Genomic DNA, 57,247 nt, shown 5'->3' on the forward strand with positions numbered 1-57,247 from the left:
TCACCAGAACCAACAACGGGTAGTAATAAGCCACGGTATCGCGCGGCAGCACCAGCAGCATGGCGATCACCCCGCTACCGGCGGCCAACCCGACCAATGCCAGCAACAGGTTGTAAAACCGGGCAAACCATCGTGAAAAAACCAGCCCCATGACCAAGCCTGGAATGAGCAAGGCAATCAGGCGAATCTGCCATAACACCTGCTCCAGTTCGGGCTCGACAAACCAGTGGTCGAGGATTCCGCCGAGCAGATACACAAACATCCCGACGGCAATCGCAGTTACCCCTTGAGTTCTGATTCGCGCCAGAGAAGCGAGCGTAAATGCCTCTTCCCGCCGCGAATCGCGGAAACCCAGCGTCAAAGGATGAATCGACGACATCACCACTGCTCCCTGCGGCCGGTTAGCTCCGGCACTCACCTTCAGGATAGGCCCGAAGCGGCGGAAGAGCCAGGTCTCAGCCCGACTTTCTCGCAACTCCGTACATCTGATCAGCTCCAGGCAGGAGAATGCAGGAATTTTTCCGGCATAGCGCAATGCCGACCGCTACCGCAGGCAAATGCCAGGCCGCTGAGTCTGAGCGGCTGAGCTCGCTAGCCACTCGGGTTTGACCGATCTGCGACCAGGCCAGACACCCTTATCCAGTCGGGCCAACGTGGCCTTGCCCCGGACACCGGATGCAGGGTCATACCTTCCCTTTTTTATCACCCGGCTCTGTACGAATTCCTCGCAACAAGGTGCTGAAAGCATCGGAACGCGGCCCCAGCACCTGTTTCCGCTCGCGGTAGCGCCGGGATTTTTCAGCGTTGTTGAGGGGCAGTGGCCGGGGCGCTGAAATCCCTTGGCCGACAGCGTAGATAGCTCGCATCGGTCCGCGCGGATTGCGTTCCCAGCGCAGGATATAAATCCGCCGTTGAACCAGCAGGGCATCAAGATAGCCGCCGTTCTTGAGCGTATTGCGTGACAGGCCGGTAACTTCCGCCAACTGCCGGTACCCCATCGGACCGTGCTCGGCCAGCGCCTGCTCGATACTGCGTACGCCCGCTGAATTCCGCTCCTGCCGCTGCATCCGCGGCCGCACCAGATCATCGCCTGGCCCCCAGCGATACAAAGGACTGTAGCCACCAAGCGGATTGCGCTGCCAGGCTCCGACATGAATCAGGCCTTGCTGCCGCAATTGCTTGAGATAGCCTCCGAATACCAGGGTCTTCCTGCTGACGCAGGCAGCCAAGGCAATCGCCTCGACATTCAGGTCCGGCTGCCCCTTCAGGACCGCCAGAATTCTTTGCATGCTTGGACTCAGTTCACTCATCAAACCACGTATTTCCACTACCCGCCGATGTCTTCGGCCCGCTGCCCCCTCTGCATCGGGCCGGACGCCGGCAGAGCAGAAGCACGCATCATCAGGTGGCGTACTTTACGCTGCTGCGACAGGCAGATTTGCCAAAACCGCCCATTTTGGGCACATTTGTCCGCTTTACCCGGGAACTCGCGCCATGCCTCAAGATACGCCGCCCTGCGCGGTTGAAATTGCCACTTACCAGCTCAGCCAGACGATGCTGCACGCCCTGCGCGAAATTTACCGGCTGTTTGATGGCGACATCGTGCTGGCCATGGTGCTCGGAGAACTTGGTCAGCACGTGATTGCCGGAAGCCATACCGGAAGCGCGCCAAGACAGCGGGCAAAATGGCGGCACAGCAATGCGCATTCGATTTCAGCAGCTTCCGGCATTCCCCGCGAAACCGTGCGCCGAAAACTCGACAAGCTGCTGGACAAAGGCTGGATCGTCGAATTGCCGGAAGGCGGGCTTTCGCTCAATCAAGCACTCGATACGCCGCTGCACCTGCAATTCATCGACTACAACCGTGAATTGCTGACCCACATGCGACAGACCGTCAGTGCCCTCGATGGCATCGAATTCTGAATCAATAACGCCGCTGCAATATCCGGCTAGTATGACAACCTGACGCCGCCACTCCAGAATCCCCGCATGCTGACCGAAATTTCTGCCCTTACCAGCTACCCCTACCGGACACTGGTGTACATCGAAACACGCTACCCGGACGGCTACATCAGCGGCGGCACCGGCACGGTGGTCGGCCGCAATGACGTGCTGACCGCCACGCATGTGGTGTATCACCCGGCACACGGCGGCAATGCAAGCAAGATCACGGTATACCCTGGCGCAGATGTCAATTCGCAGACCTATCGGTTCGAAAAACAGCCTTATGGCAGCTTCAGCGTATCCAACTGGTACGCCTACCCGACCCAGGTCTATGCGGACGGCGACAACTCGCTGCTCACCTCGGCCGAATCCCAATACGACATCGCGCTGCTCACCACGGTCAAGGCCATCGGCGATGAAGTAGGCTGGATTGGCCTGAGCAGCGGCTACAACACGCCCGGCACGGCCTTGGTACTGGGCTACCCCGAGGGTAGCAGCGGCATGATGCAGGGCCGGGTTAGCTACGAGAAAGACAGCCATTACAGCGTATACCAGGCGCATTCCGGGACCGGGACCGACCTGATGGGTCCCGGCAGCTCCGGCGGCCCGCTGTATGTCAACGACGGGGACAACTACTACCTGATCGGCGTCAAAAGTAGCGGCGATCCAACGATCAATATCTGGGCCGACATCGGCCTGGTCTACAGCCAGTTGCTGACCCAGTTATCAGCCAACGACAGTCAGTTACCGAGCATGACTGCTGACGGCAGCGTCAATCGCAATGGAACCTCGGCCAACGACAATTTCAATGCCACTGCCAGCAAGGAATATTTCGTCGGTGGCAGCGGCTTGGACAAGATTTACTACAGCGCCAAGGCAGCCAGCTACAGCGTCCGCTACCAGGCTGGCCTGTTCAGCGTCAGTGAAAATGCCAACAGCAGCAATACCGATACCCTGTCCGGGATTGAGCGTCTGCACTTCAACGACCTGCGCCTTGCCCTCGATATTGATGGCAACGCCGGCCAGGCCTACCGCCTGTACCAGGCAGCCTTCAACCGCAAACCCGATATCAGCGGCCTGAGTTACTGGGTAGACCAGATCGATGCCGGAATCACCCTGAACACGGCGGCATCGGCTTTCATTGGCAGCAACGAGTTCCGCAGCCTGTATGGCAGTAATCCGGGAGCCGGCCAGTTGGTGACCCTGCTCTACAACAACGTGCTACATCGGGCCCCCGACCCGGGCGGCTACGATTACTGGCTCGGCCAGTTCAATGCGGGTAGCGTCAGCCGCGAATCGCTACTGGTCAATTTTTCCGAATCGAATGAAAACAAAGCGGCATTGATCGGCGTGATCCAGAACGGAATCGAGTTGCTCTGAAGCAGCAGGGAAAAAACGGTCAAAACACGGTCGACCGTGAAAATGGTAAAAATACCAGCCCCGGCTTACCTTTAGAATGGTGCTTGTCGCCAATTTCGTCCGTCCCTCGCCATCATGCGCAGTTCAGCCGTTGCCCCGCTTGAAGTCCTGCTGATCGAGGTCGGCAGCCGGACGTTTGCTTTGCCGCTCGCTGCTGTCCGCTACGTCGCGCGGATCGCTCCGGAATTCCGCTGCAACGGCGAGCAGCGCGAGGACTATTTCGTCTTCGAGGACGAACCACTGCCCTTTGTCTCGCTCTGGGATGCACTCGGCTTGCCATCGGCCTACGCAGAATACGACAGCCTGCAGGCGATGCTGCCGCAGCGCCGCCAGGACCATCTCGACTGGATGGCCGCACTCGAACACTCACTGCGTACCGGCACGCCATTTGCCAAGGCACGCAGCCCCTACGATTGCGCCTTTGGTAAATGGTTTTATGCCTACCGCCCGGAAGACCGCAGGCTGGGCTTGCTGCTGGCACAGTTCGAACAACCGCATGCACTGATCCACGGCCTCGCCGACCGTTTGCTGGCACAAGCCGAAAACAACCAGCAGGCTGCCGCCCTCGCCGAATATCAAACGGCCAGCACGACTACGTTGGCAACGCTGCTGCAGTTGTTCGACTCGGCCAGCCAGCTACTGACCGAGTTGCAGCGCCGGATTGCCGTCATCCTCGGCAGTGGCCGTGCCGCCCGGGCCCTCGGCGCCGACGCCGTACGCGACATCGTGCAGATACCCGCCCCGCGCTGCAAGCCGGGCCAAGCCGGAGGCCCGACCGCCGGCCTGATCCTGCTCGACGACGGTACGCCGGTACCGCTGATCGACTGGACAGTATTCTAGACGCCCCGCAGGCGATCAGCCCTGCCGGCCCCCGCTCCCCCAGAAATCGCCCAGTCGCTCAGCGAGAAAATCGACAAAAGCCCGCACCCGTGCCGGCAGATGATGACGTTGCGGATACACCGCATAGACATCCGCCGCCAGCCCCATCCACGGGTTGAGGATACGACGGAGGTCGCCACGCGCCAGCGCTCCCGCCACATCCCATTCCGAACGCAGCACGATGCCGTGCCCGGCCACGGCCCAATCGACCGCGACTTCACCATGATTACTGCTCAGATGACCGGCCACTTTGACCATGGTCTGGCCCGCACCGTCAGTCAGGTACCAATGATTGAACACCACGTTGTTTTCGCGAATCACGATGCAGCGATGCTCGGCCAATGCCTGCGGCGACAAGGGCTCGCCATGCTCGGCAAGATAAGCAGGAGCGGCGCACAGCAGGCGCCGATTGCCGAGCAAACGGCGCGCAACCAGCCGCGAATCCGGTGGCAGACCAAAGCGGATCCCCAGATCCAGCGCATGCTCGGCCAGATCCAGCGGACGGTCGGTTAATTGCAACACCAGTTCAAGCTGCGGATGGCGCCTGGCAAATTCGGAAACCAGTGGTGCCAGGTGCCGCCGGCCAAAACCGAAGGTGGCATTGACCCGCAACAGGCCGGCTACTTCGTCACGACTGGCCAGTAGCGAACGTTCGAGGCTGGCAAGGTCGCACTGAATCTGTTCGCCCTGCTCCAGATAACGGTGCCCCTCGGGAGTCAGACTCAGCCGCCGCGTGGTACGGTTCAGTAAGCGCACCCCGAGGCGCCGCTCCAGCGCGGCCAAGCGGCGGCTGACATTGGGCGGAGTGATCCCCAGGCCTTGCGCAGCGGCAACCAGACTCGGTTGCCGGGCCAGTTCGATAAAGAACGCCAGATCAGAAAAATCGCTCACCTCAGCCTCCATTCATCTGCCGACCATTAATGCGTTTCTCGCACTAATGTAGTGTAGCAAACCCGATTGAAGCTTTTTACGCAACAGCTATCCTCTTGCCCAGTGAACCGGGAGAGCACTGATGGATTTTGTACTGAGCCTTTCTGGCACCTGGCCGCTGCTGCTGATGGCTTTACCCCTGGGGGCGGCGCTGGGTTTCCTCGGCGGCTTGTTCGGCATCGGCAGCGGCATTGTCGCCATTCCGATGCTGGTGGCGGGTTTCGGCATGAGCCAGCCGCAGGCCCAGGGCACAGCCTTGGTGCTGATGGTGCCCAACTTGCTGCTGGGCTGGCATCGCTACCAGCAGCGCCACCCCCTGCCCTGGCGGGCCGTCTTGCCGATGATGATTTCAGCCAGCCTGACCACCTGGCTACTCGCCCATTTCGCCAATACGCTGGACCCACGCTGGCTACGCGGAATTTTCTGCATCTTCCTGAGCCTGCTGGCAATCAACCTGCTGCGCCGCCGCCATCGACCGCCAGTTTCCGAAAAGCCACTCGATCACCGTCTGATTCCGCTGGTTGGCGTACTCGGCGGCTGCAGCATGGGGCTGCTCGGGATCGGCGGCGGCCTGCTTGCCAGCCCGCTGCTCTCGGGGTGGCTGGGGCAACGGCAAACCACTGCACAGGGCCTGTCGCTGGCGCTGGTCGCCCCCAGTTCGCTGGTCGCGCTGCTGGCCTATGCCGATGCCGGCCGGGTTGACTGGTCACTCGGGCTGCCGCTGGCCGCCGGGGGCATCCTCACCGTTTCTGCCGGAGTTGCCCTCGCCCATCGGCTGCCCGAACGCCGCTTGCGCACCGCCTTCGCGGTGATGTTGCTGATTGCAGCCCTCTGGTTGTGGAACGGGACGGCCTGACCCCCAGACGGCCCCCAGTCTGTCAGCTCAATGCCAGGTCCGTCCCCCGACTCCCGGCGGTTGACTGACACAGGCTTCGAGTTGTGCCCGGATACTTTCGCTGTCGCACGGAACCGGCATGCGCAAGGGCCCGTAGCCAAGCTCGACGGCAACCTGAGAATAGATCTCCGGCCCCTGACAACTGGCCCCGAGCAGAATCAGCGCATCGCAGCCCGGCAACATCCGATTGCCAGATGCATGGGCCGGCCAAGGGGAATACTGCAATTTCATCGTTTTCTCCTTCGAATTCGCAATGGGCGATTGCTTCTGACGATCCCGAATCGCGCCGTGCCGCCGCCCGAAATCCTTAGGCACGCAGGAAGACACGCTGGTCCCCCGGATACCGCAGCGGCAAGCGCCCCGGTATCCGGCATCGGGCCTCTTACGCCTCGTCATCGGGCTGCAGTCGGCCGCTGTTTGCTACCGCCTGCGGCGCCTCGGCGACACAGGCGGCGGTAGTCAGGATCAGGCCGGCGACCGAGGCTGCGTTCTGCAAGGCGGTGCGTGTCACCTTGGTCGGATCAATCACGCCGCCAGCAACCAGGTCGCCATATTCGCCGGTCGCTGCGTTGTAGCCAAAGCTGTCGCTCCCAGCCTCGACCGCCGCAATCACCACCGAGGGCTCATCGCCGGCATTGGCTGCAATCGCCCGCAACGGTTCTTCGAGTGCCCGGCAGACAATCCGAATCCCCGCCTCCTGATCGGGATTGCCGCCCGCCAAGCCGAGCAACGCGGCTCGGGCGCGCAGCAAAGCCACGCCGCCGCCCGGTACGATACCTTCCGCAACCGCAGCCCGCGTCGCATGCAAAGCGTCGTCAACCCGATCCTTTTTCTCTTTCATCTCGACTTCGGTAGCGGCGCCGACCTTGATTACGGCCACCCCTCCGGCCAATTTGGCAATGCGCTCCTGCAATTTCTCGCGATCATAGTCGGAGGTGCAATCGTCGATCTGGCGGCGGAGCACAGCAACCCGTTCGTCGATTGCGGCAGCTGCGCCGCTGCCACCGATCAAGGTTGTACTGTCCTTACGGACTTCCACCCGCTGGGCACGCCCCAATTGTGCTGCCGTGGTGTTTTCCAGCTTGCCACCGGTTTCTTCCGAAACCACTGTCGCCCCGGTCAGGATCGCAATGTCTTCCAGCATTGCCTTGCGCCGGTCACCAAATCCGGGGGCTTTGACCGCGACCGCCTTGAGCACCCCGCGCATGCTATTGACCACCAATGTCGCCAGGGCTTCGCCCTCGACCTCTTCGGCAACAATCAGCAAGGGCTTGCCAGCTTTCGCCACTTCTTCAAGGACTGGCAGCAGGTCGCGGATGCCGGAAATTTTCTTGTCATAGAGAAGAATCAGAGGGTCTTCCAGAAGCGCTACCTGTTTCTCCGGCTGATTGATGAAATATGGGCTGAGATAGCCGCGGTCAAACTGCATCCCTTCGACTACCTCCAGTTCATTCTCCAGAGACTTGCCCTCCTCGATACTGATCACCCCATCGCGACCGACCTTGTTCATCGCTTCGGCAATGATTTCGCCAATCGCTGCGTCGCCATTGGCCGAAATACTTGCTACTTGGGCAATTTCCAGATTGCCGGCACAGGGTTTGGAAAGCTTGCGCAATTCATCAACCACGGTGGAGACCGCGCGGTCGATGCCGCGCTTGAGATCCATCGGATTCATCCCGGCTGCCACATAGCGCATGCCTTCGCGCACAATCGACTGGGCCAGCACCGTCGCAGTTGTGGTGCCATCACCGGCAACATCGGCGGTCTTGGCTGCGACTTGCTTGACCATCTGCGCCCCCATGTTCTCGAACTTGTCCTTGAGTTCGATTTCCTTGGCTACTGAAACTCCATCCTTGGTCATCAAGGGCGCGCCATAGCTGCGCTCCAGGACGACATTGCGCCCTTTCGGTCCGAGCGTCACCTTGACCGCATCGGCCAGCACATTGACCCCGCGCAGAATGCGGCTGCGCGCCTGATCGTGAAATTGGACTTCTTTAGCTGCCATTCTTTTTTGCTCCTTGGCTTAGCGAACAGAATAGAAATCGGAGGCTGACTGCCTCGCTCAGGAAGTGAAGACGCCGAGGACGTCGGCCTCGCGCAAGACGAGGTATTCCTCGCCACCATGTTTGACGGCCTGCCCGGCATACTTGCCGAACAGCACCCGCTCACCGATGGCAAGCTGCAAGGGCTGTCGCTGGCCATCTGCCAGACGCCGGCCAGGACCGACAGCGAGCACTTCGCCCTGTTCAGGCTTTTCGCCGGCTTGCTCGGGAAGCACGATCCCGCCTGCAGTCGTCCGTGACGGTTCGATACGCCTGACGATAATCCGGTCGTAGAGGGGACGAATAAACATCATTGATCTCCTGTGCGATAACGAATTGTCGAAGCGGCTGCGACACCGGCAGGGAACGAGGAGGGAGATACCCGCCGGGTCGCACCGGTCGGCACCCATGCCGACAGGAGGCAAGATAGGGACAGGCTGACGCATTTCAAGTACCCGGCACGTTCCCGATTGCCCCCGGACACAGGCTAAACTGGCAACCGTTTCACACCACCGACAGCAAGCCTGACTCCCCCCACCTCGAGGCCATCACTCTTGAACATCGACCGCATTCATTTCGTTGCCACTGGCGGCACCATCGACAAACGTTACGATCCGCTCAGCGGCCAGCTTTATATCGGCGCACCGGTGCTGCCGGAAATTCTGGCCAGAGCCGGGATTGAGGGCAAGGTTTCAGAGGTTTTGAAGAAAGACAGCCTCGACATTAGCGAGAGCGAACGCGAGCAACTCGCTGCCTTTATCGCCGCCTTGCCGGAACACCAGGTGCTGATCACCCATGGCACCGATACCATGGGGGCCTCTGCCGCCCTGATCGAACCGCGCGTGCCGGGCAAGACAGTGGTCCTGACCGGTGCGATGGTGCCCTGGAGCATTGCCGGTTCGGATGCGGCATTCAATATTGGCGTCGCCCTGGCGGCGGTGCAAATCCTGCCACCGGGCGTCTATATTGCGATGCACGGTCGGGTACTGCCGCATGCGGCGTACGTCAAGGATCGGGCACAAGGCCGCTTCATTGCAGGCTGAACCGCGATTTTTAGCCGGATTCACGGTCGACCGTGAACCCGGCTGATTCCTCGGCCATCGCCCGCTTACCCCTGCCCGTGGCTTCGTGCGACAATCGCCCCCCATGTCTGCCCTCGCCTTTGTCGACCTAGAAACCACCGGCGCCACCGCCGCCAGCGACCGCATCACAGAAATCGGCATCATCGAAGTCGATCCCGATGGTACGGTTCGCGAATGGCAGCAATTGGTAAATCCGGGTATCCCGATCTCACCCTTCATCCAGCAACTGACCGGCATCAGCAATGCAATGGTTGCCGATGCTCCGCCATTTGCCGCAATCGCTGCAGAGGCATTTGCACGCCTGCAGGGGCGGTTGTTCATTGCCCACAACGCCCGCTTCGATTACGGTTTCCTGAAGCAGGAATTTGCCCGTACCGGCCTGAGCTTTCGCGCTACGGCGCTGTGCACGGTCAAACTCTCGCGCGATCTCTACCCGGATTACAAGCGCCACAGCCTCGATGCCCTGATCGAACGCCACCAGTTGCGTGCCGCTGCACGCCACCGGGCACTGGCCGACGCGCAATTGGTCCACCAGTTTTGGCAAAAAATCCACGTTGACCGTAGTCACGACGAAATCGCGGCCGCACTCGACCTGCAACACGCCAATCCGGCCCTGCCGCCCGGACTCGATCCGGCAATCCTCGACCAGCTGCCGGAAAGCGGCGGGGTGTACCTGTTCTACGGCGAACACCTCGGCGCCAGCGACCAGCCGCTTTACGTCGGCCACGCCCGCGACCTGCGCTCACGCATCCTGTCGCACTTCCCGGCACTGCCGCCAAGCGGCGGCAAGCACGAGCGCAAGCTAAAGATGGCACAGGCGGTCCGCCGCATCACCTGGGAAGAAATCGCCAACAACGAAAGCGCGCAGGAGCGCGAAAAAGCGCTGATCTGCAGCTTGCTGCCGGCCTACAACCGCAAACCGAAACGGAGCTGAAAGCGATGAAGAAACTGTTGCTGCTCGCACTGGCAGGCCTCAGCCTGCATGCTGCCGGCGAGGAAATCGGCTGCGTCACCACGGCCTGGAAGCTGATCGGCGCCAACCACCGGGTCTGCGTCTATGCCTTCGACGACCCGAAGGTGCCTGGTGTCACCTGCCACATCAGCCAAGCCAAGACCGGCGGCATCAAGGGCAGCGTCGGGCTAGCCGAAGATCCTTCGCAATTCTCACTGGCCTGCCGCCAGGTCGGACCGATCAGCTTGCCGGCCAAACTGCCCAAAGACGAGATCGTATTCAGCGAAGACACTTCCCTGCTGTTCAAGGAAACCAGTATCCACCGCAGCCTTGATGCCAAACGGCAGGTGCTGGTCTACCTGGCGATCAGCCGCAAGCTGATCGAGGGGGCCCCGGCCAATGCGATCTCCACGGTGCCGGTGCAACCCTGGGGAAAGGGCGAATAAGCCTGGGCTGTCTTTAGCCACCAGACGGTGCCGGTGTAAACGGGCTCACTGCAGGGTCTGGCGGGCACCGCCAAAATCGGGATCTCAACGAGCAGCCAGCAGTTCCTGCAACGCCGACCGCAATTCGCCCACCTCTTGCTCCAAAGCTGCGACGCGCGCTTGCAGAGTGGCCAGTTCCCCGGCCTCCGTCGAGTTTTTCACGGTCGACGACGAAAAATCAGAAAAATCGTCGCCGCCCAAGAGTTGTCCCCAGCGGTTCTCACGTGCCCCCGGCGCCCGAGGCAATTCGCGAACCAGCGCCGGCTCTCGCGCAGTCAGTTCCTCAAGAAAAGCCTCAACCGAGGAAATATCGGCAAAGCTGTACAGGCGTTCGCAATTCAGTCGCAGTTCGCCGGCAGTCTGCGGACCGCGCAGCATCAGTACGGTTAGCAAGGCGGCTGCCGGCCCCGAGACTGCGACCGTTTTCTCAAATTGATGCGCGTAGCGGGCCACCCGGCTGCCGCTGACCTCGTTGACTAGCCGCAACTCCTTCAAACGGTCGAGCGCAGCAGCGACATCGCTCTCTGTCAGCTCCAGCACCGGCTGCCGACTGGTTTTCTGATTGCATCCAGCAAGCAGCGCGTTGAGAGAAAGCGGATAGGTATCGGGCACCGTGCGCTGCTTTTCACACAGCGTTCCCAGCACCCGGATTTCGTTTTGCGTCAGATTCACGGCGGCCCCCGTTGGTAACAGACAGTCGAGCAAACGACCGCTGTGGACAGCAAAAAGGCCAATCCGAAGATTGGCCTTAAGGCAGGTTTCTTGGTCGGGGCGGCGGGATTCGAACTCGCGACCCCTTGCACCCCATGCAAGTGCGCTACCAGGCTGCGCTACGCCCCGACAAGAGACAGAGATTATAGCCCGTTTTTCAAAAAACTCAAGAGAAAATTAAATACGGAGCATTTCGACAACAGCCCCCAACTCCTCGCGCAAATTGGCCAACGGGCTTTCGGTCGGCTCCGGCTCAATCTCCTGTTCGCCAGCAAAGGGCAGCGCCGCCTGGACCGTGTCCAATGCAGCCCCCCCCTCCTCCAGACGATTGCGCGCACCGCTGATGGTAAACCCCTGATTGTAGAGGAGTTCACGAATACGCCGCACAAGCAGGACTTCATGATGCTGGTAGTAACGGCGATTACCCCGCCGCTTGACCGGCTTCAGCTGAGTGAATTCCTGCTCCCAGTAGCGCAGTACGTGCGGCTTGACGCCACAGAGCTCGCTGACCTCGCCAATCGTGAAATAACGCTTGGCGGGGATCGGCGGCAGGTCTTCCTTGACAGGCGGCTTAGCTGGTCGCTGTTCCATTGTAGGCAAGTTCGACGTCGGACTTCAGTTTCTGGCTGGCGTGGAAGGTCACCACCCGGCGGGCAGTGATCGGGATTTCCTCGCCGGTTTTGGGATTACGACCGGGCCGCTGCGGCTTGTCGCGCAACTGGAAGTTTCCGAAGCCGGAGAGTTTGACACCGTCGCCAACCTCCAATGCATTGCGGATTTCGTCGAAAAAAGCCTCGACCATGTCCTTGGCCTCACGCTTGTTGAGGCCAACTCTCTCGAACAGCAGATCAGCAAGTTCGGCTTTGGTAAGCGTCATTGTCGTCTTATTTCCGTCAGGCACGCAGTTGAGCACCGAATGCCTGTTCGAGACAGGACACCAGTTGCTGCATCGCAGCATCAACTTCAGAATCTAGCAAAGTACGTTGAGTATCTTGCATAACTATACGGAAAGCAAGACTTTTCTTGTTTTCCGGAACCCCTTTGCCCACGTACACATCGAACAACTGAACATCTTTGACCAAGGCCGGCGCGGCGGTTTTCAGGCCGTCCAACAGGTCCTGGAGTTGCAAAGATTGATCGACCATTACCGCCAGATCACGAATTACCGGCGGGAATTTCGAGACCTCGGCATAAGCCGGCACGGTAGCTGCCTTAAGTGCGGCAAAGTCAAGTTCGAAAACAACTGGAGCATTCGGCAGGTCGTACTTCTGGACCCACTCGGGATGCAGTTCGCCGAGACAGCCGATCTCGCAACCGTCGAGCAGCACACGCGCAGCGCGCCCCGGATGCAGCGCCGGATGCGCCAGTTTTTCGAAGCGCAAGGCAGCCGGGGCAAGCAAGGCTTCCAAGTCACCCTTGACGTCGTAAAAGTCGACCTTGCGACCGCCACTACCCCAGCTTTCCGGCAATGCACCGCCAAAGCTCAGGCCGGCTAGTTTCCACGGCTGCCGATAACCCGCCACCGGCGAGGCCGATGGATCGCGGTGGAAAGTACGGCCGACTTCGAACAGGCGGACGCGGGTCTGCTTGCGCTTGAGGTTGGTCACCAGGTTGGCGATCAGGCCGCCGAACAGATTGGAACGCATCACCGCCATCTGGCTGGCAATCGGGTTGGCCAGGCGGATCAGGTCGGCCTCTGCAGTTTTGGCCGCGAAATCCGCCTCCCAGGCCTCCTCGACGAAGGCGAAGTTAACCACCTCCTGATAGCCGCGGTCGGCCAGCATCTGGCGGATGCGATAGGCCGGACGCTGCGCCTCGGGCTGGCGTAGCATCGCCATCCGGGCCTGCGGCGCCGGCGCCGGAATATTGTCGTAACCGACCAGACGGGCGATTTCCTCGATCAGGTCCTCTTCGATTTCCATGTCGAAGCGCCAGGACGGCGGCGTCACCAGAAAATCTTCGCCCTCACGGACAAAGCTCAGGGCCAGGCCACTGAAGATAGCGGCGATGCGCTCGGCCCCCAGGGTCACGCCTAGCACCTTCTCGGCACGCCCGGTACGCAAACGCACCGGCGGCCGCGCCGGCAGGTCGGCCTTGGCCTCGACGACCGGGCCCGCAGCCCCGCCGCAAATTTCGAGAATCAGTTGCGTGGCGCGCTCGATTGCGGCACGGGTACCGCCGAAATCGACGCCCCGCTCGAAACGGTGCGAGGCATCGGAGGCAAAGCCGTAGCGTCGGGCACGACCGGCAATCGCCTTCGGTGCGAAAAAGGCGGATTCCAGGAAAAGCTCACTGGTTTCCAGCGTGATGCCACTCTCTTCGCCGCCCATCACCCCGGCCATGGCCAGCGCCTTATCGTCGTCGGCAATCATCAGTACATCGCCGCTCAGCGCCAAGGTTTGCTCGTTGAGCAACAGCAGTTGCTCACCTTCACGCGCCATCCGGGCATGCACCGCACCCGACAGGCGGGTATTGTCGAAAGCGTGCAGCGGCTGGCCCAGTTCGAGCATGACGTAGTTGGTAATATCGACCAGCGCGGAAATGGCGCGAATACCGCTGCGCTCAAGACGCCGCTGCATCCACTCCGGAGTCGCTGCCTTGGCGTTAACGCCCTTGATCACCCGGCCGTAGTACAGCGGGCAGGCAGTCGGTGCATCGAGCATGACCACGCGATGATCGGGAATCGTCGGCGCCACCTCGGCCACCTGCGGCAAAGCCGTGGCCGCCCCGGTAATCGCCCCGACTTCGCGGGCAATCCCCTGCAGCGACAGACAGTCGGCACGGTTCGGGGTGAGCTTGATCTCGAACACGTGATCATCAAGTTCCAGATAGTCGCGGATGTTCTGCCCGACCGGCGCATCGGCAGCCAGAATCAGCAGGCCAGAAGCATCTTCGGCGATCCCGAGCTCCTTCGCCGAGCACAGCATGCCGGAGGACTCGATGCCGCGCACCTTGGCGATCTTGATCTTGAAATCGCCGGGCAGTTCGGCCCCCGGCAATGCGCAAGGCACCTTCAGCCCAGCGGCAACGTTAGGCGCTCCGCAGACGATCTGCTGCGGCGTACCGCTGCCGATGTCGACCTGGCAAACATTGAGACGGTCAGCATCCGGGTGCTTGACGACTTCCAGCACCTGAGCAACGACAACTTGATTGAAGGCGGGCGCGACCGCGTCGAGTTCCTCGACTTCGAGGCCGGCCATGGTCAGCAGATGGGATAGTTCCTCGCTCGACAACGCGGGATTGACGAGGGAACGCAACCAGGATTCAGAGAATTTCATGGGCTTGTCTCGAAAATGGGATCAGGCGAATTGGCGCAGGAAACGCAGGTCGCCTTCGAAGAACAGGCGCAGGTCATTAACGCCGTAGCGCAGCATGGTCAGACGGTCTGGACCAAAGCCGAAAGCAAAGCCGGTGTACTTTTCCGGATCGATCCCGGCGATGCGCAGCACATTCGGATGCACCATGCCGCAACCGGCGATCTCAAGCCAGCGACCTTTCAATGCACCACTCATGAAGGCAACGTCAATTTCGGCGGATGGCTCGGTAAACGGGAAAAAGGACGGGCGGAAACGCACGGTCAGATCATCGGTCTCGAAGAAGCTCTTCAGGAAATCGGCGATCACGCCCTTGAGGTCGGCAAAGGAAACGTTTTCACCAACCCACAGGCCTTCGACCTGATGGAACATCGGCGAGTGCGTCGCATCGGAGTCAACCCGGTACACCCGACCCGGCGCGATGATCCGGATTTCGGGCATTTTTTCCTGTTGACCGTATTTGGCCACATGCGCCTGCATGTAACGCGCCTGGATCGGACTGGTGTGGGTGCGCAGCAGCACCTTGTCGGCCAGCGTGCCGTCTGGGTTCTGCAAATAAAAAGTATCGTGCATCGAACGTGCCGGATGATCCTCGGGCGTGTTCAAGGCGGTGAAATTGTGAAAATCTTCTTCGATTTCCGGGCCATCGGCGACCTCGAAGCCAATCGACGCAAACAGGGATTCGATGCGCTCCAGCGTGCGCGTCACCGGATGCAGGCCACCACGCGCTTCAGCGCGACCGGGCAGCGTAACATCCAGCGCCTCTTCGGCCAGGCGCGCTTCCAGCGCCGCCTTGCGGATCGCCTCGCGGCGCGCATTCAACGCATTCTCAACCGCCGTCTTGGCGACGTTGATAGCGGCACCCGCCGTTTTCTTTTCCTCGGGCGGCAGCTTGCCCAGGCCCTTCAGGAGTTCGGTAATCTGGCCGCTCTTGCCGAGAAAGCGGGCTTTGGCCTGCTCCAGCGCGTCCGGGTCGGAAATGGCAGCAAAGGCGGCCTGCGCCTCGCTAACGATCTGATCGAGATTGTCCATGGACTTCTACCAACAATAGGGCCAAACAGGAAAGGGAACGCCGGCAGAGACAACGCAGCATCCCGCAAAAAACCACGGTAACCGGCAAACCTTCCACCAGGAAGGCCACAGGCACCAACAAAAAAGGAGGCTTGCGCCTCCTTTTTCGTCAAGAGCTTAAGCTCAGGCGCCGAGCTTTGCCTTGGCCTGGGCGGCCAGAGCGGCAAACGCCGGCTGATCGAAGACAGCCAGATCGGCCAGAACCTTGCGGTCGACTTCGATGTTGGCCTTCTTCAGACCATTCATGAAGGTGCTGTACTTCATGCCCAGCTGACGAGCAGCGGCATTGATACGGGCGATCCACAGAGCGCGGAACTGGCGCTTGCGCTGACGACGGTCACGGTACTGGTACTGACCGGCCTTCATCACCGCCTGCTTGGCGATACGGTATACGTTCTTCCGGCGACCGCGGTAACCCTTGGCCTGAACCAGAACCTTCTTGTGACGGGCGCGAGCCGTTACACCACGTTTAACTCTAGGCATCTGTTATCTCCTTATGCGTAGGGCATCATGGCGCGGACGGAAGCTGCGTCACGCTCGTTAACGGCGGTCGAACCGCGCAGGTGGCGCTTGTTCTTGGTCGTCTTCTTGGTCAGGATGTGGCGCTTGAAAGCCTGGCCGCGCTTGATGGAACCACCGGCGCGAACCGAGAAACGCTTCTTGGCGCTGCTCTTGGTCTTCATCTTGGGCATTTGGATGCTCCTTAATGACATGCTTGCAGGTGGCTTCCGACGGAAACACTTCGACAACCCGTAAGCACTTGTATTGATTGCCTGTTGTCAGGCAACCGGTACTGCAAAGGCGGACCCGAAAACCGGGCCCTCAAAAAAACTTACTTCTTTTTGGCCGGGGCAATGACCATCACCATCTGCCGGCCTTCCATCTTGGGCATCTGCTCAACCTGACCCAAGGCCTCCAGATCAGTCTTGATTCGCTCCAGCTGGCGCATGCCGAATTCTTGGTGAGCCATTTCTCGGCCACGGAAACGCAAAGTCACCTTGACCTTGTCGCCCTCTTCCAAGAAGCGCGTCATGTTGCGCAACTTGATCTGGTAGTCATTCTCGTCGGTACCCGGACGCAGCTTGACTTCCTTGACCTGCACCTGCTTTTGCTTGAGCTTGGCTTCGTGCGCCCGCTTGGCTTCCTGATACTTGAACTTGCCGTAATCCATGATCCGGCAAACCGGCGGCTTGGCCAGCGGTGCGATTTCAACCAGGTCCACTCCGGCCTCTTCGGCCATCTGCTGAGCGACACGAACCGTAACGATGCCTAACTGCTCGCCTTCCAAACCCTGGAGACGGATCTCGTGACCCGTAATTTCCTCGTTGAGGCGATGCGTCTTGTTCTGAGCGATGGTAAAACCCCCAAAATATCAATAATTAAGCCGTGCCACTGCGCGCAGCGACTTCCCCTCGGAGTCGCTCGATCAGAGCCTCGACCGACAACTGGCCAAGATCCTGACCACCGCGAGTACGCACGGCTACCAACCCGGCTTCCTTCTCTTTGTCACCGACGACGAGTTGGTAAGGCAACCGGTTCAAGCTATGTTCCCGAATTTTATAGGTAATCTTCTCGTTACGCAAATCAGCCTCGGCACGGAAGCCGGCCACATGCAGCTTTTGCGCAACTTCGGCAGCGTAATCGGCCTGCTTCTCGGAAATATTCAGCACCACCGCCTGCACCGGTGCCAGCCACAGAGGCAGAGAACCGGCAAAGTTTTCGATCAGGATGCCGATGAAGCGCTCCAGCGAACCAAGGATCGCACGGTGCAGCATCACCGGCGTTTTCCGCTCGTCGTTGCCAGCCACATACTCGGCACCAAGACGCCCCGGCATCGAGAAATCAACCTGCATCGTGCCGCACTGCCAGGAACGGCCGATCGCATCCTTGATGTGGAACTCGATCTTCGGGCCATAGAACGCCCCCTCGCCCGGCAATTCGGTCCACTCCAGACCAGAAGCACGCAAACCCTGGCGCAACGCATCCTCGGCCTTGTCCCAGATTTCGTCACTGCCAACACGCCCTTCCGGACGCAACGCCAGCTTGACCGCGACATCATTGAAACCAAAGTCGGCATAAACCTTCTTGACCAGAGCGTTAAAGGCCGTCACTTCGGACTCGATTTGCTCTTCGGTGCAGAAAATATGACCGTCATCCTGGACAAAACCACGCACACGCATCAGGCCGTGCAAGGCACCAGTCGGTTCATTACGATGACAGGAACCGAACTCGCCATAACGTAGCGGCAGTTCACGATAGGAACGCAGATCGGAATTAAACACCTGCACATGCCCCGGACAGTTCATCGGCTTGACCGCGTAATCGCGATTCTCCGACGAAGTCGTGAACATATTGTCCTTGTAGTGATCCCAGTGACCGGACTTTTCCCACAGGGACTTGTCGAGAATCTGGGGGCAACGGACTTCCTGATAACCGTTATCCCGATATACCTTGCGCATGTACTGCTCGATCTCCTGCCACACCGCCCACCCCTTGGGGTGCCAGAAAACCAGGCCCGGCGCCTCGTCCTGCATGTGGAACAGGTCGAACTGCTTGCCCAGGCGACGATGGTCGCGCTTCTCAGCCTCTTCCAGCATATGCAGGTAGGCATCGAGATCTTCCTTCTTGGCCCAGGCCGTGCCGTAAATACGCTGCAACTGCTCGTTGCGATGATCGCCGCGCCAGTAAGCACCAGCCACCTTCATCAACTTGAAAACCTTGAGCTTGGCCGTGGTCGGCACGTGCGGACCGCGACAAAGATCGATGAAATCACCCTCGCGATACAAGGAAACCTGCTCGCCCGCCGGGATCGCCCCGATCAGTTCCGCCTTGTATTTCTCACCCTGCCCGAGGAAGAACTCGACCGCCTCATCTCGATCCCAGACTTCACGCGTGACCGGAATATCCCTCTTGACCAACTCCGCCATGCGCTTTTCGATCGCCGCCAAGTCTTCGGGCGTAAACGGGCGCTTGTAGGCAAAATCATAGTAGAAACCGTTCTCAACCACCGGACCGATCGTTACCTGCGCCTCGGGAAACAGCTCCTTGACCGCATAAGCCAGCAGGTGCGCAGTCGAGTGGCGAATGACCTCCAGACCCTCGGCATCGCGGTCGGTAACGATCGCCAGATCGACATTGCGATCAATCAGGTAGGAAGTATCGACCAACACCCCATCCACCTTGCCAGCCAGCGCCACCCGCGCCAGGCCGGCACCAATGCTTGCTGCCACCTCGGCAACGGTCAGAGCTTGCTCATAAGAGCGAATGGAACCATCAGGAAGTCGAATATCGGGCATGACTGGCCTCTGGGCAAAAAAAAAGTGCGGGCTGAGCCGCACTTTTTCGTTAACAATGAACGCTGACTCGCAATTTACGATTTCTGAACTGCATTGCTAGTTCGGAAAGTAGTCACATCAGCCCCATCATGAATTTTGGTAGGCGGTATTGGAATCGAACCAACGACCTCCACGATGTCAACGTGGCGCTCTAACCAACTGAGCTAACCGCCTAAAGAAGTCCGCATTATAGACCAATCAAAAAATACGTCAAGATTTTTTCCTGGCTTTTTTATCCTTGCTGCTGATTTCCTTCAGCCCCGCATCGGCAGGTTAAGATGCTGGCCATTATCTGGAAACCCTAGCCATGACCGAAGGCCTGATCATTTTTGCCTTGTGCGCGCTAACCCTGATCGGCGCCACCTTGCCACTGCTGTACGACCGCTACCGCAATCCTCCGGCAGCAAAACCCGAGAACGACAAAACCACCGACACTGCGAAACGGACCTAGCCCATGGATGACCGCATTACCGAACTGGAAATCAAACTCAGCTACCTCGAAGACACGGTCGACGAGCACAATCGGGTAATTTTCCGGCAGCAACAACAAATAGAGTTCCTGATTGGCGAATTCCGGGCTCTGCAAGAACAAGTGCGCCACCAACCCAACCAGGAACACCGCAGTCTGCGCGACGAAATTCCACCGCACTACTGAACACCATGCTGGACCGGCCACTGATCATTTACCACGCCGACTGCCTTGATGGATTTGCTGCAGCCTGGTCGGCCTGGCTCCACTACCGGGGTGCTGCCGATTTTCTCCCACTGCACCACGGCGAGAACTGGGATGCCAGCCGCTGCGTCGGACGCGAAGTTTACATCCTCGATTTTTCCTTCCCCCCTGACCGCCTGCAACAGATGTCAAGCCAGGCACGCCAGGTGGTCCAACTTGATCATCATGCATCGGCCCGTGCCGACTGGGCTGACCGCCTGCATCCCCTGGCCAACGGCGACACGGAGTATCGTTCGCCGACTGCGCGGCTGAGAGTCCGCTTCGCCGAGCAAAAATCCGGCGCCCGCCTAGCCTGGGAGTACTTCCATCCAGAGCAGCCAATACCGCTGCTGCTGCAACACATCGAGGACGTTGACCTGTGGCGCTTTGCTCTCCCCGAAAGTCGTGCCATTCAACGCAGCCTGCGCCTTCTCGCTTTTGACTTCCCTCTCTGGCACGACTGGATCTGCGCAGCCGGCACCCCGGACGCACCGGGCTATAGCGACCTACTGCTTCGCGGCCAGGCGATCGACAGTTTTTTCCGGTGCGAAACCGAGCGCCTTGCCAATAGTTCCCTACTTACCCCGGCTCGCCTGCGCGGCGAACCGGCCGACCCGCTACAGGCCTTGCGGCATGGCCAGCCAGTGCTTAGCGATGGCGGCGAGCACTGGCACCCAATCCCCGGCGTGGCAATCAATTGCGACGGGATGTTCGCTTCGGAACTCGGGCACCTGCTGGCCAGCCGCCACCAACTGCCTGCCCTGATCTGGCAATTCGCCGGGGACGGAATGGTACGAGCATCTCTGCGCTCAGTCGGCGACTGCGACGTTGCCCTTATCGCCAAGCGTTATGGAGGCGGAGGCCACTGCCATGCGGCCGGATTCCGCCTCCCCGCGCTGCATTTCTTCAGTGAAGTACTCCCGGTTACCCGAACCTCGTGAAATCTCGGTTACCGGCTAGAGCAGCCCCTGACGGGCAGCCCGTTCGCGCAAATCGCGAGCATGCTCGTGACGCGCTCGCAAACGGGCATCGGTAACAATCATGCCAATACTTTCCCCCAGCACCATCGCAACGCCAAGCACCGGCAGAACCAACATCAAGCCGGGAACACCGGCCACCGCTCCGCCGACAAAAATCATCAGCACGGTCAGCAAGGGATGCATCTTCAGGCTCTTGCCAATAGTCATCGGCATGAAAACGAAATCATCCAGCAGACGCACCACCAGAAAAAGCAGTACCGCACCATAAGCCATGCCCGGATTACCGGGGAAATCGGTAGCCGCAACCAGCACCACCACAATGCAGCCAATCACCGAGCCGATGAACGGCACCCAGGCCAGCACCGCCGTGAGCAAGCCAAGCAAGAGCGGACTGGACATGCCCAGCAGCCACAAACCCAAGGCCAGACATAAGGTATCAAGCACGGTCAACTGCAGCAAACCGACAAAATAGATACGTGCCGTCCGGTCCACCTGATCGAGCAGATAGAGCGTACGCTCGAAGTAGGCATTGGCAACCGAGCGCCCGAGAAACTTTTTGAAACGCCAGCCATCCCGCAGCATGAAGAATGCGATGAAGGGGCCAAGCAGCAACGAAGGCGCCCAACCGGCCAGGGTCACCGCAACGCCAGGCAGATACTTGCGGGCAAAACTGTTGGTCAGGTCGGCAATCTGTAAAGCCAGCTCGCGGCTGACATGGGCGTGTGCCAGCAAGGAAGAACGTCGCTCAAGCTGCCGGACCGAATCAGTCAGCAGACGGATGCCACCATCGAGATACCGCGCGGTCAACTCCGGCCACGACCCGACCTCGGCGCTCAAGCGAGGCAAAGAAAAGAAGAGCAACCCGCCCAGCAGCAGGAACGCCCCCAGCGCCACCGCAGCCGCAGCGGTCTTGTGTGGCACGCCAATCAGTAGCAAGCGGTATTTTAATGGCGACAGCGCATAGTGAATCAGCAAGGCCATCACGAACGGAACCACCAGCCACAGGATTTTTTCGAACAGGAACAGGACCAGGCAGGTCGCCGCAATGATTCCACCCCAAGCCAGCGGACCGGGACGATAAGGCAGCGAGGATGCGCTCATCCCGCTCATACCTGGGCTGCCGGACGTTGCGCCAGCATCTGGCGCAGACGATTGCCGAGATAGCGTGCCAACTGCATGGCAATCCGCGACGCCAGTTCGGCATGCGACTCCATCAACTTTTCGAAATCGCCGCGAAACAGGACCGCCACATGACAATCCGCAAGCGCCCGCACCTGGGCCGAACGCGGCATTTCATCGAGCAAGGCCATTTCTCCGAAAAAATCGCCTGCCCCCAACTCAGCCACCGGACGGTCGCCCTGCGCCGGGTGGAGCACGGCCATCCGGCCGGAAAGCAGAATGTAAAGAGCCTGCCCTTCCTCGCCCAGGTCGAAAACCACTTCGCCTGCCAGATAGTGACGGTCATGCAGCAGCGCATCAACGATTTTCAGTTGTCGGCGCGACAAACCGGAAAACAGGAAGGTTCTGCCGAGACGGTGATGCGCCGCCGGCGCCTTACCGCCAAAGGACAACTTCAACATGCTGGCCACACCCCTCTTCACCCATCGCTGTTTGCTTGCTACCACAGGCAATCTCCCCACCTGCGGCACGCCCCTGACTTGATCGCGGGAAATTATGCCATGACTTGCCTGCCCCACCGGTGCGCAACCAGGCCCCCTCGCCGCCAAAAGTGATACACCAAATCAAATACAACAGGCAAAAACGTAACATATAATCCGCTTCCACTTTTTGTCAGAGTCCGCGATGTCTACCCGCCACTATCTAAGCTCGCTGTTTTCGCCGCAATCGATTGCCGTCGTCGGAGCTTCCGAGCGCGAACACTCGGTCGGCGGAGCGATTTTTGCCAATATTCTCAATGGTGGCTTTCGCGGCCGGCTATACGCTGTCAATCCAAAGCACAGCAGTGTTTTCAGCCAAACCGCAGTCCCCAGCCTGGAAACAATCGGCGCCCGGGTGGACCTGGCGATTATCGCCACCCCGGCCCGAACCGTCCCGGCGCTGATCGAACAATGCGCTCGCGCCGGCATTGGTCACGCCTTGATCGTCGCCACCGGTTTTGCCGAGAGCGGGGCCAGCGGTGCGCTGCTTGAACGCCGGGTGCGTGAAATCGCCCGCGCCAACAGCGTCCGCATACTTGGCCCGAACTGCCTCGGCATCCTGCGTCCGGAACAAAAGCTCAATGCAGCCTACACCCGGATTGGTGCGCAGCCCGGCGACCTGGCACTGGTTTCTCAATCAGGCGCGATGTGTTCGGCGGTGATGGACTGGGCCGCCGGCGACGGAATCGGCTTCTCTTCGATCATTTCGCTCGGCGGCACGCTCGACCTCGACTTCGGTGAAGTCCTTGATTATCTGGTACACGACGAACGCACCCGCCACATCCTGCTCTATGTCGAACGCATCCGCAATGCGCGCAGCTTCATGAGCGCGCTGCGCGCAGCGGCGCGGATCAAGCCGGTAATCCTGCTCAAATCCGGCCGCCATGATTTTTCGCCCCCCCACGCGTGGACCGTAGATCATGCCCGCCACGACTTCTCCGACCCGGTCTTCGACGCCGCCGTCCGCCGTGCCGGCGTGGTGCGGGTCCGGAACATCGACCAGCTATTCCACGCGGCCAAGGCGCTGGCTTCGGGCTTCCGTCCCCGCGGCAAGCAGCTGGCGATCATCAGCAACGGCGGCGGCCCTGGCGCGATGGCCGCCGACCGCGCCGGCGATCTTGGCATTCCGCTGGCAACCCTGACCAGCGACACCGGTACTCAACTCGACCACCTGCTGCCGCGCGGCTGGCAACGCGGGACCTGTATCGACCTGGGTGGCGATGCCAACCCCGAACGCTACCGCAACGCCACCCTCGCCGTCGCCAACGACCCACACGTGCATTGCGTTCTGGTGATGCTGGCGCCACATGCCGCCAGCGACCCGCAAGCGATTGCCGAAGCGCTGATTGCCGCCAAACGTCAGACGCGCACCGCCCTCAGCGCCTGCTGGATGGGCGGTGGCCAGGTCGCTGCCGCACGCCAGCAACTGGCGGCAGCGGGCATTCCGGTTTTTTCGACGCCGGACATGGCAATCGAACTGTTTCACAACATCGCCAAATATCACCGCAACCAGAAACTGCTGCTGCAAACCCCCGGCCCCGGCCAGGCACGCGGTGTCTCGCGCCCGGCCAGCGCCCGCCACCTGGTCGAAGCCCTGCTCGCCGAACGCCGCAAGCAGTTGTCGCCGATGGAAGCGCAAACCCTGCTGCGCACCTTCGGCATCCCTGCGGTACAAACCCTGGTCGCCCACAGTGCCAGCGAAGCGATGTTCATCGCCGAGCAAATCGGCCTGCCAGTCAGCATGCAGATCAATTCGCCGGACATTGCCGATGCCGAAACAGCTGGCGGTCTCCGTCTCAACCTCGACAGCTGCGAGGCAGTCGCCCACGCCTGGCAGGACATCGTCGGGGCAGTCGGCAAACGCCACCCGGAGGCGCGCCTCGCCGGCGTCTCACTCGCCGCCCGGGTTGAACGGCCGCAAGCCCGCGCCATCCGTCTCGGCGCCCGCCGCGACCCGGTTTTCGGCCCGGTGATCGCCCTCGCCGACAACCAGCACTCGGTCGGTGGCGAACCAGCGCTGGCACTGCCACCGCTCAATGCCTTCCTCGCCCGCGATCTGATCCAAGCGTCGCCACTGCAGGCCCTGCCCGACCTCAACCACGGCGCCCTGGAAAAAGTCCTGGCCGGCATTTCCGAACTGCTTTGCGAATTGCCATGGATTGCCGAACTAGCCATCGAGCCACTACTGCTTGACGCCGACGGGGCGCTCGCGGCCAACACCCGGATCGTTATCGACCACGCCCTGGCGCCCTCCGGCGAGCCTTACCGGCACCTGGCCATTCATCCCTACCCTGCCCACCTGATGCAACACTGGCTGATCGATGGCAAAACGATCAAGGTCCGTCCGGTACGCCCGGAAGACGCCAATCTGGAGCAGGAATTCACCCGCGCCATGAGCGATGAATCACGCTTCTTCCGCTTCATGGACAATATCCGCGAACTACCGCCCAGCCTGCTGGTCCGCTTCACCCAGATCGACTACGACCGGGAGATGGCCTTCATCGCTACCGAAGTCGATGCCAATGGCCGTGAACTGCAAATTGGCAGCGTGCGCTACGCACAGACGCCGGATGGCGAATCGGTAGACTTCGCCTTGGCCATCGCCGATGCCTGGCAGCGCTGCGGCCTGGGCCGCCGGCTGATGACCCTGCTCATCGACTGCGCCCGCCAGCGCGGCTACCGGGCGATGGTCGGCGATGTTCTTGCCGACAACCCGAAAATGCTCAAGCTGGTCGAAGGGCTGGGCTTCAGCCTGCTGCCACACCCGGACGACCGCAGCTGCAAGCGTGTGGTCAAACCGCTCGCCGACTGACACAACCCGCATTGATTGCTCCCAGCTGCAAGCTGCGATCCACGGTCCACCGGGAAAAACAGTCTTTTTCACAGTCGACCGTGAAGTTGATGCCACCAACCGCCGGCGGCAGTGCAAGCCGTTTAAAAACAGCCGCATACCCATCCCGCCGGCAAAGACGCCGCCGATCCTTGCCCTGAGCCGGGAAACGCCGCCCGTGCGGGCGCTTGACCCTGTCCGGCCGATTGCCGACAATCGAATCGCCCCATCAGAAGAAAGGCTCGTCATGCTCGATACCGCCGTTCCCGACTTTTCCCTGCCGGCCACCTCGGGCCAGACCTTCAACCTGGCGACCCAGGCCGGCCAGGTAGTAGTCATTTATTTCTACCCCAAGGACAGCACCCCCGGCTGTACCACCGAGGCGCAGCAGTTCCGCGACCTGCACGGCGAATTCACCACTGCCGGCGCGGTCGTGCTCGGCGTCTCGCGCGATAGTCTCAAGTCGCACGAAAACTTCAAGACCAAGCAGGCGCTGCCCTTCGAACTCGGCTCCGATGCCGATGAAGCGGTATGCACCCTGTTCGCTGTCATGAAGCTGAAAAACATGTACGGCAAACAGGTGCGGGGCGTCGAACGCAGCACCTTCGTCATCGACCGCAACGGCGTTCTGCGCCGTGAGTGGCGCGGCGTCAAGGTGCCGGGACACGCCCAGGAAGTGCTCGATTTCGTCAAAACCCTCTGACAAGGCCCACGATCATGTCGCCCAAGCCCGCTGCAAGAAAGTCCTCCGGCAAGAAGGCTGCCGTTGCCCAGACCAAGATTTTCGTGCTCGACACCAACGTGCTGATGCACGACCCGAGCTGCCTGTATCGCTTCGAGGAGCACGACGTCTTCCTGCCGATCATGACCCTGGAAGAGCTCGACAGCCACAAGAAGGGGATGTCGGAAATTGCCCGCAATGCCCGCCAGGCCTCGCGCATGCTCGACGAAATGCTGGCTGCCGACGGCGACGACATCACCCGCGGCATCGACCTCTACGGCCCGTCGGCCAAGCTCGCCAGCGGCCGCCTCTATCTGCAGACCGAAGCAATCAGCGCCGACCTGCCGCAAGGCCTGCCGACCTCGAAGGTCGATAACCAGATTCTCTCGGTGGTGATCCACCTGCAACGCAAGTTTCCCGGTCGCCAGGCGATCCTGGTGTCCAAGGACATCAACATGCGGATCAAGGCGCGGGCGCTCAACCTGCTGGCCGAGGATTACTTCAACGACAAGGTACTGGAAGACACCGACCTGCTTTACGCCGGCACGCTGGCACTACCGGACAATTTCTGGGAAAAGCACGGCAAGGACATGGAGTCGTGGAAGAAGGATGCCAAGACCTACTACCGCGTCACCGGCCCGCTCTGCCAGCAGTTTCTGGTCAACCAGTTCGTCTGGCTGGAAAGTGAGGGCTTCGCCGCGATCGTCAAGGAAATCGCCGGCAAGACGGCCGTACTGGAAACCCTGATCGACTATACGCACCCCAAAAATGCGGTATGGGGGATTACCGCACGCAACCGCGAGCAGAATTTCGCACTCAACCTGCTGCTCAACCCCGAGATTGATTTCGTCACCCTCCTCGGCCAGGCCGGCACCGGCAAGACCCTGCTGACGCTGGCGGCAGCGCTGACCCAGGTAATGGAAAAGAAGCTGTTCTCGGAAATCATCATGACTCGCGTCACCGTGCCGGTCGGCGAGGATATCGGTTTCCTGCCCGGCAGCGAGGAAGAAAAGATGGCACCGTGGATGGGGGCACTGGAAGATAACCTTGAAGTACTGACCCATAGCGAGGAAGCCGGAACCACGCCTTACGGTGGCGACTGGGGCAAGGCTGCGACCAACGAACTGCTGCGCTCGCGGATCAAGGTCAAGTCGCTCAACTTCATGCGCGGCCGTACCTTCCTGAAGAAGTTTCTGATCATCGACGAAGCGCAAAACCTGACGCCAAAGCAGATGAAAACCCTGGTCACCCGTGCCGGCCCCGGAACCAAGGTGGTCTGCCTGGGTAACATCGCACAAATCGACACCCCCTATCTGACTGAAGGCAGTTCTGGTCTCACCTATGTCGTAGACCGCTTCAAGGGCTGGCCCCATTCCGGGCACATCACCCTGCAGCGCGGCGAGCGTTCCCGCTTGGCCGACCATGCGGCCGAAGTGCTATAATCGATAGAAATAAGCAAAGAGGCCGTGTCGCTGACACGGCCTTTTCGTTTCAGCCAACGGGCTGTCACTGCCGGAGGATAGTTTTGAAACGTCGTCATTTCCTGGCTTCTGCCGCCGCCCTGTCGCTCTTTGTCAAAGAAACCCTGGCCGCACCGAAACCGGCGGCCAAACCGGCCAGCAAACCAGTGGCCAAACCGGCGGCCAAGCCGCCGGTGCGCAAGCCCAATGGCCGCCCGGCTCCCAACGCCCGAAATCTGCGCCAGCCGGCACCGCCACCGGCGGGACCGCGAGTACATACTGCGGAAGACCCGGTGATCGAACGTCCACCGCAAGGGACTTCCGCCACCCGGTTGCCACCGGTCAAGGCCCCGGAGCCGCCGACCGAATGGCGGACCTGGGAAATTACCACCACAGTCAAAACCAAGGCCGGCCGCGCCACCCGCTTCTGGCTGCCGCTGCCGCTCAATCAGGATACGCTCTACCAGCGCACGCTCGGCCACAGCTGGGGCGGCAATCCGGAGCAAGCTGCGATGCGCCGCCTGCCCGATGGCGACCTCGAGGTTTTCCACTGCGAATGGAAGGAAAACGGCGAAGGCCGGCTGCGTTTCACTACCCAGGTCACCACGGCCGACCGGCATTTCGATATCACCAAGCGAACCATGCCCCCTGATCGCGAGGATATTCTCCGGCGCAATCTGCAGGCTTCACGACTGATCCCCAACGACGGCCTGGCGCACCAGCTGGGCGAGCGTATCGTCGGCCGGATCAAGGATCCGGTAGCGCAAGCCAAGGCGGTCTACGACTGGGTCATCGACAATGCGATCTACGACCCCTCGCTACCCGGCTGCGGTAGTGGCGATGTCCGCAAGCAACTGATCTCCGGCCAGTACGGCGGTCGCTCAGCCGACATCAACGGCCTCTTTGTCGCCATTTGCCGGGCTATCGGCATTCCTGCCCGCTGCGTCTATGGCATCCGCGTCGGCCCCTCGCGCCTGTTCCGCAGCCTCGGACTGGCAAGCCCCGACGCCACCCGCGGCCACCATGCCCGCGCCGAGTTCTACATTCCCGGCTACGGCTGGATTCCGGTTGACCCCAGCGATGTCCGCCGCGCGGTCGCGATGGAGGGCCTGTCGGAACGTGACAGCAAACTGATGGCCCTGCGCCGGGTGTTGTTCGGCGTCTGGGAAATGAACTGGGTTGCGTTCAATGTCGGTGTCGACCTGACCCTGCCCGGCCAGCAAAGCGCGCTGCCTTTCCTGGCACTGCCGCAAAGCGATGCCGATGATGACCTGAGTTATACCATCAGCGCCCGTCAGGTCGAACTGTAATCACGGGACAAATGCAAAAGGGGCACCGACTGGCGCCCCTTTTGCATTTTTGAGATGGCAAAACTCAGTTTTCGGAATCGACAAAACCACCGCTGGCCAGATTCTCGAAGCGGGTGAATTCGCCGATGAAGGCAAGGCGAACGGTACCGGTCGGACCATTACGCTGCTTGCCGATGATCACCTCGGCCATGCCCTTGTTGTCGGGATTGTCGCGGTTGTAGTACTCGTCGCGGTACATCATCAGGATCACGTCGGCATCCTGTTCGATGGCGCCCGATTCGCGCAAGTCAGACATCATCGGCCGCTTGTCGGTCCGCTCTTCGACCTTACGCGACAGCTGCGACAGCGCAATGATCGGCACGTGCAGTTCCTTGGCCAGCGATTTGATTGCCCGCGAAATTTCGGACACTTCGGTAGCCCGGTTTTCCCCCTGGCGGTTACCCGACATCAGCTGGATGTAGTCGATCACCAGCAGGCCGAGCTTGCCGCCGTATTGGCGGGCCAGACGACGGGCACGGGCACGCAGGTTGGCCGGGCTGAGGCCGCCGGTTTCATCGATGTAGATCGGCGCTTCGTGCAACTTGCCGAGCGCGAAAGAAAGCCGCGACCATTCATCGTCATTCATCCGGCCGGTACGAAGATTCTGCGAATTAAGCCGCCCGATCGAGGCCAGCATCCGCTGTGCGAGCTGGGCGCCGCCCATTTCCATCGAGAAGATGCCAACCGGCAAGCCGGTTTCTACCGCAACGTATTCGGCGATATTGATCGCAAATGCCGTTTTACCCATCGACGGACGACCGGCCACGATGATCAGATCGCCCGGCTGCATGCCTGAGGTTTTCTGATCCAGGTCGATGAAGCCGCTGGGTACCCCGGTAATGTCCGAAGGGTTGTCGCGGTCGTGCAATTCCTGGATTTTCTCGACCACTTGCGTGAGCAGGGGGTTGATGTGCACGAAGCCTTCGTTATGGCCGGCACCGGCTTCGGCAATCGCAAAAATCTTGCGTTCAGCTTCGTCAAGCAGGGTTTCGGCGTCACGCCCCAGCGGGTTCAGTGCATCGCCGGCAATTTCGTCGGCAGTCGCCACCAGTTGACGCAGCACCGAGCGCTCGCGAACAATTTCGGCGTAGCGCTTGATATTTGCCGCCGAGGGCGTGTTGGCGGCCAGCTCACCGAGATAAGCCAGGCCACCGGTACGCTCTGCATCGCCCGCCGCATCGAGCGCCTCGGCCACCGTCACCACGTCGGCCGGACGGGCGCTTTCGAGCAGATTGCGAATCTGACGGAAGATGCGCTTATGCTCGTCGCGATAAAAGTCGCTGTCGACCAGCAGGTCACTGATCCGGTCCCAGGCCTGGTTATCGAGCATCAAGCCACCAAGAACCGATTGCTCAGCTTCGATCGAGTGCGGCGGGACCCGCAACTGGTCAATGACCGGATCGTTATTCTTGGGTTTCGACGGACGTTGGCGTTCGTTCATGGTGAAAGACAATGGCGCGAGGTGGAATTTCGGCCATTTTCACGGTCGACCGTGAAAAATAGCCAAAAGGCAGAACAGAAAAACAAAAGGCCCCGCCGAAGCGAGGCCTTGGAGAATACCGCGAAAAGCGGATTACTCTGCAACCACGGACACGGTGATGTTGGCCACCACGTCGGTGTGCAGGGCGATGTCGAGCGGGAACTCGCCGAGCGCCTTGAGCGGGCCTTCCGGCATACGCACAGCAGACTTGTCGATGGTGAAACCGGCGGCCTTCAGTGCATCGGCAACGTCGGCATTGCCAACGGAACCGAACAGGCGACCGTCCATACCGGCCTTGCGGGCGACGGAAACGGCAACACCGTTCATCTTTTCGGCTTCGGCCTGAGCGGCAGCCAGCTTCTCGGCGGCAGCCTTTTCCAGGTCGGCGCGGCGAGCTTCGAACTCGGCCAGAGCAGCCGGCGTAGCACGCTTGGCCATACGCTGCGGGATCAGGTAGTTACGGGCGTAACCGTCCTTGACCTTGACCACATCACCGAGGTTACCCAGGTTAACAACCTTTTCGAGCAGAATGATTTGCATGTTTCGTCTCTCCGGGGATTACTGGTGGTTGTCGGTGTAGGGCAGCAGGGCCAGGAAGCGGGCGCGCTTGATCGCGGTGCCCAGTTGGCGCTGGTAGCCAGCCTTGGTGCCAGTCAGACGAGCCGGCATGATCTTGGCGTTTTCCTGGATGAATTCCTTGAGGACGTCGACGTCCTTGTAGTCGATCTGTTCGACCTTTTCAGCCGTGAAGCGGCAGAACTTGCGACGCTTGAACAGACCACCGCCACGACGCTTTTTCTTGTCGTCATCCTTCTTCTTGAAGAATCGAGCCATTTTCGTTTCCTTCCAAATATTCGAGTGTATTTACATGCAGTACGGGAGTGCGGCTATTGCGGCTTTTGGCAGCGAGAAATCCGGTGATTTGCAGACCGCCCCCAAGGGGCGCCGCTTCCAACCTGCGGGCCGAAGGCCCGAGCGCCAAGAGCGCAATTTCCAGCTCGACCAGCCGTTCGCTACCGTTCTCGACCTGCGGGGCACGGTGTTGCAACCTGCCCTCGGCAACCGGGATACCTGCCGGCGTATAGCGCAATGTCTTGCGCTCGACCAGAATCCCGGAGAGAACGATGCGATTCAGCTTGCCCGTCCCGTAACCACAGATTTAGGCGGCGGTCTGCTCAGCAGCAGCTTCGGTACCGATCAGCGACTTGGCCTTCTCTTCCTTCATCATCGGGGAGGGCGCAGTAACAGCGGCCTTCATCTTGACGGTCAGGTGGCGCAGGACAGCATCGTTGAACTTGAAGGCGTGCTCGAGTTCGTTCAGGGTCTCGCCGTCGCACTCGATGTTCATCAGCACGTAGTGAGCCTTGTGAATCTTCTGGATCGGGTAAGCCAGCTGACGGCGACCCCAGTCTTCCAGACGATGGATCGAACCGCCCTTGGCGGTCACGATGGAGCGATAACGCTCGACCATGCCCGGGACTTGTTCGCTCTGGTCCGGGTGGACGATAAAGACGATTTCGTAATGGCGCATGCAAACTCCTTTTGGGATGAACCCTCCGCCATGCGTTCGCGGTAGGGCAAGGTTGAAAAGCCGAAAATTATAACAGAAGCCCAGCCAAATCAGCGAACTCCTGGATATGAAAAAAGCGCCAATCAGGCGCTTTTTTCATTAAATCCTGGCGGAGAGGGCGGGATTCGAACCCGCGTCAGGGTATTACCCTGAACACGCTTTCCAGGCGTGCGACTTAAACCGCTCATCCACCTCTCCGTGAAGCCGCGTATTATAGACAGGCTATTTTATAAGTCAAGCGATTTGACGAAAAAAAGCGAGACCCAGCCACAACAGCAATAACACCACTCCGCTCAGCCCATATATCAGCCATGCCGGCGCCCCCTGCGGCAGGCAACAGGCCAACAAGCGCCGAGGTGGCATGGTCAGCAAGGCAAACAGTCGATAGATCGGATTTTGCTTACGCTGTCGCCCAGTCAGCAGGGCCAGCGCCGCTTGCGCGAGGAATGACCATAGCAACAACTCAACGACAGCCCTTAGCGCGCTCAACCAAAACACGGGCCACCCTCCCCTTACTCGTCGTCGATGCCATACTCACGGTCAAGTTGCGCCATCCGCCGGTTGTAGTACCAGATAATCAGCAGATAGAGAGCCAGCACCCCCTGGGCATCCATATAGAAGCCCAGCGGAAAGCCGAATACGATGACTTGGTTGATTTCCTGCGCAAACCATGCCAAGACAAAGGTGATCAACACCCACAGGGCGAGCAGGCCAAAAGTCAGGCGGCGAGTTTTACGCCAGTAGCCCAGCCTCTCAGACACGCCCATCCTCACTCGCAGATACCCGGCGAATCCGGGCAAGAAAATCCGCAGCCCCAGCATCCGGGCGGGTCAGCAAGCTGACTGCGACAATCGTGGCGAAGCCAGCTACCACACCGAAAACTCCGGCCGAGGTAGACTGAATCTGGAACCATGGCGCCATGTTGAAGCCGGACAAACCCAACCACGGAATGCTGTTGAACTCCAGCCGCAAAATATAGTAAAGGGTCAACGACACCCCGACCAGCATTCCAGCCAAGGCCCCGGCACGAGTTGCCCGTGACCAGAAGATACCCAGCACCAAGGCCGGAAAAAAGGCCGATCCTGCAATCGAGAAAGCCCAGGCCACCATCGAGAGAATGGTGCCCGGCTTTTGCGCCGCTACCGTTGCCGCCAGCACGGCAACCACCAGGAGCAAGGACTTGGAAATGACCAGGCGCAATTGAGTGGAGGCATCCGGCCGCACGATCCGGTAATACACGTCATGCGACAAAGCACCGGTAATCGTCAACAGCAGGCCGTCCGCCGTCGATAACGCAGCGGCCAGCGCACCGGCGGCGACCAAGCCGGAAACGACGTAAGGCATGCCGGCAATCTCCGGGGTTGCCAGGACGACCACGTCGGGATTCAGCGACAACTCGGCAAACTGCAGGATTCCGTCACCGTTGATATCCTCGATGCTGACCAATCCGACCTTGGTCCATGCCGCCACCCATCCGGGCAATTTGGCAATCGGGATTTCGATCAGATGGGTCAACACCTCGTGCTTGGCAAACACGGCATAAGCCGGCGCCGTCATGTACAGCAGCAGGATGAACACCAGCGACCAGAAGACCGACTCGCGCGCCTCGCGCACACTGGGAGTGGTGTAATAACGCATCAGCACATGGGGTAGCGCCGCAGTGCCAATGGTCAGACAGAAGATCAGCGCGATGAAATTGATCCGCTGCCCCATCTGCTGCCGCTCGTCCTCGCCGGGAAAAGCCTCGGCATGGTGTATTGGCACCTGACTGCGATCCACGGCCATAAACATGGCAGCCTCCCACATGCCCCGCGCCTGTTCAGGGTCGTGCGGCAGATCACGCAAGCGCCGTTCGAGCGCAACGATGTCCTTCATCTGCGCATCGCTGCTTTTCAGCGCATTGATCTGTTCCGACAACTGATCGCGCTCATGGTCCAGCGACTGCGGCAGGCGCATGATCTTTTGCGCATATAAATCAGCCCGTTCCCGATACAGGCGGCGCACCTCGACCTCCGCCGGATCATTGAACAGGGCGCGCTCATATTCGCCAACCTGCGCCAGCACCCGACCATAGACCAGTTGCGGCAAGGGATTGCCGGTCACGTTGTAGGAGAGGATGGCGACCGGCGTGACGTAGGCAACGATCAGGATCAGGTACTGGGCAACCTGGGTCCAGGTCACGGCCCGCATGCCACCGAGGAAGGAGCAAACCAGGATTCCGGCAAGACCGACAAAAACACCGATTTCGAATTGCAGGCTGACAAAACGGCTGGTAATCACGCCGACACCGTAAATCTGCGCCACGACATAGACAAACGAAGCGAGAATTGCAGCCACCACCGCGACCAGGCGCACCCCATTGCCGCCATAACGCGCACCGAGAAAATCGGGAATCGTGTATTGGCCAAAACGCCGCAGATAAGGTGCCAGCAACAGGGCAACCAGGACGAAGCCGCCGGTCCAGCCAATCACATAGGCCAATCCCTGAAAGCCGGAGAGATATAGCGTCCCGGCCAGCCCCATGAAGGATGCAGCACTCATCCAGTCGGCACCGGTCGCCATGCCGTTGAAGAAGGCAGGTACCCGACGGCCGGCGACGTAATACTCGGAAACGTCGGAAGTACGGCTGAAGATGCCGATTGCGCCGTACATCGAGATGGTGAAAAAGAGGAAGGCGTAACCGATCCAGCGCGGCGGCATCCCCTGTTGCTCGAGCGCCGCCAATCCGACGATGAACAGCAGAAACCCGCCTGTGTAATACAGGTAGTAACGCTGCAGCCGGGTCAGCGATGCCCACATCCGCGATCTGCCTCCTCGGTCAATGCGTACGGCGCAGGAACGTCGCCGCCTGGGATTCGGCAACCAGTTTGGCCGCCGTATCGACTTCCTTGCCGGTTGCCCGAACCAGCAGCATTTGCAACAGGCGGGCAATCAGCAGGGTATTCTCCATCGGATCGCGACGGCCATCACCTGCATCGAGCGCAAATATTTCCAGCCAGCGGTCAAGCGGCAAGGGTGAATGCGATTTATCGTCAAACATCGACGGCAGTAACCATGCCAGATCAACCCATTGCGACTGGAAATCGACCCCCAGCCGTTCCCGCATGACCCGCTGCAGAAAAGGTTCAACATAAGCGACGTGATAGGTCACCAGCGGCGCTTTGGCAACAAACTGCAAAAATGCCAGCAATTGGCGGTCGACCGTGTCGGCATCGAGTTCACCGGAAAAATCAACGTAGAAGGATTCAGCCGGCCGGATTGCACCACGCCGGACTACGGCGGCGCTGATCGCCAACAATTCATCATTGCTCCCCTGGCGCCCGCCAGTGGCAATATCGACCACCACATAGCGGGTGTGGAAGTGCACCTCGTCCAGCGAGGGGGCCGCAGCCTCGCGCCACAACCCCAGGTCGGCACGGATATCGGCCGCCAGTTGCGCCGCCGGCTGGTCGCGAAAGAGTAGTTTCTTGATCCCGAACATGATGGTCAGTTGATCTGGTAATCGAGTTTGAGACGGGTTTGCAATTTACGAGCCTGCCGGAAGGACTCCTTCAGGATGCGCCGGTCAAGCTCGTTGAGTTTCTCCGGATCGATCAGGTTATGCCCTTGCTCACCCGGCTCGCCTTCCAGATACTGGTGCTGCAAGCGCAGCAACTGGATGAAGTTGAGGGCCTCGACGATTGCGTTGATTTCCTCGTTCTTCATCGAGAGGCGCTGCGCCGACTGCCGCAAACGCTGGCCGGTGTTGCTGTTATGAACTCCGGTCGCCAGCGCGTAAATGCGCGCTACATCGACAAAAATCCGCGATCCGTATTTCTTGAGGTCGATCTTGCCCGGATGATCGGGCTCCAGATCGGTCAGGAAGTCGCGCAGCTTGCCCAGCGGCGGCGCAACATCGAGGGCATTGCGCGCCATCGCCTGCAGGAAGATCGGATTGGCTTCAGCCTGACCGAGCAGGTGGCGGCGCATGTTGTCGGCCAGCTCGCTCTTGCCGAACAAGGGCCGGAAATCGAAAAAGATGGTGGCGTTGAGCAGCGCATCCGGGTGCGGCATGCGAATCCACAGGCTGAACTGCTCCTTCCACTCATCCAGAGACAGACACCACTGCGGATTGCTGGCCATGATGTTGCCCTTGCACAGAGGGAAGCCACAACGGTCGAGATCCTGATTGACATCGCGGGCAAAGGCCAGGAAACGCTGCTTGAGCACCTCCAGGCTTTCGCCTTCCGGCACTGCAAAGACAATCCCGTTATCCTGATCGGTACTGAAGGTCTGCTCGTCACGCCCTTCCGAACCGAAAGCCAGCCAAGCCCAATCGACACCGTCGAACGGATGACGTTCAAGATTGAGTTGCAACACCCGCTTGGTCACTGCATCGTTGAGGGCAGAGATGAACTGGGTCAACTGCTCTGCGCCGACCCCCTGGGCAAGCATATTGAACGCCAACAGACGAACATCGGCGGAGGCTTGCTGCAAGCCTTCGATATCTCTGGCGGCATCGATGGCCTGGCGAATCTGGCGCAAACCGACCCGCTGCAGTGCAAACAGATCGCGCTCCGAAACCACTCCGGTCAGGCACCCCTCGATGTCGGTAACCAACACATGGCGAATGCCGTGCGTCGCCATCGCCAGCATCGCATCGTAAGCCGTCGCATGCTCCTCAAGCATGAATGGAGAAGGCGACATCGCCGCACTGATCGGCGAACTGTGCGGCAGATCGGCGAGCACTACCCGGTCCAGCAGATCGCTACGGGTAAATACCCCGACTGGCTTACGGTCGTCGCCGGCGATCACCAGCGAACCGATACCAGCCTGCGACATGATTTCCATGGCCTGACGCAACGGGGTTTCAGGAGCCACTGACAGCGGCGAACGGGAACCGATTCCGGACAGCGGTGAATTCAGCGTCTGCTGCTCGTTCGCCTTCTGCGCAAACTGCAACTGTAACTGTCGGCGCGACTGATCGAGCAGGCTGGCAATATACTGAGTGCAGAACAGATTGAACTCGGGGCTGCTCGCCATCAGTTCAAGGAAGCGCTCAGCCGGCAAACGATAACAAAAACTATCTTCAGTGGCGGTATAGATATTGGTCGATGGACGCCCGGCAGTCACCGCGCCAATCGGAAAACCCTCGCCAGCGCCAAGATGCAGCTGCGAATACTCGGTCAGGGTAACCTCACCCGCTTGCCGCGCATACACCTTGCCGGACTCGATCAAATAGAAATAGCGGACATTGCCGGCATCCGGCCCGATCACTTCGCTACCTGCCGGATAGAACGCAATCTGCGCATGCTCGGCAAAGAACGCCAAGGCCTCCGGTGCCATCCGGTTAAACGGCGCATGCCGCTTGAGAAATGCGGCGGTATTCCCGGAAACCCGGCGCATGCCATCCTGGCGCAAGCTGTTCTCGATCGCTGACATGCTGTTTTCTTGTTGTGTGCTCACGAACCACTACCCTCCACTAAAAGTACCCTCCCCACCTGCCGCACCGGGCAAACCCGGTCAGTCATGCCGATGAAGGGATGGTCACAAAATTGACTAAAGCCCCTGCTCCGACTCACCAGCCTTTGCGCCTGCCCGCGCGGTGCCGGAAAGCCCTGGCAGTAATGACACGGTCGACCAGCCCGACAGGTAAAAAACCTGGCGCCGGGCGGTCACGGGCCGCTCAGTACTTGACCCGGGCAAAATAGGTCTTCTCCGCTGCTTCCAGCGCCTGCCGCAAGGTCACGATCCCCTGCTCCTCGAGCAGCGGAATCAGCTTGAGGAAAACGGCTCCGGTCGCCAGCGCATCCTCCAGGGCATTGTGCCGGGTGCCGATCGAAATTCCCAGACGCTCAAGAATGGTGTCCAGCTTGTGCGACTCCTGGTTCGGGTGCACCACCGCAGACAGCAACAGGGTATCGAGCACCGGCTGGGTAAAACGGATGCCGGTACGCTCCTCCTTGATCTGCAGGAAACGCATGTCGAATGCAGCGTTATGGGCAATCAGCACGGTTTCCTCGCAGAAAGCATGGAAGGCGGGCAGCACAATGTCGATATTCGGCTTGCCCCGCACCATGTCCTCGGAAATACCGTGAATCGGGATCGACTCAGGCTTGAGCGGCATCTCGGGATCAACCAGCTGGTCGAAAGTTTCCTGACGCAAAAGACGGTTATTGATAATCCGCGCCGCGCCGATCTGGATGATCTCGTCGCCCTTCGATGGCTCAAGACCGGTAGTTTCCGTATCAAAAACGGTATAAGCCAGTTCCGACAGCTTGCGATCAAGGTTGATCGACTTGTCCTCGAAGCGGAAGAGATCGAAATCGTAGTACTCGGGACGTCCGGTCCCGCGACTGCGCTCCTCGACCTCGGGTGCGTTTTCCGGCGTGGCCACCGGCAGCACGAAACGGAAGAAGGCGCGATGCGCGGCCTTCTCGCGTTCGTACCAGATTTCTCCGCCGTGCCGGTCAATCACATCGCGCAGGTTGAGCGGCGAAACCTCACCGGCCACCTGCAAGGGCTCCAGTTCCCAGGTATAAAAAGTTTCCGAGGACATCGCCGGTCCGGCCCAGATCAGATCCAGATAAGCCAGTTTGCCGTTGGCGGTCAGGCGGAAGCGCAACTCCCGCGGGTCGTAATGATCCTCCAGCCGGGAAGCCAGCGATACCAGCGCAAAAACCAGCGAGAAGCTATCGGCCTTGATCCACAAGGTATCGTCGATCTCTTCAGTCTTGCTCGGCAATTTGAGTTTATCGTCGATCCGCTTCTGGGCGGCGGCAATGATGTCGATCCCGAGCACATCTTCGAGCGGCCAACGGGCCTTCATCGAATCGGAGAACTCACCCATGATCTGGTCGATAGTGTGGCTGCGCTTGGCAACCTCGTCGTTGATCACGCCCAGGAAGCGTTCGCGTAGTTCGGCCTCCATGTCCGGGTAGTCAAGCAGATTGGCAACCGCTGCCCGGATATTCGCAATCGACGAGCGACTGCCCTCGGTCAAAGTGTGCAGGACCTGGTCGCGCCGCGCTTCCTGTTCGATGCTGCGAGTGATGTTCTCGACCGTCAGCACGTAGCCGCTCATTGCCGGCTCAGCCTCGCTGCCGCCGGTCAGGACCGGCACCATCTGGACGCGCAGTAACTGACCATTGCGGGCAGTGGTAATGAAATTGGCGATCGCCGCCTTGCCCGCAGCAAACCGTTGGTGGATCACGTCCTGGGCATGCTCGATCTGGCTCTTGTCGAGAATCGAGAAAATCGACCGGCCCAAGCCGATCAGGGCACCACCAGCAACGGTAGTCGGCCCTTGCGCCAAGGCCGTGAACTGCAGGCGGGCGCGGTTGTTGTAGAGCAGAATGCGACCGTCAAGGTTGCACACCACGACTGCCAGCGCCAGTTCGGACATCAGCGCGGCAAGCCGGTTCTTCTCCTCCTCGACCGAAGCCTTGGCCTTGGCCACCTGAGCGTCGACATCGCGCATCAATTCGTCGCGCTGCTGTGCCAGTTCGTTGGCAGCCAGCGCCAGCTGGCTGACCTCCGGGGGGCTGTCGGGTGCAATGGCAACACGGAAATCGCGGTTGGCATTGCGCATCAGGCGTAGCGATTCAGCCATCCGCAACAGTCCCTCGACATAGTGTTTGAACAGCCGGTGCAAAACCAGCACACCGAAGGCAAAGCCGGTCAGGGTCATCATCGTGCCGACCGGCAGACGCGACAACAACAACTCGGTCAGCATCTGCCGTTCGGCTTCCCTCATATCGAGCCAGACCAGCAGCGAGGTTACGGTGAATGGACCGGTCATCAACAGACCGAGAACGACAACTGCAAGAATGAAGCGATGTTTAGCCTGCATCGAAATCTTCCGGCAAGAGAATCGGGCGGACCGGCACCGTTGCCAGCCCCTTGTTTACCCCGCAAACGGGGTGACCGTAGTCATGCAACTCAGGCCGCGAGCATTTCCTTAACTTTGGCGACCAGGTCCTTGGTTGAAAACGGCTTGGTCACATAAGCATTGGCACCGAGCGCCAGCCCCTTGGCAACCTCGGTTTCGCGCCCCTTGGCAGTCAGCATCACAATCCGCAGCCCGGACTTTTCCGGATCGGCACGCAAGGCCTCACATACTTCGAAGCCGGATTTCTTCGGCATCATCACGTCCAGCAGGACCAGGTCCGGAGCAAAGCTCGCGGCCTTGCTCAAAGCCTCCTCGCCATCGCCGGCCACGGCCACCTCGAAACCCTCCTTTTTCATCAGGAATTCGAGGGAAATGACAATGTTCGGCTCATCGTCAACGATCAGGATTTTTTTACTCATGCGGTATGTCTCCCTTTATACGTCCGGTGCCGGCAAGGGCACCGTGAAAATGAAACAGGCTCCCGTTCCGGGCCTGCTTTCCACCCAAAGCTTACCACCAAAGTGCTCGACAATCTGCCGGCTGATCGGAAGTCCGAGCCCTGTCCCCTGCGGCTTTGCGGTCATCGTATCGCCCCCCTGGCGAAACTTTTCGAAAATGACATTGCATTCATCGGCTGTCAAGCCGGGACCATTATCCAAAACCTCGACCCTGACCTCGTAATCGTTGCTGGCCAGCCGCACCCGCACCTCGCCCTGGGTCGGTGGCGCAAACTTGACAGCGTTCGACAGCAGATTGACCAGCACCTGCATCAAGCGGTCATGATCGGCAATCACCACCGGACCGCGCGGCGGCAACTCGCCACCGAGGCGAACCGCCTTTTCGTCAAACAAGGCCTGTAGCGAGGCCATTGCAGCCCGCACGATCTCGCCGACATCGACCGGCTCGCTGGCCCATTCGGCACGCCCGGATTCGAGCTTGGCCAGGTCGAGAATCTGATTGATCAGTCGTGTCAAACGCTCGCTCTCGGTGACGATGATGCCGAGAAAGCGCCGCCGCTGCTCCAGATCAATCCGTGGATCATCGTGCAGCATTTCCGACAGCGCACGAATCGAGGTCAGCGGAGTGCGCAACTCGTGGGTGACGGTGGAGACAAAATCATCCTTCATCCGGTCGAGTTCGCGCAGCCGCTGGTTGGCCGCCCGCAATTCGGCAGTGGCCTGCTCAAGCGCCTGCTGCTTGGTTTCGAGTTCGCGGCTGTAGGCCCGGATCTGATTGGCCTCCTCGAGAATGTCGAGCACCTCCTCCAGCCCTGGCTCCTCGGCATCGACCAGCGACGCAATCATCACCCGGGCACTCGCCGAGCCAATCGCTCCGGCCAGTTCGCGTTCGACAAATGCCACCAGGGCTGCATCGGCAGACGGCAAGACGGAATCCGAACACCCCCTGGACAAGGCATATTGGCTCAGCCGCTGCCTGGCCCGGTCCCGCCCGAGGAAACGCTCCAGCAAGGCCAGCAACGGCTCGGCAGCCACCTTGCCCCGCCATAGTCCGGTTGCAACCAGCGCTTGCGAGGCCTGCTCGACATCGACAAAACGCTCGGCCTGCGCAGCCTCCAACGCATCCCGGCGCCCGAACAGCGAGACCGTCAGATACAGCCCCAGATTGAACAGCAGGCTCCACCATAGCGCGTGAGTGATCTCATCCAGCCCGCTCAAGCCGAACAAGGCCTGCGGCCGCAACCAGCCGATACCCCACGGCCCGGCCACGACAAACCCCGTGTCGATCCAGCCAGACCGGGCAAATGAGGGCAGCAACAGGGTATACAGCCAGAGTGCAAAACCGGCGAGCAACCCGGCCAGCGCCCCTTGGCGGGTTCCCTGCTTCCAGTACATGCCGCCAAACAGGGCTGGCGCAAACTGGGCTACCGCCGCGAAGGAAATCAAGCCGATCCCGACCAGGGCATAAGCCTCACCGGCCAAACGGAAGTAAAGGTAGCCAAGGAACAGGACCAAGGCAATCGCAGCACGCCGGACGCCAAGCAGCCAGCTGGCAGTAAGCATCTGGTTTTTGCCCCGCAACCGGGTTGACCGTAGCAAACCCGGCATCACCAGGTCATTGCAGATCATCGTCGACAGCGCGATGGTTTCGACGATCACCATCCCGGTGGCAGCCGACAGGCCGCCGATGAAAACCAGAATGGCCAAAGCCTCCGCCCCTTGCGATAGCGGCAAACTCAGCACAAAAGTATCCGGATTGCCCTGGCCGCCAAAATGCAGCATTCCCCCCAGAGCCAATGGCAGGACAAACACATTGATCAGCAACAGATAGAGCGGAAACAGCCACAGCGCCCGCCGCAAATGTCCTTCGTCAACATTTTCGACCACCAGCACCTGGAATTGCCGCGGCAACAAGATGATCGCAAATCCGGAAAGCAGGATCAGCGCCAGCCAGTTCCCCGCCTTTGCCGGATCGGGACGCAGCAATTGCTGCAACTGGGAATCGGCGGCAGCTCGCCGGAACAAGTCGACAAAGCCATCGAACATCCCCCACGTCACAAACGCCCCTACTGCGACAAAAGCCAGAAGCTTGACCAGGGATTCGAAGGCAATCGCCGCAACCATACCCTCATGGCGCTCAGTCGCGTCAAGATGCCGGGTCCCGAACAGGATGGTAAATATGGCCAGCAAGGCCGCGATCAGCAAGGTCGGATCGAACAGCCCACCCGATCCCTGTGCGAGAGAAGGGAAAAAAACCTCCAATGCTGCCGCTACAGCTTTCAATTGCAGCGCAATGTAAGGAACAATCCCGAGTACAGCAATAACCGTCACCAGCCCTGCCAGCAAATGGCTTTTACCGTAGCGCGAGGCAATGAAGTCGGCAATCGAGGTAATCCGCTGCTGCTTGCAGATGCGCAGCATCTTGAGCACCACCCCGCCGGCCAACAGCATCAGCGTCGGCCCCAGATAGATGGTGAGAAAGGACAAGCCACCGGAACTTGCACGGCCGACACTGCCAAAAAACGTCCAGGAAGTGCAATACACCGCCAGCGACAGCGCATACACTGACGGCCCGAGCAGACTGCGTCCGGCATCAGCGCGGGCGTCGCCGATCCGCGCGATGATGAAAAGAATGGCCAGGTAAACACAGACCAGCAGAGCGAGCAACCAGCCGGAAATCATCCGCGCCCTCGACGGCCGCTCAATGCAGCCAGAGCAATCACACCGGCCCAGACCGCAAACAGGTAGAACCAGCCCGCCCCCGCCGACTCGGCAACCGGCGGCAGTACCGACAACATCGGGAAATTGAGCAAAACACCGGCAAACATGGCGAGTACCGCCAATCGCTGGGCCGCCCGCGCCCCTTCCTTGCGTCGCATCGAAATCACCTCCGGATCGATGGTAACAAGCACTACCCTAAAGGGAAACGGCCGGCACGCCAAGCGTGCCGGCCGTTGGTTTGGCATACAGTCTGATGCGACCGTACGGGAGGCCGTCTTGTGGACGGCCATTGTCTCCTCCTTGCCTTTTGTCTTTTTTCCACCTGACGTGACAAGGGTCCGTCAGGCAGTGTAATCCTCAGCCCGGCAGTTCGCTGCCAGGCCTCCCGCAGTCATCATGCAACTTTCGGGAAGCCGGAATTGGCCTTGCCGCCAATTCCGGAAACCACATCGACTCCGGAACGTACCGGCGTCGCGGACATCGCCTCACGGCGAAGCCCGGTACCCCGACTTAACCCTTCAACTGCTCCAGGATCGCCGGGTTTTCCAGCGTGGAGGTGTCCTGGGTGAGTTCTTCGCCCTTGGCCAGGCCACGCAGCAGACGACGCATGATCTTGCCGGAGCGGGTCTTCGGCAGGTTGTCGCCGAAGCGGATGTCCTTCGGCTTGGCAATCGGACCGATTTCCTTGCCCACCCAATCCTGCAGTTCCTTGACCAGCTTCTTGGCGGCCTCCGGATCGGTCGGACGAGCGCCCTTCAGCACCACGAAGGCCACGATGGCTTCACCGGTCAGATCATCCGGACGACCAACGACGGCGGCCTCGGCAACCAGCGGGTTGGCAACCAGCGCCGATTCAATTTCCATGGTACCCATGCGGTGGCCAGAAACGTTCAGCACATCGTCGATACGGCCGGTGATGGTGAAGTAGCCGGTTTCGGCATCGCGGATCGCGCCGTCGCCCGCCAGGTACAGTTTGCCCTGGAAGTCAGCCGGGAAGTAGGACTTGACGAAGCGCTCGTTGTCACCCCAGATGGTACGGATCATCGACGGCCACGGCTTCTTGCAGACCAAGATACCGCCCTGGCCCCACGGCAACTCGGCGCCGGTCTCGTCGACCACGGCAAACTGGATGCCCGGGAACGGCAGGGTGCAGGAGCCCGGCACCAGCGGCGTAGCGCCCGGCAACGGGGTGATCATGTGACCACCGGTCTCGGTCTGCCAGAAGGTATCGACGATCGGGCAGCGGGAACCGCCAACGTTCTCGTAGTACCAGGTCCAGGCGGCCGGGTTGATCGGCTCGCCGACCGAACCCAGGATGCGCAGCGAAGACAGGTTGTAGCTCTTCGGATGCACGGCGGCATTGGCTTCGGAAGCCTTGATCAGCGAACGGATCGCGGTCGGCGCAGTGTAGAAGATGGTGGCCTTGTGATCCTGGATCATCTTCCAGAAGCGACCGGCATCCGGGAAGGTCGGCACGCCTTCGAAGACGATTTCGGTGGCGCCGCAGGCCAGCGGACCGTAGGTGATGTAGGTGTGGCCAGTGACCCAGCCGATGTCGGCGGTACACCAGAAAGTATCGCTATCCTTGATGTCGAAGGTGTACTTCATGGTCAGGATGGCATGGAGCAGGTAACCGCCAGTGGAGTGCTGAACGCCCTTCGGCTTGCCGGTGGAGCCGGAGGTGTAGAGCAGGAACAGCGGGTGTTCGGCTTCAACCCATTCCGGTTCGCAGGTTTCCGGCTGGTTGGCCAGTTCTTCGTGCAACCAGGTATCGCGACCGGCGACCATGTTCACTTCAGCGCCGGTGCGCTTGAAGACGATCACGTTCTTGGCGGTATCGCAACCACCCATGGCAAATGCTTCGTCGGCGATCGGCTTGAGCGGAATCGACTTGCCGCCGCGGAACTGGCCGTCGGAGGTGATCAGCATCACGGCGCCGGCATCGTTGATGCGGTCGCGCAGCGACTGGGCGGAGAAGCCACCGAAGACGACCGAGTGGATGGCGCCAACACGGGCGCAGGCCTGCATCGCGACGATGCCTTCGATGGTCATCGGCATGTAGATGACAACGCGGTCGCCCTTCTTGACGCCCTTGCTCTTCAGCAGGTTGGCCATCTTGCAGACCTTGGCCAGCAATTCCTTGTAGGTGACCTTGGTCACCTGGCCATCGTCGGCTTCAAAAACGATCGCGACTTTGTCGCCCTTGCCAGCCTCGACATTACGATCCAGGCAGTTATAGGAAACGTTCAGCTTGCCGTCGGCAAACCACTTGTAAAACGGGGCGTTGGACTCATCCAGCACCTGGGTAAACGGCTCTTTCCAGGTGATCAGGTCACGGGCACGCTTGGCCCAGAAACCTTCGTAATCGGCCTCGGCTTCCGCGCACAGCGCCTGGTAGGCGTCCATCCCGGAAACCGCCGCATTCTTGACGATTTCTTCGGACGGGTAGTACTTTTGCACGGACTCATTCGACATATTTTTCTCCTCTGCGGTACTTCGCAATTTATGTTGAAACAACCGATTGCACCCTGGTTAATCCAAGGGCGGGATTAGCCGCACAAGCCGGAGACCAACTGACTCCCCTCGCCAGCGTTGAGACGGCATTAAACGTCGATATTCTTACAAACGGCTTACGAAATCACGCTGCAACGCAACATAGCAGCATAGACAGGGGGGCTTGCCGAGGCGTGATAAAATCTCCGTCCCGCAAACTTCGACCGGAAACCTTGCAGACGATGAGCGCCCCGATCAAGCAACTCGAATCCTTCATTTTTGCCAGCCGCTGGATCCAGGCCCCGTTGTATGTCGGGCTGATCATTGCCCAACTGGTGTATTGCTGGCTGTTCATGGTCGAACTCAGCCATCTCGTAACCGGCGCCTTCGGCCCGCACAAGCTGACCGAAGCCGACGTGATGCTGCTGGTTCTGGGTCTGATCGACGTGGTAATGATCGCCAACCTGCTGGTGATGGTGATCGTCGGTGGCTACGAAACCTTTGTCTCCCGACTCGACCTCGACGGCCACCCCGACCAGCCCGAATGGCTGTCGCACGTCAATGCCGGCGTACTCAAGATCAAACTATCGACTGCCATCATCGGCATTTCGTCGATCCACCTGCTGAAGAGCTTCATCAATGCTGCCAACCTGTCCGAGCACACGCTCATGTGGCAGGTTGTCATCCATGTGGTCTTCCTTTTCTCGGCCCTCGCCATGGCGCTGGTCGACAAGATGATGACCCAGACCCTCGTCTTGCAACACAAGAGCCACTAAAACGGAGTCCCGCATGACCGCCATCAAACAGGAAGACCTGATCCAGTCCGTCGCCGACGCCTTCCAGTACATCAGCTACTACCACCCGCTCGACTACATCAAGGCACTGGGAGAAGCTTATGAACGCGAGGAGAATCCCGCAGCCAAGGATGCCATTGCCCAGATCCTGACCAACTCGCGGATGGCGGCCGAAGGTCACCGCCCGATCTGCCAGGACACCGGTATCGGCATGGTCTTCATCAAGGTCGGCATGCAGGTCAGCTGGCCGGATGCCACCATGAGCGTGCAGGAAATGATCAATGAAGGCGTCCGTCGCGCCTACGCCAACCCGCTCAATCCGCTGCGTGCCTCGGTATTGGCCGACCCGGCCGGCAGCCGCAAGAACACCAAGGACAACACTCCGGCCGTGGTGCACTTCGAGATCGTCGAAGGCCATCACGTCGAAGTCATCTGCGCGGCCAAGGGCGGCGGCTCGGAAGCCAAGTCCAAGTTCGCCATGCTCAACCCGTCCGACGACTTGGTCGACTGGGTGCTGAAGAAGATTCCGGAAATGGGTGCCGGCTGGTGCCCACCGGGGATCATCGGTATCGGCATCGGCGGCACGCCGGAAAAGGCCATGCTGCTGGCCAAGGAATCAATCATGGCGCCGGTCGACATCCACGAACTGAAGGCCAAGGCCGCTTCCGGAGCCAAGCTGACACGGGCCGAAGAACTGCGGCTTGAGCTGATGGAAAAGATCAACGCCCTCGGCGTTGGCGCCCAGGGCCTGGGCGGTCTGACCACCGTACTCGACGTCAAGGTGCTGGATTACCCGTGCCATGCCGCCAACCTGCCGGTCGCCCTGGTGCCCAACTGCGCCGCGACCCGCCACTGCCACTTCCATCTCGATGGCTCCGGCCCGGCCAAGCTCGAACCGCCGAAGCTGGAAGACTGGCCCGCCGTGACCTGGACCCCGGACGTCAAGTCGGCCACCCGCGTCAATCTCGACACCCTGACCAAGGAAGAAGTCGCTTCCTGGAAGGTTGGTCAGAAGCTGCTCCTGAACGGCAAGATGCTGACCGGTCGCGATGCTGCTCACAAGCGCATCTGCGACATGCTGGCCAAGGGCGAGAAGCTGCCGGTGGATTTCACCAACCGCGTCATCTACTACGTTGGCCCGGTCGATCCGGTGCGTGACGAAGTCGTCGGCCCGGCCGGCCCGACCACTGCCACCCGCATGGACAAGTTCACCCGCACCATGCTCGAACAGACCGGCCTGATCTCGATGATCGGCAAGTCCGAGCGCGGCCCGGTCGCCATCGAAGCCATCAAGGACAACCAGTCCGCCTACCTGATGGCCGTCGGTGGTGCCGCCTACCTCGTTGCCAAGGCGATCAAATCGGCCAAGGTCGTCGGTTTCGAAGATCTCGGCATGGAAGCCATCTACGAATTCGACGTGCAGGACATGCCGGTCACCGTTGCCGTCGATTCGACCGGTAGCAACGTCCATGAAAGTGGCCCGAAGGAATGGCAGGTCAAGATCGGCAAGATCCCGGTCAAGGCCTGAGTTCAGCGCTGGCAGAACAGAGAAAACCCGGCCTCGGCCGGGTTTTTTTTCACCTGCCGTAAACCCGAAGTTTTGTCCGCAGCCGCTTGGCGGTATGCTGAGCGGCAAATCATGCCCTCCCTCAACCTTCCCCCTTCCCTGCAACGCGCCCTGCATCGCTTCGAGCGGAACATCTGGTTTTCTGCCGCGCTGCTGCTCATGCTCGTCTGCCTGGCAACCTGGGTGACAGCCAGGAATTTCATTGACCAGCGCGAGTACGAGGTCGAACGCAGCGCGACCGACCTCGCCGATGCGTTACGCCTGCAAACCGAGCAGACTCTGGCAGTGGTCGATACCACCCTCAAAGTTCTCACCCGCAGCCTGCAAAACCGGCTGCACGACCCGGCCCAGGTGCGACAGATCCTGCGCCAGGGCAATCCCGACCTGCCCGGATTCATGAGCCTGCTGGTCCTTGATGCCGACGGTCGCAGCGTGGCTTCCAGCCTGCCCGATTTCGTGCCGGGAGACAGCTTTGCCGACCGCGATTACTTTCGTGTGCATGCACAGCAGGACAGCAGCCCGCTGTATGTTGGCGGCCCATTGCGCAGCCGTAGCCACAACAAGCTGTTTTTTCCGCTCAGCCATCGCCTTGAGGACAAACAAGGTCGCTTCATCGGGGTGTTGATGGCATCGATGGAAGTCCCCTATTTAGCCCGGATTTTCGATCGTTTCCGCCAGGGCGAGCACGGTGCAATTGCCCTTGCTCATATTCCATCGCGCCAGATTGTCGTCCGCAGCCCCGATCACGAAAGGCACTTTGCCCAGGATGTCTCGCGCAGCCCGCTGTTCTCGGGCCTGCTCGCTGAGGAAAAGGGGATTTACGAAGTCGACACCGCGACCGACGGAATCGTCCGCAAAATTGCCTATCACCAGTTGCACACGGCGCCCATGGTCATGCTTGTCGGCTATGCCCGGGCCGATCTAGAAGCCGAATACCGCCCGGTCCTGCTGCAGTATGCGCTAGCCGCCCTGCTCTTTTCGCTGCTGATCCTGGGCCTCGCCTGGCAGCTGATTCGCGGCCAGCGCCGGCGACTGCACGCAGAACAGCAGCGCGCCGCCAGCCAGGAACGTTTGCAACTGGCTGCCGACGCAGCCGGAATCGGCGTCTGGGAACACAATCTAGATACCGGCGAGCTGCTTTGGGATGAACGGATGTACCAGATTTACGCCGGCGATCCGGATAGCGACCCGCGCGCCCTGTTCCGTGCGCGGATCGCCCCGGAAGATCAGCAGTACATCCACGACATGCTGCGCAAACTGATCAGTAGCGGCGAAGCCCAGGAGGTGGACTTTCGCATCATCCTGCCCGACGGCGGCGTGCGCCACGTCCACTCGCTAGCCCGCCTCCGCCGCGATCCAACTCGGCAATTGCTGCGCATCGTCGGAGTCAACCTCGATGTCAGCGACAGCAGACTGGCACAAGCCGAGCTCGAGCAACACCGCCGTCACCTTGAAACCCTGGTCACCGAACGCACCGCCGAATTGTCGCTGGCCAAGGAGGCGGCCGAAGCCGCCAACGTCGCCAAAAGCAGCTTCATCGCCAACATGTCGCACGAACTGCGCACTCCGCTGCACGCGATCACCGGCATGTCCGAACTGATCCGGCGCAGCGGCCTCAACGACAAACAACAAGGCCGTCTCGACAAGCTCGACAGCGCCGCCGAACACCTGCTGGAAGTTATCAACAGCATCCTCGAACTGGCCAAGATCGAAGCCGGCAAACTCGAACTGGTTTACAGCCGGATCGGCCTGACCGGCCTGCTCACCGAAACCCTCGACATGCTGCAGGCCAAAGCCGGCGCCAAAGGGCTCACGCTGCGAGCCGCCCCGCTGCCACCCTGTGCCCCACTGCTCGGCGATGCCACCTGCTTGCGCCAGGCCCTGCTCAACTACCTGGCAAATGCCATCAAATTCACAGAACGCGGACAGATCGAAGTCGCCGTCAGCATCGAAAACGAAGACGAAAATAGTTGCCTGTTGCGTTTTTCAGTCCGCGACACCGGGATCGGGGTTGATCACGAAACCCTGACCCGGCTGTTCACTGCCTTCGAGCAGGCCGACAACTCCAGTTCGCGTAAATACGGCGGCACCGGCCTCGGTCTCGCCATTACCGCCCGCCTCGCCCAATTGATGGAAGGCCGCGCCGGGGCCGAAAGCCAGCCGGGGCAAGGCAGTTGCTTCTGGTTCACTGCCCGCCTGCGCAAAGCCGCCAACGCCAGCGGCTAAGATCAAGCGTCGGAACAAAAGCGGGCATTTCTACGGTCGACCGTAGAAATGCCCGCTTTCACTTTCCAAAGTCATAACCAGGACCACCTTTCCCGGCGATAATCACGGGCTCGCGTTCTTTACCCCTAGCCGCCCAGCCATGTTCCGCCGCCTGCGTACCCTGATCCTGCTCGTCATCCTCGCCAGCGTTGCCCTCGCCGCCTGGCGCGCCAACCATCGCTTGAGCGAATGGCGACACACCGTCCATGTTGCGCTCTACCCGCTGGCCGCCGACGACTCCTCGATCACCCGCGCCTACCTGGCGCAACTGCGCAGCGAAGACTTCGCCGAAATCGGCGACTGGCTGCAGCAGGAAACCCAGCGCTACGGCAAGGATGTGCTGCAGCCGGTCATGCTGCAACTGGCACCGCCCCTCGACGCGCAGCCGCCGCTGCCGCCCAACCACGGCAGCGCGCTGGAAATCATGCTGTGGAGCCTGAAATTCCGCTGGTGGGCCAGCCAGCACGACGCCATCGCCGGCCCCAAGCCACAGGTCCGTCTCTTCGTCCTCTTCCACGATCCGGCGCTGACCCCGCGACCGCCGCACTCCACCGGCCTCGACAAAGGCCAGATCGGGATCGTCCACGCCTTTGCCGACCGCCGCCAGCGCCGGCAGAACAATTTCGTAATCGCCCACGAAATGCTCCACACCTTCGGCGCCAGCGACAAATACGACCTCGCCAGCCGCCAGCCGATCTGGCCGCAAGGCTACGCCGAACCCGACAAGGAACCGCGCCACCCGCAAACCTGGAGCGAAATCATGGGCGGCCGCATCCCGCAGGCCCCCGATCAATCGGTTCATCCGGCCGGACTGGTCGATGCGCTGATCGGCCGGGAGACAGCACGCGAGATCGGGTTGTCGCGGAGGAAGTAAAGACTGCTATGCAGTGATTGGGGAGAGGCGGCTGTCGGCCAGTTTCGGACAGTCGCCATCCACAAAGCATGGCGTCATGATGTCTGCCTTAGACCCAACAGCGAGCATTGAAGAAACGAGTGGCATGTGCGAATTGTGCGGACAAAGGACTAACGGAGCATTTATGAACCTCGCGGCCACTCCGATAACAGTGAAATGTCATTTTGAGTTTGAAGGGTGATTTCAGTGGAATTCCTTGTTGGTGGACTTGCACTTGCCGCTAATGGCATTTTATTTTTTATGTCGAGCTACGCCTTTGAGCACGGTACTTTGCCGACATGGGATGAGGCGAACAAGCCAGAAAATCAGAGCTTGTACCGGCAAGCACTTCTCGTTTCCTTATTCGGTCTATTTATCGCATTGATTGGGGTAATAGGGTTTGCGGGTGGTGGATTTTCTCGGGGCATGGGAGCAAAAGAAAGTTTGCTCTGCGCGACGGTTCTGTTCTATCTCAACTGCCAAGCGAGGCTGGTCCTATATGGAGTGAGACATAAGCCAGGGCTGAACAAAGGCGAAAATCTCCACTCCACCCTCAAAAAGGCTCTTTCTGTTGGCTTGTTTCCTACTGGTAGCGGCTTCCTTTCCGGTCTAGTCGCTGCTAGTCAAATCGCAGCTGTTTTGCTGCCGCTCTACTGGTTAGTATTTGTCCGCTGAGAAAATCGCTCCGTTGCGACAAGGCGCCCCGCCCTTCACATACAAAGTTCCTGACTGCCCACTTTTCAACAGGGCCACTTCCGCATTGGGCAAGAACCGGACATGGGTCTACCGGATGTCATCAGGCCGCTTTGAGTCGATAGCTTTCCCACGGTCAACTTCGAATTTAGCCAAAAACCCCGGTCGACCGTGACAATCCCCTACTTCGACAACCCGCGCATCGCCCGCTCCAGCCCGTCCAGGGTCAGCGGGTACATGCGGTTGTTGCAGAGCTGGCGGAGCATGCGGATCGACTGCGTCCATTCCCACTGCCCTTCCGGCAGCGGATTAAGCCAGGCGGCGTGCGGCCAGGTGGTGAGCAGGCGTTGCAGCCAGACGGCGCCGGGTTCTTCGTTCCAGTGTTCGACACTGCCGCCGGGGTGGCTGATTTCGTAGGGGCTCATGCTGGCGTCGCCGACGAAGACCAGCTTGTAGTCCGGGCCGTAGGTGTGGAGTACATCCCAGGTCGACAGCTTTTGGTCGTGGCGGCGGCGGTTGTCCTTCCACACGCCTTCATAAACGCAGTTGTGAAAGTAGAAGTGCTCCAGGTGCTTGAACTCGGCGCGGGCTGCGGAAAACAGCTCTTCGCAGACCTGGATGTGGTCGTCCATCGAGCCACCGATGTCGAGGAAGAGCAGCACCTTGACCGCGTTGTGGCGCTCCGGGCGCAGGTGCAGGTCGAGCATGCCGCCGTTGCGGGCGGTACCGGCGATGGTGCCGTCGAGGTCGAGTTCGGTCGCCGCACCCTGGCGGGCGAAGCGGCGTAAGCGGCGCAGCGCGACCTTGATGTTGCGCACACCGAGCTCGACGCTGTCGTCCAGGTTGCGGAATTCGCGCTGTTCCCAGACCTTGACCGCCGTGCGGTTGCCGGCCGATTCGCCGCCGATGCGCACGCCTTCCGGGTGATAACCGCCGTGGCCGAAGGGCGAGGTACCGCCGGTGCCGATCCATTTGCTGCCGCCGGCGTGGCGCTCTTTCTGCTCTTCCAGCCGCTGTTTCAAGGTTTCGAAGAGTTTTTCGTAGCCCAGCTTCTGCAGCTTGAGCCGGTCTTCCTCAGTCAAATGACGCTTGGCGGCCAGCCGCAGCCACTCTTCCGGCACCAACACGTCCATACCCGGCAAGGCTTCGATGCCTTGAAAGTATTCGCCAAAGGCGCGGTCGAAGCGGTCGTAAAGCGCCTCGTCCTTGATCAGCAGCGCGCGGGCGATCAGGTAAAAATCGTCGAGACTGCCGCTGACCAGCCGTGCTTCCAGTGCTTCGAGCAGGGCCAGCAGTTCCTTGGTCGACACCGGCAGTTGCCGCGCCCGCAGGTGCAGCAAGAAGTCGATCAACACGGGATCAACCTTTGCGACGGGCCATGAACGCCAGGCGTTCGAAGAGGTGGATGTCCTGCTCGTTCTTGAGCAAGGCGCCGTGCAGCGGCGGAATGGCGTCCTTGCTGTCCTTGGCGCGCAGCACTTCCGGCGGAATGTCTTCGGCCAGCAGCAGCTTGAGCCAGTCGATCAGTTCGCTGGTCGAGGGCTTTTTCTTCAGCCCCGGCACCTCGCGCAGGTCGAAGAAAACTTCGAGCGCTTCCTTGAGCAGTTCGTGCTTGAGCGCCGGGAAATGCACATCGACGATGCGCTGCATGGTCGCCTTGTCCGGGAACTTGATGTAGTGGAAGAAGCAGCGGCGCAAAAAGGCGTCGGGCAACTCCTTCTCGTTGTTCGAGGTGATGATGATCAGCGGGCGATGCTTGGCCTTGAGCGTCTTTTGCAGCTCGTAGCAGTGGAATTCCATGCGGTCGAGTTCGCGCAGCAGGTCGTTGGGGAATTCGATGTCGGCCTTGTCGATCTCGTCGATCAGCACCACCGACGGCACGTCGCACTCGAAGGCCTGCCACAGCACGCCGGGGACGATGTAGTTGGCGATATCGTGCACGCGCGGGTCGCCCAGCTGCGAATCGCGCAAGCGCGACACGGCATCGTATTCGTAAAGGCCCTGCTGCGCCTTGGTGGTGGATTTCACGTGCCACTGGAAAAGCGGCATGTTGAGTGCCCGCGCCACTTCCTCGGCAAGCAGGGTTTTGCCGGTGCCCGGCTCGCCCTTGATCAGCAGCGGCCGTTGCAGGGCGATGGCGGCATTGACGGCGAGCGTCAGGTCGCGGGTGGCGACATAGGTGTTGGTACCTTCGAATTTCATGGCGGTTCTCGTGGGGATTGTTTTTGGAATTTGGAAAAAACGGCGGTCGACCGTGGAAAGCGGCATTTTACTGTTGCCGCCAGTTGCAGCGCGGCAAGGCTTGAGAAATTGCTTGACAAAACGGGCCCGGCAAAAAATTTACGCACAAGCGCCCCCCCCTCACCGGCACCTTGCGCAAATTTCGGGAAAAACTCCCTGCAAACCCCCAAAAAACCCACAAATCCATTAATAATCAAGCAACTAACAATATTGCTCAAGTTTTTTGCAAGGTAGAAAAAAGCCTTTCGCGAGCGACACTTAGCTGCACCGTCCACGACTCGCCCACAGACTTATCCACAGCTTTTGTGGATAGCCGAAAACGGCTCAAAAAGAGTGATTTTTGCCGGTCGACCGTGACCAAGCCAACACCGCCCGGCTAAATTGCCGTGCGCCCGAGCGGACGACCGTCTGCCAGCGGCGTAGGCCGACCATCGGAGGTAAATACCACTTCACTCTCGACCGGAGGCCGACGGGCAGAAAACAGATGGCTGTATTTTGCAACCACGGCGGCCGCCTCACCCGGGTTACGCGCGGCCGCATATTCCTGATTAAAGGGTATCAACTGGTTCAACTGGGCAAGGTGCGAGGCCAATGCGTTAAGCGTACTCAGTTCACGGGCCATTGCCGGGTCTTTCTGCAAGGCAGTCTGCAAGGCTTGAGCATGCGGATAGTCGGCCGGTAACTGCACTTTCCCATCGGCATCGTAACGGAGCGAGGCCGGCGCCTCGGGAATGCCCCTCGCTGCCAGAAAGCGCGGAAAAGCTTCGGCCAGGTGCCGGCTCAAGGCAGTGACATTGGCCTCGGTAGGCAACATGAGCGGCGGCAGGGAATCGCGCAAGGTGACCGCATCGTTGGCCTGCCCTTGGCCGGAAAAATACTGCCCGATGTCAATTTCGCGCCGCCCACGGTTGGTATCGAACTCAGCCCGGGCAGAGGAAGGCGCGCTACCGGTAGATGTTTCTTGCGCCAGGCGGGCGGCGGCAGAAATCTTGACCCAAGGATCATCCTCGACGACGGCAGAATTTGCCGCCGGCTGCGGCGACTGGCCGTCGGACAAAGGGGCCGACCACGCGGAATAGGCCAAACCAACCTGGCGGGAATGAATAAACATGGGCAGAAGAAAGCGAACCGGCGCCAGCGGCGCGTTGAATTCAACAATGGCACCAGCACTATCAAGATGCATGCCAAGACGCAGTTGCACTTCGCCGGTCGCGAGCCTGCGGATCGAGAAGAAAATGGTCCGCGGGAAAAACCATCGGAGTTTAAAAACCAACCCCCCAGCTATTGACAAGCATTCTCATTTGCCTAAAATGAGAACGGTTATCAAACACATTTCAAAAGGGCTTTCCATGTACGTCTGCCTCTGCCACGGAGTCACTGATCGCGACATTCGCGCAGCTGCCGCCAATGGCGCGCGGACGCTCAAGGATTTACGCCGTGACCTCGGCGTCACCAGCGAATGCGGCCGCTGCGCCTGTTGTGCCCGCGACTGTCTGAAAGAAGCCCAGGCGGCGCTCGGCAACTGCAATTCGGCCTGCGCCACACGCTGCGGTAACGCTCCGCTACCGCTGCTGCAAGCAGCCTGACCGAACTACGACTTACCCCTCCGCCGGCAACCTCCCCCCCTCCCCCCCGCCGGCGGCTCGATCCCGTGACCTCGGTCACGGGATTTTTTTATCCGTGAGCCATCGGCCTGGCCACCATCCGCCTTCTCGCGAACAGACGCGGGGTCTCAGGCTTCCTGGCCGACCCGGCCAGCCGCATCGACCACCTTGCCAAAGCTTGAGACACCACCACTCTTGACGAACATGCAGGGTTTGCCGCTGCGCTTGCACAGGTCCTTGACCCGCCAGTAGGCGTTGTGGCTGATGCAGCCGGCCTGACAGATGACGATGTCGGCAGCTGCCAGAGCACTATCGATGCGATGCAGGCTTTCTTCGAGGCCACCGTCGTGATGCATGAAGCGCCCCCCGGACTGTTCAACGACTTCACGATAGGAATGTACGGCCCCCGAACGACCGCCGACACATAACACGCACTTGCCCCCCAGATCGGCGGGCGGTAGAGCAGGCACCGGCATTTCCTCGTGGCGGCTGAGGGCAGCCAGGCTCTCCTCGGCAAAACTGGCGTAGTCGCGCAAGCGGGCCAGTTCGGCGGCCTGTTCGTCATTCCGAGCACGTAGTTGCGCCAGTTGTTCGCGGGCGAAGTCGAGTTGCTGGGCCAATTCCCGACGTTCCTTCAAGTCCGGCAATTCGGCATGCAGTGCCGCGAGTTCGCGTTGCAGGCCCAGCCCCCAGGATTCACGGGCGGCGGCCTCGGCTTGAACTTCCCCGAGTTGCTGGCGCAAGCCCTGCTGCTGCATGGCCTGCTCCTGACGCAACTGCTCAGCAGCCACCTGCAATTGCTGCAACTGCCGCCGCAATTCGGCATGCTCCCCCTGCAAGGCCTGCATGGCCCGCAAATCGGCGCGTGTGCCGCTACCCAGCTGGTGCTGCAACATATGAATATCGCCATAGACCTCCTGCTCCAGCCGGGCATCACAGGCCGGATGCGTCCACAACGCCCACAAGACGGCGGGAACCTGGCTCCCATCAGACAGGGAGCGTTGCCAGGCGGTCTGCAACTCGTGATTGGTTTTGAGTGCGGCAAATTGCTTCAGCGTCAGCTGGTAGCGTTTTTCCAGCGTCTTGTGCAGTAATTCGGCCAGACGAGTGCGCTCCTCACAGGCACCAACGGCCGTGGTGTGCAGCGTGAAATCCGAGGTGTCGCGCGGGAAATGCATGACCTTGGCCATCAGCGAACGCAATTCGTCGCAACCAAAGCAAACGCCGATCACCGGACAATGGAATTTGTGTGGAATTTCCCATAGCTTGCGCCGCCGCGAACCGCTGGCGCGCAGCAGCGGTGGCGGCGCCAGCGGTGCTTCATCCATCTCTGCCCCCAGCCCGGCAACGAAGGTTTTGCGGCTGCCGCCAAGAATTCCACCGGCGACGTGAAAAGGAAAACCAGGTTCGTTTTTTTTGCTGAGCGGCATCAACTTATCCTTTTTGTCCGAAATTCACGGTCGACCGTAAAAACGACGATTTTCCCGGTGTCGGGCAGCCCGCAGCGAACACTGGTAGCAAGCGGCTTTCAAGGCGCCGGCTGGCGCGCTCGCATAATTCGCGGGTGGCACGGTCGAGATCTGCGTCCTCGCACAGGCAATCGAGTAGCCGGATTGCGTGGCGCGCCGAATGTGGGCACCCGGTTTCGTCATGAATCAGCAGCTGGCTCAATACGCCAGCCCATAGCGGCGGTGTCGGCATCGGACGTTCCTCCTCGGGACAGTGATCGCTCAAAGATGCGCCAGTGCCCACCACAGCAGGCTGGCGGCCAGGGTGACATGTAGAGTCAGGCTGCGCATGACGCACTCCCGGGCTCAGGTACGGGTGGCG

Annotated in this window: 57 protein-coding genes and 3 tRNA genes (2 of these 60 running past the window's edge); 20 read left to right on the top strand and 40 right to left on the bottom strand. The window is 60.3% G+C overall.

Annotation, left to right across the window (positions count from 1 at the left end):
* Positions 1–379, bottom strand: the beginning of a protein-coding gene (locus VX159_RS09360) for a diguanylate cyclase domain-containing protein (protein WP_371322625.1). Its footprint begins 773 nt before the window's first position; only the first 379 of its 1,152 coding nucleotides appear in the window; the start codon lies at positions 377–379; its stop codon lies beyond the left edge, outside the window.
* 304 nt (positions 380–683) lie between these two features.
* A complete protein-coding gene (locus tag VX159_RS09365; RefSeq protein ID WP_371322626.1) occupies positions 684–1,289 on the bottom strand; it encodes a hypothetical protein in 606 nt (201 codons plus the stop codon).
* A gap of 205 nt (positions 1,290–1,494) precedes the next feature.
* Between VX159_RS09365 and VX159_RS09370 the strand changes: the two genes are divergently transcribed.
* The 3 genes from VX159_RS09370 (at position 1,495) to VX159_RS09380 (ending at position 4,203) form a co-directional block, all read left to right on the top strand.
* A complete protein-coding gene (locus VX159_RS09370) occupies positions 1,495–1,923 on the top strand; it encodes a hypothetical protein (protein ID WP_371322627.1) in 429 nt (142 codons plus the stop codon).
* 66 nt (positions 1,924–1,989) lie between these two features.
* Positions 1,990–3,324 (top strand): DUF4214 domain-containing protein, encoded by a 1,335-nt coding sequence (locus tag VX159_RS09375; protein ID WP_371322628.1) that lies wholly within the window; start codon positions 1,990–1,992, stop codon positions 3,322–3,324.
* 114 nt (positions 3,325–3,438) lie between these two features.
* Entirely contained in the window at positions 3,439–4,203 is a 765-nt protein-coding gene (locus tag VX159_RS09380; protein ID WP_371322629.1) for a CZB domain-containing protein, read from the top strand.
* Between the two features lie 15 nt (positions 4,204–4,218).
* Here the strand turns inward: VX159_RS09380 and VX159_RS09385 are convergent, their stop codons facing one another.
* The gene (locus tag VX159_RS09385; protein WP_371322630.1) at positions 4,219–5,133 is read right to left on the bottom strand and encodes a LysR family transcriptional regulator; all 915 of its coding nucleotides are present in this window, start codon (positions 5,131–5,133) and stop codon (positions 4,219–4,221) included.
* A gap of 121 nt (positions 5,134–5,254) precedes the next feature.
* Between VX159_RS09385 and VX159_RS09390 the strand changes: the two genes are divergently transcribed.
* Entirely contained in the window at positions 5,255–6,028 is a 774-nt protein-coding gene (locus VX159_RS09390; protein WP_371322631.1) for a sulfite exporter TauE/SafE family protein, read from the top strand.
* A gap of 27 nt (positions 6,029–6,055) precedes the next feature.
* Here the strand turns inward: VX159_RS09390 and VX159_RS09395 are convergent, their stop codons facing one another.
* The 3 genes from VX159_RS09395 to VX159_RS09405 all read right to left on the bottom strand — a co-directional run bounded on the left by VX159_RS09395 (position 6,056) and on the right by VX159_RS09405 (position 8,420).
* A complete protein-coding gene (locus VX159_RS09395) occupies positions 6,056–6,298 on the bottom strand; it encodes a hypothetical protein (RefSeq protein WP_371322632.1) in 243 nt (80 codons plus the stop codon).
* 151 nt (positions 6,299–6,449) lie between these two features.
* Positions 6,450–8,072 (bottom strand): chaperonin GroEL, encoded by a 1,623-nt coding sequence (groL, locus tag VX159_RS09400; RefSeq protein ID WP_371322633.1) that lies wholly within the window; start codon positions 8,070–8,072, stop codon positions 6,450–6,452.
* Between the two features lie 57 nt (positions 8,073–8,129).
* Complete coding sequence (locus VX159_RS09405) at positions 8,130–8,420, bottom strand: co-chaperone GroES (protein WP_371322634.1); 291 nt, start codon at positions 8,418–8,420, stop codon at positions 8,130–8,132.
* A gap of 243 nt (positions 8,421–8,663) precedes the next feature.
* On the opposite strand from VX159_RS09405, the gene VX159_RS09410 reads away from it, so the two are divergent.
* From VX159_RS09410 to VX159_RS09420, 3 genes are all read left to right on the top strand, one after another.
* Entirely contained in the window at positions 8,664–9,152 is a 489-nt protein-coding gene (locus VX159_RS09410; protein ID WP_371322635.1) for an asparaginase domain-containing protein, read from the top strand.
* A gap of 103 nt (positions 9,153–9,255) precedes the next feature.
* On the top strand, positions 9,256–10,125 hold the full coding sequence (locus VX159_RS09415; RefSeq protein ID WP_371322636.1) for an exonuclease domain-containing protein: 870 nt from the start codon (positions 9,256–9,258) through the stop codon (positions 10,123–10,125).
* A gap of 5 nt (positions 10,126–10,130) precedes the next feature.
* Positions 10,131–10,589, top strand: coding sequence for a CreA family protein (locus VX159_RS09420; protein ID WP_371322637.1), 459 nt, complete (start codon positions 10,131–10,133; stop codon positions 10,587–10,589).
* An 84-nt stretch (positions 10,590–10,673) separates the two neighbouring features.
* Here the strand turns inward: VX159_RS09420 and VX159_RS09425 are convergent, their stop codons facing one another.
* From VX159_RS09425 to VX159_RS09475, 11 genes are all read right to left on the bottom strand, one after another.
* Complete coding sequence (locus VX159_RS09425; protein ID WP_371322638.1) at positions 10,674–11,300, bottom strand: YceH family protein; 627 nt, start codon at positions 11,298–11,300, stop codon at positions 10,674–10,676.
* 91 nt (positions 11,301–11,391) lie between these two features.
* Positions 11,392–11,468, bottom strand: a tRNA-Pro gene (locus VX159_RS09430).
* A gap of 48 nt (positions 11,469–11,516) precedes the next feature.
* A complete protein-coding gene (locus VX159_RS09435) occupies positions 11,517–11,930 on the bottom strand; it encodes a MerR family transcriptional regulator (RefSeq protein ID WP_371322639.1) in 414 nt (137 codons plus the stop codon).
* Entirely contained in the window at positions 11,911–12,216 is a 306-nt protein-coding gene (locus VX159_RS09440; RefSeq protein ID WP_371322640.1) for an integration host factor subunit alpha, read from the bottom strand. The genes VX159_RS09435 and VX159_RS09440 overlap by 20 nt, the downstream gene beginning before the upstream one ends.
* Before the next feature lie 16 nt (positions 12,217–12,232).
* The gene (gene pheT, locus VX159_RS09445; protein WP_371322641.1) at positions 12,233–14,617 is read right to left on the bottom strand and encodes a phenylalanine--tRNA ligase subunit beta; all 2,385 of its coding nucleotides are present in this window, start codon (positions 14,615–14,617) and stop codon (positions 12,233–12,235) included.
* 21 nt (positions 14,618–14,638) lie between these two features.
* The gene (gene pheS / locus VX159_RS09450; RefSeq protein WP_371322642.1) at positions 14,639–15,685 is read right to left on the bottom strand and encodes a phenylalanine--tRNA ligase subunit alpha; all 1,047 of its coding nucleotides are present in this window, start codon (positions 15,683–15,685) and stop codon (positions 14,639–14,641) included.
* Between the two features lie 162 nt (positions 15,686–15,847).
* Positions 15,848–16,207 (bottom strand): 50S ribosomal protein L20, encoded by a 360-nt coding sequence (gene rplT, locus VX159_RS09455; protein WP_371322643.1) that lies wholly within the window; start codon positions 16,205–16,207, stop codon positions 15,848–15,850.
* Between the two features lie 11 nt (positions 16,208–16,218).
* A complete protein-coding gene (rpmI, locus tag VX159_RS09460; protein ID WP_290895739.1) occupies positions 16,219–16,416 on the bottom strand; it encodes a 50S ribosomal protein L35 in 198 nt (65 codons plus the stop codon).
* Between the two features lie 140 nt (positions 16,417–16,556).
* Complete coding sequence (gene infC, locus VX159_RS09465; RefSeq protein ID WP_371325507.1) at positions 16,557–17,078, bottom strand: translation initiation factor IF-3; 522 nt, start codon at positions 17,076–17,078, stop codon at positions 16,557–16,559.
* A gap of 25 nt (positions 17,079–17,103) precedes the next feature.
* A complete protein-coding gene (thrS, locus tag VX159_RS09470) occupies positions 17,104–19,020 on the bottom strand; it encodes a threonine--tRNA ligase (protein ID WP_371322644.1) in 1,917 nt (638 codons plus the stop codon).
* 136 nt (positions 19,021–19,156) lie between these two features.
* Positions 19,157–19,233, bottom strand: a tRNA-Val gene (locus VX159_RS09475).
* 133 nt (positions 19,234–19,366) lie between these two features.
* Here VX159_RS09475 and VX159_RS09480 point away from each other — a divergent pair.
* The 3 genes from VX159_RS09480 to VX159_RS09490 are packed head-to-tail and all read left to right on the top strand — an operon-like array spanning position 19,367 to position 20,712.
* Positions 19,367–19,510, top strand: a complete 144-nt coding sequence (locus VX159_RS09480; protein ID WP_371322645.1) for a hypothetical protein — start codon at positions 19,367–19,369, stop codon at positions 19,508–19,510.
* 3 nt (positions 19,511–19,513) lie between these two features.
* Complete coding sequence (locus VX159_RS09485) at positions 19,514–19,714, top strand: SlyX family protein (protein WP_371322646.1); 201 nt, start codon at positions 19,514–19,516, stop codon at positions 19,712–19,714.
* A gap of 5 nt (positions 19,715–19,719) precedes the next feature.
* Positions 19,720–20,712, top strand: coding sequence for a phosphoesterase (locus VX159_RS09490; protein ID WP_371322647.1), 993 nt, complete (start codon positions 19,720–19,722; stop codon positions 20,710–20,712).
* A gap of 15 nt (positions 20,713–20,727) precedes the next feature.
* On the opposite strand, the gene VX159_RS09495 is transcribed toward VX159_RS09490, so the two are convergent.
* Both VX159_RS09495 and VX159_RS09500 read right to left on the bottom strand, forming a co-directional pair.
* Positions 20,728–21,852, bottom strand: a complete 1,125-nt coding sequence (locus VX159_RS09495) for an AI-2E family transporter (RefSeq protein WP_371322648.1) — start codon at positions 21,850–21,852, stop codon at positions 20,728–20,730.
* Positions 21,853–21,857: 5 nt separating this feature from the next.
* Entirely contained in the window at positions 21,858–22,331 is a 474-nt protein-coding gene (locus tag VX159_RS09500; protein ID WP_371322649.1) for a cyclic nucleotide-binding domain-containing protein, read from the bottom strand.
* A gap of 223 nt (positions 22,332–22,554) precedes the next feature.
* Here VX159_RS09500 and VX159_RS09505 point away from each other — a divergent pair, with 223 nt between their 5' ends.
* From VX159_RS09505 to VX159_RS09520, 4 genes are all read left to right on the top strand, one after another.
* A complete protein-coding gene (locus tag VX159_RS09505) occupies positions 22,555–25,221 on the top strand; it encodes a GNAT family N-acetyltransferase (RefSeq protein WP_371322650.1) in 2,667 nt (888 codons plus the stop codon).
* A 265-nt stretch (positions 25,222–25,486) separates the two neighbouring features.
* Positions 25,487–25,942 carry a peroxiredoxin gene (locus VX159_RS09510; RefSeq protein ID WP_371322651.1) on the top strand — a complete coding sequence of 152 codons (456 nt, stop codon included), beginning with the start codon at positions 25,487–25,489 and terminating at the stop codon, positions 25,940–25,942.
* A 14-nt stretch (positions 25,943–25,956) separates the two neighbouring features.
* Positions 25,957–27,402 (top strand): PhoH family protein, encoded by a 1,446-nt coding sequence (locus VX159_RS09515; RefSeq protein WP_371322652.1) that lies wholly within the window; start codon positions 25,957–25,959, stop codon positions 27,400–27,402.
* 83 nt (positions 27,403–27,485) lie between these two features.
* Positions 27,486–28,730, top strand: a complete 1,245-nt coding sequence (locus tag VX159_RS09520; RefSeq protein WP_371322653.1) for a transglutaminase domain-containing protein — start codon at positions 27,486–27,488, stop codon at positions 28,728–28,730.
* A gap of 64 nt (positions 28,731–28,794) precedes the next feature.
* On the opposite strand, the gene dnaB is transcribed toward VX159_RS09520, so the two are convergent.
* From dnaB to acs, 15 genes are all read right to left on the bottom strand, one after another.
* A complete protein-coding gene (gene dnaB, locus VX159_RS09525) occupies positions 28,795–30,210 on the bottom strand; it encodes a replicative DNA helicase (RefSeq protein ID WP_371322654.1) in 1,416 nt (471 codons plus the stop codon).
* A gap of 132 nt (positions 30,211–30,342) precedes the next feature.
* Positions 30,343–30,789: a 50S ribosomal protein L9 gene (rplI, locus tag VX159_RS09530; RefSeq protein WP_371322655.1), complete on the bottom strand. Its 447-nt coding sequence runs from the start codon at positions 30,787–30,789 to the stop codon at positions 30,343–30,345.
* An 18-nt stretch (positions 30,790–30,807) separates the two neighbouring features.
* Positions 30,808–31,083, bottom strand: coding sequence for a 30S ribosomal protein S18 (gene rpsR / locus VX159_RS09535; RefSeq protein WP_290897972.1), 276 nt, complete (start codon positions 31,081–31,083; stop codon positions 30,808–30,810).
* Positions 31,055–31,408, bottom strand: coding sequence for a primosomal replication protein N (priB, locus tag VX159_RS09540; protein WP_371325508.1), 354 nt, complete (start codon positions 31,406–31,408; stop codon positions 31,055–31,057). Before priB ends, rpsR begins: the two co-directional genes overlap by 29 nt.
* A complete protein-coding gene (rpsF, locus tag VX159_RS09545) occupies positions 31,409–31,780 on the bottom strand; it encodes a 30S ribosomal protein S6 (protein WP_371322656.1) in 372 nt (123 codons plus the stop codon).
* A 146-nt stretch (positions 31,781–31,926) separates the two neighbouring features.
* A tRNA-Ser gene (locus tag VX159_RS09550) sits at positions 31,927–32,017 on the bottom strand.
* Positions 32,018–32,331: 314 nt separating this feature from the next.
* The gene (locus tag VX159_RS09555) at positions 32,332–32,580 is read right to left on the bottom strand and encodes a DUF4212 domain-containing protein (RefSeq protein ID WP_371322657.1); all 249 of its coding nucleotides are present in this window, start codon (positions 32,578–32,580) and stop codon (positions 32,332–32,334) included.
* Positions 32,573–34,618 carry a sodium:solute symporter family protein gene (locus VX159_RS09560; RefSeq protein WP_371322658.1) on the bottom strand — a complete coding sequence of 682 codons (2,046 nt, stop codon included), beginning with the start codon at positions 34,616–34,618 and terminating at the stop codon, positions 32,573–32,575. The genes VX159_RS09555 and VX159_RS09560 overlap by 8 nt, the downstream gene beginning before the upstream one ends.
* 19 nt (positions 34,619–34,637) lie before the next feature.
* Positions 34,638–35,300, bottom strand: coding sequence for a hypothetical protein (locus tag VX159_RS09565; RefSeq protein WP_371322659.1), 663 nt, complete (start codon positions 35,298–35,300; stop codon positions 34,638–34,640).
* A 5-nt stretch (positions 35,301–35,305) separates the two neighbouring features.
* Positions 35,306–37,240 (bottom strand): DUF294 nucleotidyltransferase-like domain-containing protein, encoded by a 1,935-nt coding sequence (locus tag VX159_RS09570; RefSeq protein WP_371322660.1) that lies wholly within the window; start codon positions 37,238–37,240, stop codon positions 35,306–35,308.
* 244 nt (positions 37,241–37,484) lie between these two features.
* Positions 37,485–39,650: an exonuclease domain-containing protein gene (locus tag VX159_RS09575; RefSeq protein WP_371322661.1), complete on the bottom strand. Its 2,166-nt coding sequence runs from the start codon at positions 39,648–39,650 to the stop codon at positions 37,485–37,487.
* An 89-nt stretch (positions 39,651–39,739) separates the two neighbouring features.
* Positions 39,740–40,108, bottom strand: a complete 369-nt coding sequence (locus tag VX159_RS09580) for a response regulator transcription factor (protein WP_371322662.1) — start codon at positions 40,106–40,108, stop codon at positions 39,740–39,742.
* Positions 40,109–40,123: 15 nt separating this feature from the next.
* A complete protein-coding gene (locus VX159_RS09585; protein ID WP_371322663.1) occupies positions 40,124–42,829 on the bottom strand; it encodes an ATP-binding protein in 2,706 nt (901 codons plus the stop codon).
* Complete coding sequence (locus tag VX159_RS09590) at positions 42,826–43,026, bottom strand: hypothetical protein (protein ID WP_371322664.1); 201 nt, start codon at positions 43,024–43,026, stop codon at positions 42,826–42,828. The genes VX159_RS09585 and VX159_RS09590 overlap by 4 nt, the downstream gene beginning before the upstream one ends.
* A 352-nt stretch (positions 43,027–43,378) precedes the next feature.
* Positions 43,379–45,343 (bottom strand): acetate--CoA ligase, encoded by a 1,965-nt coding sequence (acs, locus tag VX159_RS09595; RefSeq protein ID WP_371322665.1) that lies wholly within the window; start codon positions 45,341–45,343, stop codon positions 43,379–43,381.
* A gap of 260 nt (positions 45,344–45,603) precedes the next feature.
* Between acs and VX159_RS09600 the strand changes: the two genes are divergently transcribed.
* The 5 genes from VX159_RS09600 (at position 45,604) to VX159_RS09620 (ending at position 51,554) form a co-directional block, all read left to right on the top strand.
* A complete protein-coding gene (locus VX159_RS09600; protein WP_371322666.1) occupies positions 45,604–46,137 on the top strand; it encodes a TIGR00645 family protein in 534 nt (177 codons plus the stop codon).
* A 13-nt stretch (positions 46,138–46,150) separates the two neighbouring features.
* Complete coding sequence (locus tag VX159_RS09605; RefSeq protein WP_371322667.1) at positions 46,151–47,683, top strand: fumarate hydratase; 1,533 nt, start codon at positions 46,151–46,153, stop codon at positions 47,681–47,683.
* A 111-nt stretch (positions 47,684–47,794) separates the two neighbouring features.
* The gene (locus VX159_RS09610; protein ID WP_371322668.1) at positions 47,795–49,948 is read left to right on the top strand and encodes an ATP-binding protein; all 2,154 of its coding nucleotides are present in this window, start codon (positions 47,795–47,797) and stop codon (positions 49,946–49,948) included.
* Positions 49,949–50,087: 139 nt separating this feature from the next.
* Positions 50,088–50,861 carry a hypothetical protein gene (locus VX159_RS09615; RefSeq protein ID WP_371322669.1) on the top strand — a complete coding sequence of 258 codons (774 nt, stop codon included), beginning with the start codon at positions 50,088–50,090 and terminating at the stop codon, positions 50,859–50,861.
* Between the two features lie 225 nt (positions 50,862–51,086).
* Positions 51,087–51,554, top strand: a complete 468-nt coding sequence (locus tag VX159_RS09620) for a hypothetical protein (protein WP_371322670.1) — start codon at positions 51,087–51,089, stop codon at positions 51,552–51,554.
* A gap of 200 nt (positions 51,555–51,754) precedes the next feature.
* Here VX159_RS09620 and VX159_RS09625 read toward each other — a convergent pair whose 3' ends face one another.
* The 4 genes from VX159_RS09625 to VX159_RS09640 form a co-directional block, all read right to left on the bottom strand.
* Positions 51,755–52,927 carry a VWA domain-containing protein gene (locus VX159_RS09625; protein ID WP_371322671.1) on the bottom strand — a complete coding sequence of 391 codons (1,173 nt, stop codon included), beginning with the start codon at positions 52,925–52,927 and terminating at the stop codon, positions 51,755–51,757.
* A gap of 4 nt (positions 52,928–52,931) precedes the next feature.
* Positions 52,932–53,774 (bottom strand): AAA family ATPase, encoded by an 843-nt coding sequence (locus tag VX159_RS09630; protein ID WP_371322672.1) that lies wholly within the window; start codon positions 53,772–53,774, stop codon positions 52,932–52,934.
* Positions 53,771–54,031: a hypothetical protein gene (locus tag VX159_RS09635; protein WP_371322673.1), complete on the bottom strand. Its 261-nt coding sequence runs from the start codon at positions 54,029–54,031 to the stop codon at positions 53,771–53,773. Before VX159_RS09635 ends, VX159_RS09630 begins: the two co-directional genes overlap by 4 nt.
* 158 nt (positions 54,032–54,189) lie before the next feature.
* Positions 54,190–55,014: a hypothetical protein gene (locus tag VX159_RS09640; protein WP_371322674.1), complete on the bottom strand. Its 825-nt coding sequence runs from the start codon at positions 55,012–55,014 to the stop codon at positions 54,190–54,192.
* Between the two features lie 148 nt (positions 55,015–55,162).
* On the opposite strand from VX159_RS09640, the gene VX159_RS09645 reads away from it, so the two are divergent.
* On the top strand, positions 55,163–55,399 hold the full coding sequence (locus VX159_RS09645) for a (2Fe-2S)-binding protein (RefSeq protein WP_371322675.1): 237 nt from the start codon (positions 55,163–55,165) through the stop codon (positions 55,397–55,399).
* Between the two features lie 146 nt (positions 55,400–55,545).
* On the opposite strand, the gene VX159_RS09650 is transcribed toward VX159_RS09645, so the two are convergent.
* Together VX159_RS09650 and rpsD are read right to left on the bottom strand one after the other, a co-directional pair.
* On the bottom strand, positions 55,546–56,847 hold the full coding sequence (locus tag VX159_RS09650; protein WP_371322676.1) for a DUF2325 domain-containing protein: 1,302 nt from the start codon (positions 56,845–56,847) through the stop codon (positions 55,546–55,548).
* A 384-nt stretch (positions 56,848–57,231) separates the two neighbouring features.
* Positions 57,232–57,247, bottom strand: partial view of a 30S ribosomal protein S4 gene (gene rpsD, locus VX159_RS09655; RefSeq protein WP_371322677.1) — the end only. Its footprint extends 608 nt past the window's final position; 16 of the gene's 624 nt are visible here — the last part of the coding sequence; its start codon lies beyond the right edge, outside the window; the stop codon is at positions 57,232–57,234.

Source organism: Dechloromonas sp. ZY10 (assembly GCF_041378895.1).
GTDB classification, from domain to species: Bacteria; Pseudomonadota; Gammaproteobacteria; order Burkholderiales; family Rhodocyclaceae; genus Azonexus; species Azonexus aquae.

Bases quoted from the DNA above. Each gene is read 5' to 3' on its own strand.
- pheT (WP_371322641.1), bottom strand. From the start codon at position 14,617: ATGAAATTCTCTGAATCCTGGTTGCGTTCCCTCGTCAATCCCGCGTTG.
- VX159_RS09585 (WP_371322663.1), bottom strand. From the start codon at position 42,829: ATGATTTCCGGCTGGTTGCTCGCTCTGCTGGTCTGTGTTTACCTGGCC.
- thrS (WP_371322644.1), bottom strand. From the start codon at position 19,020: ATGCCCGATATTCGACTTCCTGATGGTTCCATTCGCTCTTATGAGCAA.
- rpmI (WP_290895739.1), bottom strand. From the start codon at position 16,416: ATGCCCAAGATGAAGACCAAGAGCAGCGCCAAGAAGCGTTTCTCGGTT.
- VX159_RS09375 (WP_371322628.1), top strand. From the start codon at position 1,990: ATGCTGACCGAAATTTCTGCCCTTACCAGCTACCCCTACCGGACACTG.
- VX159_RS09390 (WP_371322631.1), top strand. From the start codon at position 5,255: ATGGATTTTGTACTGAGCCTTTCTGGCACCTGGCCGCTGCTGCTGATG.
- dnaB (WP_371322654.1), bottom strand. From the start codon at position 30,210: ATGAACGAACGCCAACGTCCGTCGAAACCCAAGAATAACGATCCGGTC.
- VX159_RS09500 (WP_371322649.1), bottom strand. From the start codon at position 22,331: ATGTTGAAGTTGTCCTTTGGCGGTAAGGCGCCGGCGGCGCATCACCGT.
- VX159_RS09420 (WP_371322637.1), top strand. From the start codon at position 10,131: ATGAAGAAACTGTTGCTGCTCGCACTGGCAGGCCTCAGCCTGCATGCT.
- VX159_RS09560 (WP_371322658.1), bottom strand. From the start codon at position 34,618: ATGTGGGCATCGCTGACCCGGCTGCAGCGTTACTACCTGTATTACACA.
- VX159_RS09505 (WP_371322650.1), top strand. From the start codon at position 22,555: ATGTCTACCCGCCACTATCTAAGCTCGCTGTTTTCGCCGCAATCGATT.
- VX159_RS09365 (WP_371322626.1), bottom strand. From the start codon at position 1,289: ATGCAAAGAATTCTGGCGGTCCTGAAGGGGCAGCCGGACCTGAATGTC.
- rplI (WP_371322655.1), bottom strand. From the start codon at position 30,789: ATGCAAATCATTCTGCTCGAAAAGGTTGTTAACCTGGGTAACCTCGGT.
- VX159_RS09480 (WP_371322645.1), top strand. From the start codon at position 19,367: ATGACCGAAGGCCTGATCATTTTTGCCTTGTGCGCGCTAACCCTGATC.
- VX159_RS09650 (WP_371322676.1), bottom strand. From the start codon at position 56,847: ATGCCGCTCAGCAAAAAAAACGAACCTGGTTTTCCTTTTCACGTCGCC.
- VX159_RS09440 (WP_371322640.1), bottom strand. From the start codon at position 12,216: ATGACGCTTACCAAAGCCGAACTTGCTGATCTGCTGTTCGAGAGAGTT.
- rplT (WP_371322643.1), bottom strand. From the start codon at position 16,207: ATGCCTAGAGTTAAACGTGGTGTAACGGCTCGCGCCCGTCACAAGAAG.
- VX159_RS09570 (WP_371322660.1), bottom strand. From the start codon at position 37,240: ATGTCAGCGATCGAGAACAGCTTGCGCCAGGATGGCATGCGCCGGGTT.
- acs (WP_371322665.1), bottom strand. From the start codon at position 45,343: ATGTCGAATGAGTCCGTGCAAAAGTACTACCCGTCCGAAGAAATCGTC.
- VX159_RS09565 (WP_371322659.1), bottom strand. From the start codon at position 35,300: ATGTTCGGGATCAAGAAACTACTCTTTCGCGACCAGCCGGCGGCGCAA.
- VX159_RS09515 (WP_371322652.1), top strand. From the start codon at position 25,957: ATGTCGCCCAAGCCCGCTGCAAGAAAGTCCTCCGGCAAGAAGGCTGCC.
- rpsR (WP_290897972.1), bottom strand. From the start codon at position 31,083: ATGGCTCGATTCTTCAAGAAGAAGGATGACGACAAGAAAAAGCGTCGT.
- VX159_RS09610 (WP_371322668.1), top strand. From the start codon at position 47,795: ATGCCCTCCCTCAACCTTCCCCCTTCCCTGCAACGCGCCCTGCATCGC.
- VX159_RS09405 (WP_371322634.1), bottom strand. From the start codon at position 8,420: ATGTTTATTCGTCCCCTCTACGACCGGATTATCGTCAGGCGTATCGAA.
- rpsF (WP_371322656.1), bottom strand. From the start codon at position 31,780: ATGCGCCATTACGAAATCGTCTTTATCGTCCACCCGGACCAGAGCGAA.
- VX159_RS09485 (WP_371322646.1), top strand. From the start codon at position 19,514: ATGGATGACCGCATTACCGAACTGGAAATCAAACTCAGCTACCTCGAA.
- groL (WP_371322633.1), bottom strand. From the start codon at position 8,072: ATGGCAGCTAAAGAAGTCCAATTTCACGATCAGGCGCGCAGCCGCATT.
- VX159_RS09380 (WP_371322629.1), top strand. From the start codon at position 3,439: ATGCGCAGTTCAGCCGTTGCCCCGCTTGAAGTCCTGCTGATCGAGGTC.
- VX159_RS09575 (WP_371322661.1), bottom strand. From the start codon at position 39,650: ATGCAGGCTAAACATCGCTTCATTCTTGCAGTTGTCGTTCTCGGTCTG.
- VX159_RS09600 (WP_371322666.1), top strand. From the start codon at position 45,604: ATGAGCGCCCCGATCAAGCAACTCGAATCCTTCATTTTTGCCAGCCGC.
- VX159_RS09370 (WP_371322627.1), top strand. From the start codon at position 1,495: ATGCCTCAAGATACGCCGCCCTGCGCGGTTGAAATTGCCACTTACCAG.
- VX159_RS09415 (WP_371322636.1), top strand. From the start codon at position 9,256: ATGTCTGCCCTCGCCTTTGTCGACCTAGAAACCACCGGCGCCACCGCC.
- VX159_RS09645 (WP_371322675.1), top strand. From the start codon at position 55,163: ATGTACGTCTGCCTCTGCCACGGAGTCACTGATCGCGACATTCGCGCA.
- VX159_RS09490 (WP_371322647.1), top strand. From the start codon at position 19,720: ATGCTGGACCGGCCACTGATCATTTACCACGCCGACTGCCTTGATGGA.
- VX159_RS09510 (WP_371322651.1), top strand. From the start codon at position 25,487: ATGCTCGATACCGCCGTTCCCGACTTTTCCCTGCCGGCCACCTCGGGC.
- VX159_RS09435 (WP_371322639.1), bottom strand. From the start codon at position 11,930: ATGGAACAGCGACCAGCTAAGCCGCCTGTCAAGGAAGACCTGCCGCCG.
- VX159_RS09630 (WP_371322672.1), bottom strand. From the start codon at position 53,774: ATGAAATTCGAAGGTACCAACACCTATGTCGCCACCCGCGACCTGACG.
- VX159_RS09590 (WP_371322664.1), bottom strand. From the start codon at position 43,026: ATGCGACGCAAGGAAGGGGCGCGGGCGGCCCAGCGATTGGCGGTACTC.
- VX159_RS09495 (WP_371322648.1), bottom strand. From the start codon at position 21,852: ATGAGCGCATCCTCGCTGCCTTATCGTCCCGGTCCGCTGGCTTGGGGT.
- VX159_RS09615 (WP_371322669.1), top strand. From the start codon at position 50,088: ATGTTCCGCCGCCTGCGTACCCTGATCCTGCTCGTCATCCTCGCCAGC.
- pheS (WP_371322642.1), bottom strand. From the start codon at position 15,685: ATGGACAATCTCGATCAGATCGTTAGCGAGGCGCAGGCCGCCTTTGCT.
- VX159_RS09580 (WP_371322662.1), bottom strand. From the start codon at position 40,108: ATGAGTAAAAAAATCCTGATCGTTGACGATGAGCCGAACATTGTCATT.
- VX159_RS09605 (WP_371322667.1), top strand. From the start codon at position 46,151: ATGACCGCCATCAAACAGGAAGACCTGATCCAGTCCGTCGCCGACGCC.
- VX159_RS09395 (WP_371322632.1), bottom strand. From the start codon at position 6,298: ATGAAATTGCAGTATTCCCCTTGGCCGGCCCATGCATCTGGCAATCGG.